Source organism: Chromatiales bacterium, assembly GCA_014762505.1.
Taxonomy (GTDB): Bacteria; Pseudomonadota; Gammaproteobacteria; order SpSt-1174; family SpSt-1174; genus SpSt-1174.
The window spans coordinates 56261-110975 of record JABURS010000035.1 but is presented as its reverse complement, the minus strand read 5'-3'; the positions used below and the strand labels follow the sequence as shown (position 1 = coordinate 110975).

Below are 54715 nucleotides of genomic sequence, written 5' to 3'. Positions count from 1 at the left end.
ATGTGTTCCTTTTCCAGGACGCGCGCGGCCAGCGCCGCGGGGGTGTCGCCGGCCTGCACCGGGATGCGGGCCTGCAGGATCACCGGGCCGCCGTCGAGTTCGCCGGTGACGAAATGCACCGAGGCGCCGTGCTCGCTGACCGCGTCGGCGAGGGCGCGGGCGTGGGTGTTTAGCCCGCGGTAGGCCGGCAGCAGAGAGGGGTGGATGTTGAGCAGCCGTCCGGCGTAGTGCGCGACGAAACCGGGCGTGAGGATGCGCATGAAGCCGGCCAGCACCACCAGGTCGGGGCGGTGGGCGTCGATGGCGGCCATCAGCGCGGCGTCGAAGTGCTCGCGGCTCTCGAAGCGCCCGTGCTCGACCACCTCGGCGGCCGCCCCGTGCCGGCGTGCGCGCTCCAGGCCTCCGGCCTGCGGGCGGTTGCTGATCACGGCGGTGACGCGGCCGTCGATCTCGCCGCGCGCGCAGGCATCGAGGATGGCCTGCAGATTCGAGCCGCCGCCCGAGACCAGGACGACGATGGAGGCGGGTGTTCCCGTCATCCGGGGTATTCGACGCTCGGCTCGTCGGCCGTGCCGCTGCGGATCTCGCCGATCTGCCAGGCGTCGATGCCGTTTTCCGCGAAGTGCTCCAGGGTGGCGGCGGCCTGTTCGGCGCCGATCACCACCACCATGCCGATGCCGCAGTTGAACGTGCGCAGCATCTCGGCGTCCGTCACGTTGCCGGCCTCCTGCAGCCAGTCGAACACGGCCGGGCGGGTCCAGCTCGCGGGGTCGACGGCGGCCAGGCTCCTGGCCGGCAGCACGCGCGGCAGGTTCTCGGTCAGGCCGCCGCCCGTGATGTGGGCCAGGGCCTTCACCGGCAGCTTCTCGATCAGCGCCAGCAGCGGCTTGACGTAGATGCGGGTCGGTTCCAGCAGGCACTCGCCCAGGGTGCGTCCGTCGAAGGCGTCGGCGAGCGACGCGCCGCTGTGGGCGAGGATGCGGCGTACCAGCGAGTAGCCGTTGGAGTGCGGGCCGGAGGAGGCCAGGCCGATGAGCACGTCGCCCGGGGCGACCCGGCTGCCGTCGATGATGCCGTCCTTCTCCACGATGCCCACGCAGAAGCCGGCCAGGTCGTAGTCGCCCGGGGCGTACATGCCGGGCATCTCGGCGGTCTCGCCGCCGGTGAGTGCGGCGCCGGCCTGTTCGCAGCCATCGGCGATGCCCTTGACCACGTCGGCGGCCGCGTCCACGTCCAGCTTGCCGGTGGCGTAGTAGTCGAGGAAGAACAGCGGCTCGGCGCCGGTGACGACGATGTCGTTCACGCACATGGCGACCAGGTCGATGCCGATGGTGTCGTGCTTGCCCATGTCCATGGCGAGCTTGAGCTTGGTGCCGACGCCGTCGGTGCCGGAGACCAGCACCGGCTGGCGGTAGCGGTCCAGCGGCAGTTCGAACAGGGCGCCGAAGCCGCCGAGGCCCGCCAGCACGCCCGGGCGCTGGGTGCGTTTGGCGTGGGGCTTGATGCGTTCGACCAGCGCGGCGCCGGCGTCGATGTCGACACCGGCGTCGCGGTAGCTCAGGGAGGGCTTGTCGTTGGCTTCGGACATGGCGATCTGGGCTCGCGAAAAAGCGGTTGATGGTAGCCGCCGGCCGCCGGGGTGTAAACCGGGGCAGGCTGGTCTGCGGCCCGTTATTGTATGTTATCGTACGCCTCGATTGTTAACGGCGGAGAACCGGAATCCCATGCCCATGCATCAGCGTTCCAGGATCGGGTACAGGCTGAGCCTCGCCTGGCTGTTGCTACTGCTCGCCATCCCGGCCGGGGTCGGCGCGGTACCCGTGGAGAACCTCTACACCGTGGAGCTGCCCGTGCCCACGCGCGACCGGCCCGAGCGCCAGGAGGCCTTCAAGGCCGGTCTGTCACAGGTGCTGGTGCGGGTGATCGGCGCGCGCAGCCTGGAGCCCTATGCCGGGCTGGACTCCCTGCTGGAGACCGCATCGCGCTACGTGCAGCGCTTCGAGTACATGGAGAACCGGCGCGCCGACGGCCGTGCCGACGAGGAGAATCCCTATCGCCTGCGCGTGACCTACGATGGTCCGGCGCTGGAGCGCGCGGTGGCGGAACGCAGCCTGCCGGTGTGGGGGCGCGACCGCCCCGGCGTGCTGGTGTGGCTGGCCGTCACCGAGCGCGGCAACCGGTATCTGGTGGGGGGCGACAGCCTGTCGCCGGCCCGGCGCGCGCTGGACGGCGTGGCCCGCGAACGCGGCCTGGCCCTGCTGTATCCCCTGCTGGACATCGAGGACCAGTCGCGGGTGACCTTTGCCGACATCACCGGCGGTTTTCACGAGGCCGTGCACGAGGCCTCGCGCCGCTACCGTCCCGAGGCCACCCTCATCGCCCAGGTCGCGCCCCTGTCGGGCGGCTGGGAGGCCCGCTGGACCCTCTCGCAGGGTGAGCAGCCCCTGACCTGGACGAGCCGGGGCGCCAACCTGCAGGCGGCACTCGCCGAGGGGCTGCACGAGATGGCCGATACCCTGGCCCGGCGCAACGCCAGCAGCCGCTTCGCGGAGATGACGCAGGGCCTGCTGGTGACGGTGCGCGACGTACGCAGTCACGCCGAGCTCAACCGCATCAGCGACTACCTGGCCAGTCTGGCGCCGGTGGCCTCGGCGCGCCCCTTCGGTCTGCAGGGCGATACGGTGGAGATGCTGGTGCAGATGCGTGGCGAGGCGCGCGACCTGCAACGGCTGGTGATGCTGGGCAACGTGCTGGTGAGCGAGGAACGCCAGGACAGCCCGATGGGGCCTGGCGGACAGGCGGCATCGCCCGCCTTCCGGCTGCTGCGGTGAAGCCGGAGCACATCCCCAATCTCATCACCGTCCTGCGGTTCCTGCTGGTACCGCCGGTGGCCTGGCTCATCATCGAGGGCGAATACGCCTGGGCCCTGCTGCTGTTCCTGCTGGCCGGGCTGTCGGACGGCGTGGACGGCTTCCTCGCGCGCTGGTTCGACTGGCGCACCCGGCTCGGCGCGATCCTCGATCCGCTGGCCGACAAGACGCTCATGATCACCACCTATCTGCTGCTGGGCCTGCAGGGGCAGCTGCCCTGGTGGATCGCGGCCCTGGTGGTGGTGCGCGACGTGGTGATCATCGGCGGGGCGCTTGCCTACCAGCACGTGACGCGACGCCTGGAAATGCACCCCAGCGTGCTCAGCAAGTTCAACACGGTGGTGCAGGTGGCCCTGGTGCTGCTGGTGCTGCTGAACCTTTCCTATTACCCCATCGACGCGAACGTGGTGCTCGGGCTGTCGGCCCTCATGGTGATCACCACCTTCGCCAGCGGGGGGCATTACGTGTGGGTATGGAGCCGACGGGCAACGGAGGTGCGACGTGGTCATGGGTGATTCGAGGGCCTGGTTCTATCTCACGGCGGGACTGATCGCCTGCGGGCTGCTGTACCTGCTCGCACCGATCCTCACACCCTTCGTGGTGGCGGCCCTGCTGGCCTATCTGGGCGATCCGCTGGTGGATCGCCTGGAACGGTGGCGCCTGTCACGCACCCTGGCCGTGACGGTGGTCTTCCTGGTCCTGTTCCTCTCGCTCGCCCTGGTGGTCCTGCTGCTGGTCCCGCTGCTCGAGGGGCAGATCTCCGCCTTTGTCGAGAAACTGCCGAAATACCTCGACTGGGTGAGTACCCGCGTCGTGCCCTGGGTGCAGCACACCTTCGGCGTTGAGGCCGGCACGCTGGACATGGAGATGGCCAAGCAGGCCGTGCTGAATCACTGGAAGGAGGCCGGGGGCGTGGCGGCCTGGGCGATGAAATCGGTGTCCACCTCCGGCATGGCCCTGGCCGGCTGGTTGACGAATCTGCTGCTGATCCCGGTGGTGACCTTCTACCTGCTGCGCGACTGGGATCTCCTGGTGGCGCGCATCCACGATCTGCTGCCGCGGCATATCGAACCCGCGGTCTCGACCCTGGCACGCGAGTCCGACGAGACCCTGGGCGCCTTCCTGCGTGGCCAGCTGTCGGTGATGGTGGCCCTGGGCACGGTGTACTCGGTCGGGCTCTGGCTGATCGGGCTGGAGTTCGCCCTGCTGATCGGCATGCTGGCAGGGGTGGTGAGCTTCGTGCCCTATCTCGGCTTCATCGTCGGCATGCTGGTGGCCGGGGTGGCCATGTATCTGCAGGCCGGCGAGTTGCTGCCGCTGGTGTGGGTGCTGGCGGTGTTCGGCGTGGGACAGCTGCTGGAGAGCGTGGTCTTCACCCCGCTGCTGGTGGGTGATCGCATCGGCCTCCATCCGGTGGCGGTGATCTTTGCCGTGCTGGCCGGTGGACAGCTGTTCGGCTTCTTCGGCGTGCTGCTGGCCCTGCCGGTGGCGGCGGTGCTGGTGGTGGTCATGCGCCATGCGGATACCGGCTACCGCGCCAGCCGTTTCTATCGCGACCCGGAGGCGCCTGGCGGATGAGCGCGCCGGCCGTCGCCCGCCAGCTGGTGCTGGACGTGGGGCTGCGCGACGGGGCCGTGTTCGATGGCTTCGTCGCCGGCGACAACGCCGCCCTGGTCCAGCTGCTCAAGGCCCAGGCCGCCGGGGAGGGCGAGGCCCAGGTTTTCGTGCACGGCACCGGCGGCTCCGGCAAGAGCCACCTGCTGCAGGCCGCCTGTCAGGCGGCCAACCAGGCCGGCCTGACAGCGAGCTACCTGCCGCTGGCAGACATGCCGGGCATGGGCGCCGGGGTGCTGGAGGGGCTGGAACAGGTCGCCCTGGTCTGTCTCGACGACCTGCAGGTGGTGGCCGGCGACGCGGATTGGGAGCGCGGGCTGTTCAATCTCGTCAACGCCAGCCGCGCAGCCGGCAACAGCCTGGTGTTCGCGGCGACGGAGCGTCCGGCGGGGCTGGCGATGCAGTTGCCGGACCTGGTCTCGCGCCTGTCCTGGGGGGCGGTATTCCGCCTGCAGCCGCTATCGGACGCCGATCGCCTGGCGGTCCTGCAACGGCGTGCCGAACGACGCGGTTTCGAGCTGCCGGCAGAGGTGGGTCGTTACCTGCTGAACAACTGCCCGCGCGACCTGGGTTCGCTCATCGACCTGCTGGAGCGCATCGATCGCGCGACGCTGGAGGAACAGCGCCGCGTGACCATTCCCTTCATCCGCAAGCTGTTGTCGTCCTAGCCGGTCGTTCTTCGACGCGCGGCTAGGCCTGTTCGCGCTTGCGGCGTTTCGGCGGCGGACCGCCACGCAGGGCGCGGGCCTTGGCACGGGTGAAGAACATCGAGCCCGTGAACCAGACCACGCTGAAGATTCCCACCAGCGTTCCGTACCAGCGGCCGGTCTCGTCGGCCGCCATCCAGATACCCACCACGAAGTAGTAGATGGCGAGAAAGGTCGCCCAGGCATGCGTGTAGGGGCGCCCGCGAACCAGCCCCACGAGCGGGAAGGCCAGCGGAATCAGCAGGAACGGCAGCACGATATGCAGGGCCAGGCCGCCCTCCGGCCGCCAGAGCATGTGCCAGAGCAGGATGGTCAGTACGAGGCCGGTATAGCCGGTCAGGGCCAGTGCGTAGGTGAGTCGTAACGGATTCATGCACGCCCCTTTTCGAGTGCCTTCGCGGTTTGCGCCAGGCGCCGCCCGAGGGCGCGGCACAGTACCTGTTCGTCGTTGGTCAGCGTGCTGTTACCATCGGCGCCGGCGACATGACTGGGACCATAGGGCGTGCCGCCGGAGGTGGTGGAGACCAGCTCCGGCTGTGTGTAGGGCACGCCCACCAGCAGCATGCCGTGGTGCAGCAGTGGCAGCATCATGGAGACGAGCGTGGTCTCCTGGCCGCCGTGCAGGGTGCCGGTGGAGGTGAACACGCCGGCCGGCCGGCCGGCCAGTCCGCCCGACATCCACAGTGCGCTGGTCTGGTCCAGGAAGTACTTGAGCGGGGCGGCCATGTTGCCAAAGCGCGTCGGACTCCCCAGTGCCAGACCGGCGCATGCCTTCAGGTCGTCGATGCTCGCATAGGGTGGACCCTCGGCGGGGATATCGTCGTCCACGGCCTCGCAGGTGGCGGAGACGGACGGCACGGTGCGCAGCCGCGCCTGCATGCCCTCGACCTCCTCCACGCCGCGCGCGATCTGCCGCGCCATGTTCGCGGTCGAGCCGCTGCGGCTGTAATAAAGTACCAGGATCTCGCTCATGGTCAGAGGATCTCCAGGACCTGTTCGGGGGGGCGGCCGATGGCGGCCTTGCCATGTGCGAGCACGATGGGGCGCTGGATCAGCTTCGGGCGCTGGATCATCGCCAGGATGAGCGTCTCGCGGGTCAGGCCCGGATCGTCGAGATCGGCATTCCTGTATTCCTCCTCGTTCTGGCGCATGAGGTCACGCGGCTCCAGGCCGAGCAGGTCGAGGATACGCTCCAGCTCCTCGCGGCTCGGCGGCGTCTTGAGGTACTCGATGACGACGGGCTCGATCCCGCGTTCGCGCAGGAGTTCGAGCGTGGCCCGTGACTTCGAGCAGCGCGGATTGTGGTAAATGCGTACCTTGTCTTCAGAACTCGTCATCAATTCATCCTCTAGGCGCTTCATATTGCTGGGGTTTTGCTGCTTGACGCCCCCCGGGCCCGGTGTTACGTTGAGTTGATCAGATCAGCGCGGTCACACCATAACAATTACCTGATCGGTGCCGGCAGCAAAAACATCATGCATCTTACCAAGATCATCAGGCCTTATCTCGTCGTCAGTCTCCTGCTGGCCGCCTTCGCGGCCGGTTGCGTGAGTGCGCCGGTGCAGGAGATGAGCGATGCGCGTCAGGCGCTGCAGGCTGCGGCGGATGTCGGTGCACAGCGTGATGCCAGGGACAGCTATACTTATGCACTGGAACTGATGCGTGAAGCGGAAGAGGCGCTGAATCGGGGTGAATATACGTTGGCGCGCGAGCGTGCACTGGCCGCCAAGGCAGCAGCGCTGGCGGCGCGTAGCGAGGCTGTGAACCAGACCTCAAACCCCTGACCCCTTTCTTGACACTATTCTTTTCAGGGTGTTAGCTTTTTCACAGGCTGTATCCAGGAACTTCGGAAAACAACAAACCCTTGGGAGTCCTTACCATGAAAATGAATTTCCTCCGGCTGATCGCCATCGGGCTTCTGTCGCTCGTACTGGCCGCTGGCTGTGCCACCACCGGCGATACCGATACCAGCGCCAAGGCCGAAGCCGAGCAGGCGATCGCTGATGCCAAGGCTGCCCAGAAGCGTGCAGCGGAAGTCGGTTACGAATGGCGCGATATGGCCAAGATGATCGACGAGGCCCAGGCCGCCTATGATGCCGGCGACTACGCCAAGGCCACCGAGCTGGCCCGCAAGGCCCAGGAACAGGGTGCCATCGCCGAAGACCAGTACTACCTCCAGCAGGCCAAGTTCAAGCTGGACGCGCTGAACAAGATGAGCGGCCTGACCGCCGACCAGCGCGACCTGCTGGCCCAGGCCAACGCCGCCTACGCCGCCCAGCAGGGTCGCGAGGCCTACGATCTGGCCAGCCGTCTCGAGGCTGCCCTGGCCGCCAGCAGCATCAGCTACACCGTGGCCCGTGGCGACAACCTCTGGAACATCGCCGGCAAGAGCAGCGTCTACGGCAACCCGTACCAGTGGCCGCTGATCTACAAGGCCAACTCGGACAAGATCCAGGATGCCGACCTGATCTACCCGGGTCAGACCTTCAGCATCGATCGCAACCCGAGCGCCGCTGCCGTTGACGCCGCCGTCAACCATGCCAAGACCCGCGGTGCCTGGAGCGTCGGCGCGGTCGAGGAAAGCGACAAGGCCTACCTGGCGCGCTAAGTGCGGGTAATGCCTGACTGACGAATACGTCGGTTGATGAGGGGCCCTCCATTGTGAGGGCCCCTTTTTGTTTGTATGTTGGATGCCGGTTCAATGCAGTAGAGGAGCACGCCATGGGCACGAGAGACTGCAGGTGTTTTCTGGTGAGCGGGCGCGTGCAGGGGGTGTTCTTCCGCGCCTCCACCCGCGAGCAGGCCCTGGCACTCGGGCTCGATGGATACGCGCGCAACCTGCCGGATGGCCGCGTGGAAGTCATCGCCTGTGGTACGGCGGCGGCGCTGGCTTCATTGCGGGACTGGTTGCATCAGGGGCCACGCTTGGCCGAAGTCACCGCGGTGGAGGAATCTGCGGCCGAGCCACCGGGTATTGCCGGATTCGAGACGCGTTAGATGCGCAGGAGTAGCCGATGCTGAATCCCGGGGAACGTCACCTGCCAGGCCAGCGCCTGGAATTGACCGCCTTGCTCGACGAGCTGGTTGCCGAGGGCGTACTGGATGCCGAGCGTGCGCGTACGCTCAAGGCCGTGGTGCTGCCGAAGGACCGCAAGGAAAAGCATCCCTTCGTGATCGTTGCCGAGCGCAACTGGGGGTTCGCCGATGATCCCTCGCGTGTCATCACGCTCGATTTTCTTACCCGCCGTCTGGCCGAGCGTGCGGGCCTGCCGTATTACCGCATCGATCCGCTCAAGATCGATGTGCCCGCCGTCACGGCCGTGATGTCCTATGCCTATGCCGCGCGCTTCCAGGTGCTGACAGTGGAGGTGCGTGCGAACGAAGTGGTGGTTGCCACGGCAGACCCCTTCGTCACCGAATGGCAGGACGAGCTGCGCGAGATCCTGCACAAGGAGATCCGCTGCGTGGTGGCGAATCCCGACGATATCCGCCGCTATCTGCTCGAGTTCTATTCCCTGTCGCGTTCGGTAAAGGGGGCAAGCCGGGAGGAGGGGGCACCGGCGGTGAATGCCATCCAGAACCTCGAGCAGATGATGGAGCTGGGGCGGCGCGGGCAGCTGGATGCCAACGACCAGCACATCGTCAGCATCGTCGACTGGCTGTTGCAGTACGCCTTCGACCAGCGCGCCAGTGACATCCACCTCGAGCCGCGTCGCAATCAGGGGAACGTCCGCTTTCGTATCGACGGCGTGATGCATCTGGTCTACCAGGTGCCGCCGGAGGTCATGACGGCGGTGACCAGTCGTATCAAGATCCTCGGTCGCATGGACGTGGCGGAGAAGCGCAAGCCACAGGATGGACGTATCAAGACGCTGACGCCCGAGGGCAAGGAGGTGGAGTTGCGCCTGTCCACCATGCCCACCGCCTTCGGCGAGAAACTGGTGATGCGTATCTTCGATCCCGATGTGCTGGTGAAGGACTACCAGGCCCTGGGATTCTCCGTCGCCGAGGAAGAGCAGTGGCGCGAACTGATCCACCAGCCCTCGGGCATCATCCTCGTCACCGGCCCGACCGGTTCGGGCAAGACCACCACGCTTTATTCCACGCTCAAGGCCCTGGCGCAGCCCGAGGTGAACGTGTGCACGGTGGAGGACCCCATCGAACTGGTGGAGCCGAGCTTCAACCAGATGCAGGTGCATCACGCCATCGGCCTGGACTTCGCCAGCGGCGTGCGCACGCTGCTGCGCCAGGACCCCGACATCATCATGATTGGCGAGATTCGCGACCTGGAGACCGCGGAGATGGCGATCCAGGCGGCGCTCACCGGCCACCTGGTGTTCTCCACCCTGCACACCAACGACGCCCCGGCGGCCATCACCCGCCTGCTGGACCTCGGCGTGCCGCCCTATCTCATCAGTGCCACCCTGCTCGGTGTCCTCGCCCAGCGGCTGGTGCGCACGCTCTGTCCCCACTGCAAGCAGCCGACGACGGTGGATGCGGCCCTGTGGAAGTCACTGGTGTCGCCCTGGAAGGTGGCGGAGCCGCAGGGCGCCTTCGAGCCAAAGGGCTGCCTGGAGTGCCGGCAGACCGGTTATCTCGGGCGCGTCGGGGTCTACGAGATGATGCCCGTCACCCCGGACCTGAAGCAGCTCGTCACCGCGGCACCGGGCATGGACACGCTGCGCCAGGAGGCCATCCGCTCCGGCATGAGGCCGTTGCGCATCAACGGCGCGAAGAAGGTCGCGGCCGGGATGACCACGGTGGAGGAGATCCTGAAGGTGGCGCCGATCGAGGCGTGAGGGGTGAAAGCCTGAGCGCCACAGAGGAAGTGGCAAGTGGCCACAAGTGTACAGAGACGAACCGGGCTAGGTTTTTCCTCTATGTACTCTGTGCCCTCTGTGGCGCTCAGACTTTCACGTCTGGAGCCTAGCGCTGCCCCAGTTTTTCCCGCAGGAAGGCCTCGATCCCGTCCATCGGTACCTGGCTGGATTCGGCGTCGCGGCGGCCCTTGTATTCGAGTTCGCCGCTGTCCAGGCCGCGTTCGCTGAGGACGATGCGATGCGGGATGCCGACGAGTTCGAGGTCGGCGAACATGACGCCGGGGCGGGCGCCGCGGTCGTCGAACAGGACGTCGAAGCCGGCGTCGAGCAGGCGCTGGTAGAGGGCCTCGGCGGCCTCGGCCAGGCGCTGGGACTTCTGCATGCCGATGGGCGCGAGTGCGACCTGGAAGGGGGCGATGGCCTGGGGCCAGATGATGCCGTTGTCGTCGTGGTTCTGCTCGATGGCGGCGGCCACGACGCGGGAGACGCCGATGCCGTAGCAGCCCATGGTGGGGGTGATGCTGCGTCCACCCTCATCGAGCACGGTCATCTGCAGGGCGGCGCTGTAGTTCTGCCCGAGCTGGAAGATGTGTCCGACCTCGATGCCGCGCACGATGGAGAGCGTGCCCTGGCCATCGGGACTGGCGTCGCCCTCCACAACGTTGCGCAGGTCGGCCGTCTGCGGTTCCGGCAGGTCGCGGCCCCAGTTCACGCCGGTGAGGTGCCGGCCGTCCTCGTTGGCACCGCAGACGAAGTCGGCGAGCTGCGCGGCGGCGTGGTCGACGAAGACCGGCACCTTGAGGCCCACCGGGCCGAGCGAGCCGGGCTTGCAGCCGGCGGCGGCCACGACCTCGGCCTCGCTGGCAAAGGCGAGCGGGCTGGCCACGCCCGGCAGCTTCTCGGCCTTGATCTCGTTGAGCGCGTGATCGCCACGCAGGACCAGGGCCACCACGCCGCCGTCCTCGCCCTCCACCAGCAGGGTCTTCACGCAGCGGCCGGCGTCCACGCCCAGGAACGCGCTCACCTCCTCGATGCTGTGCTGGTCCGGGGTGTCGACGGCCTGCATCGACGCGCCCGGGGCCGGGCGTTCGCCGGCCGGAGCCACGGCCTCGGCGAGCTCGACGTTGGCGGCGTAGCCGCTGGCATCCGAGAAGGCGATGGCGTCCTCGCCGGAGGCCGCGAGCACGTGGAACTCGTGCGAGGACTGGCCGCCGATGGAGCCGGTGTCCGCCTGCACGGGACGGAAGTCCAGGCCGATGCGCTCGAAGATGCGGCAGTAGGTCTCGTACATGGTGTCGTAGGTGGCCTGCAGCGAGTCCTGGTCGAGATGGAAGGAGTAGGCGTCCTTCATCAGGAATTCGCGCGCGCGCATCACGCCGAAGCGCGGGCGGATCTCGTCGCGGAACTTGGTCTGGATCTGGTAGAAGTTGATCGGCAGCTGCTTGTAGCTGCGGATCTCGCGCCGGGCGAGGTCGGTGATGACCTCCTCGTGCGTGGGGCCGAAGCAGAACTCGCGGTCGTGCCGGTCGGTCAGGCGCAGGAGTTCGGGGCCGTATTTCTCCCAGCGGCCCGATTCCTGCCACAGCTCGGCGGGCTGCACTGCCGGCATCAGCACCTCCACCGCCCCGGCGCGGTTCATCTCCTCGCGCACGATGGCCTCCACCTTGCGCAGCACCCGCAGGCCGAAGGGCAGCCAGGTGTAGAGCCCGGAGGCCAGCTTGCGGATCAGGCCGGCGCGCAGCATCAGCTGGTGGCTGATGACCTCGGCGTCGGCGGGGGTTTCCTTGGTGGTGGAGAGCGGGAATCGGGATGCGCGCATGGGGTCGGTTCGTCGTCTGGGGTCAGATACCGCGGGCCGCCGGTGGCGGCCCGCATGGGGATCGCAGGGCGCTAGAACGTGCCGCCGTCGAAGCCCCACAGATGCCGCGGGGCGTTGGCGAACTCGATATAGATCCGGTCGCTCGCGATCGAAAGCGCAGAGCTTACCAGATCGCAGAGCGCCTGTGAGAGGGCCGGTGTGCTGTCCTCGGGCAGGCCGATGCTCTTGAGTTCGAGATAGGCCAGCGGGGCATCGTCACCGGCAAAGCGCATGTGCGGCTGCCGGACGAGCCGGACCATGACGTAGCGCTCGGGCTTGCCGAGCAGTTCGGCCACCCGGGCCGAGGCCCGGGTGGTGAGTTCGTCGGCGGTGGTGTCGTCGAAGCGGGCGTTGGTCTCGATGCTGAGCAGGGGCATGGCGAATCCTATTTGCAGTGTTTCTGGATGATCCTGCGTGCGTCGCGAATGTGCTGCTGGCGCTCCTCTTCGGAGAGGTAGCGGAAGCCGTCGCCATCCGGCACGCGGATACGGGCGGTGGTCTCGTAGCGCTGCAGCACCTCGCGGGCCTCGCGGCAGCGCGCCGCGTTCTCGCGCTCGACACGGCGGCGCTCGGCCTCGCTGGGGCCGCTCCCCTCCGTGGCGCCCGTCTCACCCTCTCCGTCCGCCGTCTCCTCTGCAGTGGTCTCGCGCTGTGGCGGGGCAGGGGGCGCCTTGGGTGCGGCGATGGTCTCCACCGGCCGGTCGGGGGGCGGGGTCTGGGAATAATGCGTATTGCCCTCTTCATCAACCCATTTGTACATCGCGGCTGCTGCCGGTACGGTGAGGAGGCCGAGGATCAGTGCGGCCAGCAGACCTGTCATGCGTGTCATGTCGTTCCCCGGTGGTGGTGGTGTGGGCGCGGGCAGCAGGGTGACCTGGTCACCGAGGCCCTGTTACTGCGTTGATATACTACATAAAAACCATAAGAAATAACGAATGGGTCGCAGCCTGAGGGGGCGGCCCGCCGATGAATCCAGCGTGTGGAGATGTGACATGCCCCGGTCCTCGTATCGATCCTGCCTTCCCCGCCTCTATGGGCTCGGCCTGTTATTGCTGGCATTGCCGGCGGCAGCCGAGCTGCCCTTCGAGACCCTGATGCTGGAGCCCGCCACGGTCACGCAGGAGCAGGTGCTGGACGGGACCGTGGAGGCCGTGCACCAGGCCACCATGACGGCGCAGACCTCCGGGCGCATCGTCGAGATCCTCTATGACGTGGATGACTTCGTGCCCGAGGGCGGGGTCATCATCCGTTTTCGCGATACTGAGCAGCAGGCGGCCTACGCGCAGGCCCAGGCAGCGCTGGAGGAGGCACGGGCCCGCTTCAATCAGGCCAGCAGTGAATACGAACGCATCAAGGACATCTACGAGCGTCAGCTGGTGGCAAAGGCACAGATGGATGCCGCCACGGCGGAGCTGAAGTCGGCACGCGCCCGGCTGGAGTCCGCCCAGGCCGGCCTCAAGAGTGCCGAGGAACAGCTCGAATACACGCGCGTGCGCGCCCCCTACAGTGGCATCGTCACCGAGCGGCACGTGGAGGTGGGCGAGAACGCCGGTGTGGGTCAGCCTCTCATCACCGGGATCTCGCTGGATCGGCTGCGCGTGGTGACGCAGGTTCCGCAGCGCCTGATCAATGCCGTGCGCGAGTCGGGCCAGGCCCGCATCCTGCTCGATGGGGTGGCGCCGGTGACGGCAGGGGAGATGACCTTCTTCCCCTATGCCGACCCGGCCACCAACAGTTTCAAGGTGCGCCTGGAGCTCGAGCAGGGCGTGCAGGGCCTGTTCCCGGGCATGTTCGTGAAGGTGGCCTTTGCGGTCGGCGAGGTGGAGCGTCTGGTGGTGCCGCGCGAGGCGGTGGTGTACCGCAGCGAGGTGACGGGCGTCTACGTGGTCCACAACGATGGACGGGTCGCCCTGAGACACGTGCGCCTGGGGCGGGAGCTGGAGGATGGTCAGCGCGAGGTGCTGGCGGGTCTGTCGGCGGGCGAGCGTGTCGCACTCGACCCGGTGCGGGCGGGCATCTACCTGAAGACCGGCCAGGCGGGGGCGAGCGATGAGTGAGTCGCGCCTTGGAATCTCGGGCCGCGTCGCCCGCAAGTTCCTGCTCTCCGAGATCACGCCGCTACTGGCCCTGGTAGGCTTCCTGCTGGGGGTCTTCGCCGTGGGGGTGACCCCACGCGAGGAAGAGCCACAGATCGACGTGACCTTCGCCAATGTCTTCATCCCCTACCCGGGCGCCAGTGCGATGGAGGTGGAAAATCTCGTCAGCACCCCGGCCGAGCAGGTGCTCTCCGAGATCGAGGGTATCGAACACGTCTACTCGCTGTCACAGCCGGGGATGGCGGTGCTCACCGTGCAGTACGAGGTGGGGGAGAAGCGCACCGAGGCCATCGTGCGCCTGTACAACAAGGTCTTCTCCAACGAGGACTGGCTGCCGCCCAATCTGGGCGTGCTGCAGCCCATCATCAAGCCCAAGGGTATCGACGACGTCCCCATCGTGGCCATCACGCTCTGGTCCGATGACGCGAGGGGTGGCTCGGCCGAGCTCCTGCAGGTGGCGCACGCGGTGGAGGCCGAGCTCAAGCGCGTGAAGGGGACGCGCGATATCTACACCATCGGCGGCCCCGAGCGCGTGGTGCACGTCAGGCTGGATGCGCAGAAGCTCGCCGGCTACGGTGTGGCGCTGGACGACCTGCGCATGGCGCTGTCCGCCGGCAACGAGGCCCGCGATGCGGTCTCCCTGGTGCGTGACAACCAGGACGTGCAGGTGCGGGCGGGCAGCTTCCTCACCTCGGCGGAGGCCATCGGCGATCTGGTCATCGCCGTGCATGACGGCCGCCCCGTCTATCTGCGCGACGTGGCCGAGGTCAGCCACGGTGCCGATCAGCCTGAGTCCTATGTCTGGCTGGGTACCGGCCCGGCGGCGGAAACCAAGGGCATCGAGGTCAGCGGGCAGTTCCCGGCGGTGACCCTGGCCGTGGCCAAGAAGCCCGGCACCAATGCCGTACAGATCGCCAACCGCGTCATCGAGCGCTTTCATCAGCTCGAAGGCATCTACGTGCCCGAGTCGGTGCAGGCCACCATCACGCGCAACTACGGCGAGACGGCCGACGCCAAGGCCAAGAAACTCATCCAGAAACTGTTCTTCGCCACCTTGTCCGTGGTGGTGCTGGTGTGGATCGCACTCGGTCGGCGCGAGGCCTTCATCGTCGGTGTGGCCGTGGTCATCACGCTGGCCATCACCCTGTTCGCCTCCTGGGCCTATGGCTTCACGCTCAACCGCGTGTCGCTGTTCGCGCTCATCTTCTCCATCGGCATCCTGGTGGACGATGCCATCGTGGTGGTGGAGAACATCCACCGGCACATGCAGATGGGGGGCAAGACCCTGCGCGAGGCCATCCCCGTGGCGGTGGACGAGGTGGGTGGGCCTACCATACTCGCCACCTTCACGGTGATCGCGGCCCTGCTGCCAATGGCCTTCGTCACCGGACTGATGGGGCCGTACATGAGCCCGATCCCGATCAATGCCAGCATGGGCATGCTGATCTCGCTGGCGGTGGCCTACGTGGTCACCCCCTGGCTCACCTATCGCGTGTTCAGCAGAGGCGGCATGGCGCATGCGTCGACTTCGGGCGGTTCACATGCCGGTGGTGGAGAGCGGCTGTACGGGTTCTTCCAGCGCCACATCGGTCCCTTCCTCAGTGCCGATGACGCCCGGCGTCGCAGGCGCATCCTCTATGCCGTGGTCGGCGTCCTTATCCTGCTCTCGCTGGCGCTGGTGGGGTTCCGCGTGGTGGTGCTGAAGATGCTGCCCTTCGACAACAAGTCCGAGTTCCAGGTGGTGCTCGACATGCCCGAGGGCACGAGCCTGGAGCAGACCACGCGCGTGCTGGAGGAGATGGGTGCGGTGCTGGCGCAGGTGTCGGAGGTGAGCGATTACCAGGTCTATGCCGGCACGGCCTCGCCGATCAATTTCAACGGCCTGGTGCGCCAGTACTACCTGCGTGAAGGACCGAACGTCGGTGACATCCAGGTCAACCTGGTGGACCAGAAGCATCGCGAGCGCAAGAGCCACGAGATCGCCGCCAGCCTGCGCCCCGAGCTGTTCGCGGTGGCCAGCGGGCACGGCGGTCGCGTGAAGGTGGTGGAGGTGCCGCCCGGTCCGCCGGTGATGTCCCCCGTCGTGGCCGAGATCTATGGCCCGGATTACGAGGGCCAGATCCGCATTGCACGTGCGATACGCGAGGTCTTCGAATCCACCGACGACATCGTCGATGTGGACGACAGCGTCGAGCATGCGGCCCCGCAGCTGGTGGTGCACGTCGACCGCCAGAAGGCGGCCCTGCTCGGTGTCTCCCAGAGCGACATCGTACAGGCCATCGATACCGTGCTGCGCGGCGAGGATGTGGGTTACCTGCACGGAGAGGGCATCAAGTACGCCGTACCGATCCGCCTGGAGTACCCGGTGGCCGAGAAGGCCGATATCGAGGCCGTGCTGGCCCTGCGTCTGCGCAGCCAGACTGGTGCGCTGGTCCCCATGTCGGCGCTCGTGACCGTGGAAGAGACGCAGCGCGAGCACTCGATCATGCACAAGGACCTGCTGCCCGTGGTCATGGTCTCCGGGGACATGACGGGGAACATCGACAGTCCGCTCTACGGCATGTTTGCCATCAAGTCGACGCTGGACGACATGGCGCTCGTCTATGGCGAACCCATCGGCCAGTACTTCATCGCCCAGCCTGAGGATCCCTATCTCTACAGCCTGAAGTGGGACGGCGAGTGGCAGGTGACCTACGAGACCTTCCGTGACATGGGTATCGCCTACGCGGTGGGTATCATCCTCATCTACCTGCTCGTGGTGGCGCAGTTCCGCTCCTACGTGGTACCGCTGGTCATCATGGCGCCGATCCCGCTCACCATCATCGGCGTGATGCCCGGGCACGCGCTGCTCGGTGCGCAGTTCACCGCCACCTCGATGATCGGCATGATCGCGCTGGCCGGCATCATCGTGCGCAACTCCATCCTGCTGGTGGATTTCGTCAACGAGCAGGTGCGCGAAGGCATGGGGCTGGAGGAGGCCGTGATCCGTTCCGGGGCGGTGCGTGCCAAGCCCATCATCCTCACGGGGCTGGCCGCCATGGCCGGCGCCTTCTTCATCCTGGACGATCCGATCTTCAGCGGGCTGGCGATCTCGCTGATCTTCGGTATTCTCGTCTCCACGGTGCTCACGCTGATGCTGATCCCGATGCTGTATTACGTCTACGTGCGTGATCGTTTGCATCTGATCACCGGCGAGCGGGCGTAGTCCAGACCGTCCTCCCGTCGACCGACGGGTGGATGGCTTTTCAGACCAGGGGAGTCGTGCATGAACGACGTCAAGACCGAAGGCCTTTCGTTTCGTCAAAGCGTGAACCACATGGTGGATCGCGCCCTCATGGCGCTGGGCATCGAGCCGGGACTGGCCAGCGCCATCAAGGCCTGCAACTCGGTGCTGCAGGTCTCCTTCCCGGTGCGTATCCGCGGCAAGATCGAGGTCTTCAAGGGCTGGCGTGCCGTGCACAGCATCCACCGGCTGCCGGCCAAGGGTGGCATCCGTTACGACCTCAAGGTCTGCCAGGACGAGGTCGAGGCCCTGGCTGCGCTGATGACCTACAAGTGCGCCATCGTCGACGTGCCCTTCGGCGGCTCCAAGGGCGGCCTGCATATCGACCCGCGGGAGTACGACCGCGATGAACTGGAACTCATCACCCGGCGTTTCGCCCGCGAGCTCGCGCGCCGTGGCTTCCTCAGTCCCGCCACCAACGTGCCGGCGCCGGATGTCGGCACCGGCCAGCGCGAGATGGGCTGGATTCTCGACACCTACAAGACCCTGCATCCCGAGGACATCAACTACGTCGCCTGCGTGACCGGCAAGCCGGTGGCCCAGGGCGGCATCAAGGGCCGCGTCGAGGCCACGGGGCGGGGCGTGCAGCTTGGGCTGCGCGAGTTCTTCCGCCACACCGAGGACGTGAAGGCCGCCGGTCTGGAGGGCGGGCTGGCCGACAAGCGCATCATCGTGCAGGGGCTGGGCAACGTCGGCTACCACGCCGCCAAGTTTCTGCAGGAGCAGGACGGGGCGAAGATCGTCGCCATCATCGAACGCGACGGTGCGCTGGTCGACGACAATGGCCTGGCGGTGGAGCAGGTGCGCCAGTACATGAACGAGACGGGCGGCATCCGGGACTTTCCCGGCGCGACCTACGTCGAGGACGGGGCGGCCGTACTGGAGAAGGAATGCGACATCCTGCTGCCGGCGGCCCTGGAGGGCGTGATCCACACCGGCAATGCCGCGCGCATCCAGGCGAAGCTCGTGGCCGAGGCGGCCAACGGCCCGGTCACCTTCGAGGCGGACGAGATCCTGCGTTCGCGCGGCATCGTCATCCTGCCCGATGCCTATCTCAACGCCGGGGGGGTGGTGGTCTCCTACTTCGAGTGGATACGCAACATCCATCACATGCGTTTCGGCCGCATGGAGCGGCGCTTCGACGAGGTGCGCGGCCAGCACATCGTCTCCGCCCTGGAGATGATGACCGGCGAGAAGGCGCCGGACTGGATGCACACCGAGCTGGTACGCGGCGCCGACGAGAACGACCTGGTGTACTCGGGCCTGGACGACACCATGCGCCTGGCCTTCCAGGATATTCGCGCCGTGCGCGAGATCGCCGGTGGCCGCCATGACTACCGCACCGCGGCCTACATGGTCGCGGTACAGAAGATCGCACGCTCCTACGCGGATCTCGGCGTCTCGGTCTAGAAAACGGCGGGCTGGGCATGGCCCGCCCCGGTGTTTATCGCGGCCCAAAATCAGGTAGAGTATCGCCCCATTGCCACCCGTCTCCCGGAGCCGTCATGCACAAGACCATGGAACGCCTGACCACCGAGCTGATCGATGCCGGCCGCTTTTTCGCGTCCCGTGGCTGGGTGCCCGCGACCTCGGGGAACTTCTCGGCGCGGGTGGACGAAACGCGCATGGCGATCACGGTCTCGGGCCGCCACAAGGGCGAGCTGCGCCCCGAGGACATCATGCTGGCGGACCTGGATGGCAATTCGCTGGAACCGGGCAAGCGCTCCTCGGCCGAGACCGGTCTGCACAGCCAGCTGTACAGGCGCGACCCGGCCGTCGGCGCGGTGCTGCACGTGCACTCGGTGAATGCCACCGTGCTCTCGCGCCTGCATCGCGATCACCTGGAGCTGCGCGACTACGAGGTACTCAAGGCCTTCCCCTCGGTAACCACCCACAGCACCAGCGTGCGGGTGCCCATCTTCGAGAACGACCAGGACATCGCGCGCCTGGCGGCGAAGGTGGAGGCCTACATGCAGGCGAATGAACCCATGCCCGGCTATCTGATCGAAGGCCATGGGTTCTACACCTGGGGCGCCACCCTGACGGACGCGCGCCGGCATGTGGAGGCCTTCGAGTTTTTGTTCGAATGTGAAGTGCTGTCACGGAGACTGGGATTATGAGCGAACTGACGATTTATGCCCGGCCGGATGATCCCGCGCCACAGGTATTCACCGATTTCGAGAGCATTCGCGATCATCTCGACGCCATTGGCGTGGGCTTCGAGCGCTGGGAGGCGAGCAAGCCGCTGGCGGCGGATGCCGGCCAGGAAGAGGTGCTGGAGGCCTACAAGGAGGACGTGGCCCGTCTGACGCAACAGTACGGTTTCCAGTCCGTGGACGTAGTGGCCCTGACGCCCGACAACCCGAAGAAGGGTGAGTTACGCCAGATGTTCCTGTCCGAACACACACATGACGACTTCGAGGTACGCTTCTTCGTCGACGGCAGCGGCATGTTCTACCTGCATCCGGGGGATGCGGTGTACATGATGCGCTGCGACCGGGGTGACCTGATCAGCGTGCCGGCCGGCACGCGCCACTGGTTCGACATGGGGCCGGAGCCGTTCTTCAAGGCGATCCGGCTCTTTACCACCCCCGATGGCTGGCAGGCCAACTTCACCGGGGATGCCATCGCCGACGACTACCCGCGCTTCGGCGAATAGGACGAGGCTTCGATGATCCGCGCCATCCTCACCGACATCGAGGGCACCACCTCCAGCCTGTCCTTCGTCAAGGACGTGCTGTTCCCCTATGCCGCCGAGAACCTGCCGGCCTTCGTGCGTGCCCATGCCGACGAGCCCGCGGTGCGCGAGCAGCTCGATGCCGTGCGGGCGGAGATCGGCGGCGATGCCGACGACGAGGTGGTGATCGGCCGGCTGCTGCGCTGGATCGCCGAGGACCAGAAGATCACGCCGCTCAAGGCCCTGCAGGGGATGATCTGGGAGGCGGGCTACCGGCATGGCGACTTTACCGGGCATGTCTATCCCGATGCGGCAAAGGCCCTGCGTGCCTGGCATGACGAGGGCATCATGCTGTATGTGTATTCATCGGGTTCGGTCGCGGCGCAGAAGCTGCTGTTCGCGCATACGGAATACGGCGACCTCACGCCGTTGTTCTCCGGTTACTACGACACCCGCATCGGTCACAAGCGCGAGGCGGATTCCTATGTCCGGATCCGCGATGAACTCGGCCTGGCCGGCAGTGCCATCCTCTTTCTCTCCGATATTCGCGAGGAACTCGATGCCGCCGCAAAGGCCGGTATGAAGACCGTCTGCCTCGCCCGGGAGGCCTTGCCCGAAGAGGACATCGGACACCCGGTGGTGGGCGACTTCGGCCAGATCGACCTCGAGAGTCTCTAGTTTCCCTGCGGGGGGGTTATTTCCCTTCGTCGTCCCCGCCCGATCCCTTGCGCTGCCTGGCCAGCTCCCGCAGCATGGCCTCCTGCTCGTTGAACGAGGCGATGTACTGCTTCTGGCCGAATTCCGCCAGCGCCTCGAAGTCCACCGGCTGATGGCCGGCGCGTTCGCGTTCCTTCTCCTTCGTGTAGTCCTCGAGGTCCGTCTCGTCAGTGTAGCGGCCGCGGAAGTGCTTCGGCGGTTTCGTGCCCGGTTGCATGAACTGCGCCATGCGCAGCTGCTTGTTGAAGCGCAGGATGTAGCGGTCCATCCAGAACAGGTCGAAGACCAGGAAGGCCAGCATGAGCGCGGCCGGGATCAGGGCCGTCCAGGCCGGTGCCAGCAGGACCAGGAGGAGTGTTGCCGCGCCCAGAGCCAGGTAGGCGAGACCGCCCAGCGGCGTGCCCAGGTAGAAGCGGTGCGCCCCCAGCGGGAACAGGAGCAGGGCCAGCGGATAGGCCACGCGATGGCGGCGCATCTGGCTGGTGATGCGGGCGTTGACGGTTTGCAGGCCCGCCCCACCGAGATCGAGTTTTTTCCAGGCCTGGCTCATGCGGTAATCCCCTTCATCAGGATTTTGGTCTATAAAACGGACTTATATTTCAATGCCCGCCCCCTGTGCCAGTAACCCCAGTTGAAATAGGCACTTGAGTGGCGTGGTTTTACACGCCGGGGCAAGCTGCTACCATCGCCGATTAACTCAGCTTATCGAATGGCTGTTACAACAGGGTAGGTGCCCATGGCCGACCGCCGCCTGCAGGTCTTTTACACCGTCGCCCGGCTACTGAGCTTCACCAAGGCTGCAGATGCCTTGCACATGACCCAGCCGGCCGTGACCTTCCAGGTCCGGCAGCTGGAGGATCATTTCAACACCCGGCTCTTCGATCGCACCCACAACCGGGTCTCGCTCACCGAGGCGGGCAAGCGGGTCTTCGGCTATGCCGAGCGCATCTTCGAATTGTACGCGGAAATGGAAAATGCCGTCCGCGAGATGACGGGGGATGTGCGCGGCGCCCTGACCATGGGGGCCAGCACCACCATCGCCGAGTACATGCTGCCGTCGCTGCTCGGCGATTTCAAATCGAAGTACCCGGATGTGAACATCCGGCTCAAGGTCTCCAACACCGAGGGCATCGTCTCCATGGTGGAGAACAATGTCATCGACCTCGGCGTGGTCGAGGCCCCGGTCACGAACAAGAACCTGCTGGTGGAGGTCTGCCGCGTCGACCAGCTGGTGGTGATCGTGCCGACCGGACACGAGCTGACCGAGCGGCCGACCGTGAGCATGGCGGAACTCGCACGCTACCCCTTCATCTGTCGCGAAGAGGGGTCTGGCACGCGCGAGGTGATCATGGAATACATGGCCGCACAGGGGCTGGACAAGAACGACCTCAGCGTCTGCCTGGAACTCGGCAGCTCGGAGGCCATCAAGGGGGCCGTGGAGGCGGGCATGGGTGTGTCCATACTCTCCAGCGCCACCATCGAAAAGGAGCTGCAGCTCGGTACGCTGCGGGCGGTGCCGCTGGACCCGCCGCTGGAGCGGCCCTTTTCCTTCGTGCGCCAGCGGCAGAAATTCCGCCTGCGGGCGATGGAGGAGCTGCTCGATTTCGCACGCTCCTACTGCGACATACAACGTCAGGAAACCGGCGCCCCGGCAACAGCCGGTGCGCAGGCCACGCATTCGTGAGACCAGGGTGATACATGAAAAACTATCTCGTCATTCAGCACACCTATTCGGAATTTCTCGGCCTGATCGAGAGCCAGCTGGAAAAGCGCGACATCGGCTTCAGCTATTTTCGCCCCTTTACCGGGCAGGACCTGCCGGGCAATGTCGGCCAGTTCGACGGCGTGTTCTTTCTGGCCGGTGCCTGGCCGACCACCGATGAGGAACACAATCCGGCGGTGGAGGGCGAACTCAACCTGATCCAGATCTTCCAGAAGGCCCGGCGCCCGGTGATCGGTATCGGCATGGGCGGCCTGCTGGTGGCCCAGGCGGCCGGCGGCACGCCGAGGGCCGAGCCCGCGCATGTGGCGAAGTTCGTCACCGCACGCAAGACCGCGGCCGGTGAGGGTGACGAGCTGGCCGAGGCCATGGCCGGGCGCCGGGTGCTGGTGATGTACAACGGCTCGGTCGTGCTGCCCGAAGGCCTGGAACCCATCCTGGTGGACGAGGACGGCAACTGGCTGGCCATCCACCCCGAGCCGCATACCTATGGTCTGCTGTTCCGTCCGGAAATGAAGCCCGGTATGCTGGAGGACATCATCATGGAAGACGGCCACAATCCGCCGGATCACATCGGCGAACTCCTGGGCGAGGCCCGCATGGAGTGGGGCAATATGCAGGAGACCACCGACCAGGTGGTCGTGGCCCTGGTCAAGGAATGCGACCTGATGCAGGAGCGGCACAAGATGCCGGTATTCAGCCTCAAGGTGGAATGATGATCCCGATGCCCGGCACCGCGGGTGCGGACAAGAAGCCCGAGAAGCGACTGGTCAGGCTGTTCAAGGCCCTGCCCGAGGGCGAGCGCCAGACCCTGCTCGCCTTCGCCGAATTCCTGGTCGAACGCAGCGAAGGGGCCAGTCTCGAGCTGCCCGAGCCCAAACCGATTCCGCGCCCCGAGAACGAGAGCGTGATCAAGGCCATGCGTCGCCTGTCGGCCACCTATCACATGCTCGACAAGAGCAAGATGCTCAACGAGACCTCCTCGCTGATGGCCGAGCACGTGATGCAGGGCCGGCCGGCCATCGAGGTGATCGACGAGCTGGAGATCCTGTTCGAGCGCCACTACCGTCGCATCGTCGACGACCAGTCCGGTGAATAACCTCTTTAGCGAAGCACAGCCCATGCTTGATGTCCTGCAGGAATGGTACCGGCGGTTCTTTCCCGAGCCGCAGGTCCTGAGCTTTGCCCTGTTGCTGTTCGCGGGCTTCGCGCTCGTGATCTATTTCGGCCAAGTGCTCGCCCCGCTGCTCGCCGCGCTGGTCATCGCCTATATCCTCGATGGCGCCGTCGCCTGGCTCACAGGGCTGCGCCTGCCGCGGCTGCTGGCCAGTATCCTCGTATTCTGTGTCTGGCTGGCGATGATGCTGCTGGCCCTGTTCTCGCTGGGGCCCTTGCTCTCCCAGCAGGTCACGCAGTTCTTCGGCGAGCTGCCGCGGATGCTGGCGCAGGGGCAGGCTGCGCTCCTGCATCTGCCCGAACAGTATCCCAACCTGATCTCGGCACAGCAGGTCAACAACATCCTGGCCGCGATCCAGGCCGAGCTCACCGCCTTCGGCCAGCAGGTGCTGCGCTTCTCGCTGGCCTCGGTCACCGGGCTGATCACGCTCATGGTGTATTTCGTGCTGGTGCCGCTGATGGTGTTCTTCTTCCTCAAGGACAAGGAAAGCATCATCGCCTGGCTGTCCGGTTTCCTGCCGACCGAACGTCAGCTGGCCAGCGACGTCTGGCGCGAGGTCAACGTCAAGATCGCGAGCTACATCCGCGGCAAGTTCTGGGAGATCCTCATCGTCTGGGTGGTCACCTACGTCACCTTCAAGCTGCTCGGGCTCAACTACGCCATGCTGCTGTCCTTCCTGGTCGGCATCTCCGTCATCGTGCCCTATGTCGGCGCCGCGGTGGTCACCGTGCCGGTGGCCTTCATCGCCTATTTCCAGTGGGGGCTCGGCTCCGAGTTCGTCTATGTGCTGGTGGCCTACGGCATCATCCAGTTCCTCGACGGCAACCTGCTCGTGCCGCTGCTCTTCTCCGAGGTGGTCAATCTGCACCCGGTCGCCATCATCGCGGCCGTGTTGATCTTCGGCGGACTGTGGGGCCTGTGGGGCGTCTTCTTCGCCATCCCGCTGGCGACGCTGGTCAACGCCATCATCAAGTCCTGGCCTACCGCCACCCGCCGCGCCCGCATGGAGGCGGCAGAGCCGAGTCAGGACTGAGTCTGCTATGCGGCGATGATCGCCCGGGGCGTTCTACACGACATGTGCCGCCGGTGCCTTCCGTTCCCGGGGACCGGCCTCTTCCTCTGCGGGTTCCCCGCTGCGGCCATGGTCGAACAGAAAGGCCCGCAGGGTGAGCACCACGGCCAGCAGCAGGGCGATGACGAGCAGGGCCTGTCCCACCTGTTCCTGGTCGGCGACGAGGTAGCGCGTGCATACCCGTACCGGGGCCTCGAGATACAGCCAGCCGAGCACGGCGAGCTTGGCGACGAGTTCGCTCCACACGACGCCGCGCCCGATCATGCCCAGCGGTCGCCAGCTGAGTGCCAGCGGCAGACCGGCGAGCAGCGGCAGCGTGGTGAACTTCAGCAGCTCCGCCCAGCCGGATTCCAGGGCGAGGTCGAGGCTGCGCGGCAGCATCCAGTAGCCCAGTGTGAGCAGCGCCAGCAGCAGGCCGCTGAGGCCGTAGGCATTGCAGTCGGCCAGGCGCGCACGCCAGCGGTCGGGCACGAAACCGGCCAGCAGGATGCCGGCCAGTACCAGCAGCGGGATCTGCAGCAGCATGTGGCCCGCCATGCCCGACTCCAGCAGTGCGCGCATCCACGGCGGGGCGAGGATCACGATCAGCGCAATGCCGGCCAGACCGGACCGCGTTGCGTGTCTCATGAGGCCTCACCCAGCCAGCGGCGTACCCCCTCGACGTCATCGAGATCCCGGATCGCTACCAGCCGTCCCTCGCGGTCGACCAGGTGCAGTGCGGCGTTGTGCTCGAAACCGCCGCGCCCGTCCGGGATCACCACCACGCCGAACCGCTCGAGCAGGAGTTCCAGGTCCGCCTCGTTCAGGGGGCGCGTCACCCGCCAGCCCTCACCGGCACGAAACCACTCGGCATAGGCCGCCAGACGCGCCGGCGTATCGTTGGCCGGGTCGAAGCTGATGCTCAGCAGCAGCACGTCCCCGCCCGGACCTCCGGCCGGCAGGGCGCGCTGCAATTGCTGCAGGGCATCGCCCAGGGCCAGGCACACCGTGGGGCAGCGCGTGTAGATGAAGTTGATCACCAGGGCCTGCCCCTGGAGTTCGGCCAGGGAGAAACGGTCGCCGTGCTGGTCCTGCAGGATGACATCCGGCACCGGTCGAGCCGCGTCGGTGACGGCCACCCGCCGGGCGCCTTCGCTAGTCAGTGCCCGCAGGCCGTCCGTGGCCTGGTAGAGCACGGTGCTACCCAGGCTGGCGATCAGCAGCAGGGACAGCAGGGTGCGCATCAGCGGGCGGCGCGGGGCCGCAGGCCGGTGAGGAAGCGCAGCAGGAACACGGCCATGGCCGCGACCACCAGGATGGCAAAGGCCGAGGCGATCTGGTCATAGGCCACCCATTGCGGGGCGTGGTCGGCGTAGCGGCGCGGCACGCTCTGGTTGCCGCTGTAGAGAAAGCTCATGACAAAGCCCAGGGCACCGATCATGTAGGCCCAGAAGGCGGCGCGGTCCAGCACGCCATCATGATGATTGGCTGCGCGCAGGTGATACATGAAACCGAGGACCATCGCGGCCACGCCCAGCAGCAGGTAGAAGTGGAAGTGACCGGGCACCCACAGGGTGTTGTGCATCACGGTGTTCACCGGGATGACGGCGTCGATGATGGCGGGGATGACGCCGGCCGCCCAGCCGAACACGGACAGGAACAGCAGGCTGGCGGCGGTGTTCCACTGGATGCCGGAACGGTGCACCAGCAGCAGGGCGCCATAGGCGGTGACGACCAGCACCGGCAGGCCGCTGGTGTAGGAGATGATCTGACCCATGGCCAGCATCCAGGTCGGCATGGCGAAGTCCATCAGCAGATGATGCGGATAGACGATGATGACCATGATGGTGGAGGCGGTCCAGGCGGCGAGGAACACGCGATTCACCTTCCACGGCCGTTTGGTGTACACGGGAAGTATCTCGTAGACGCCGATCACCGCCATGTAGATGGTGGCGTTGATGAAGACGTGGCCGAAGAAATAGATCAGGTTCTTCGCCAGCAGGGGGTCGATGTCGAAGGCCGGCACATAGAGATTCACGAGCGTCATCACCAGGATGGCGGCACCGGCGGTAATGCCCAGGATGTTGACGATGAGGACCATGGTGCTGGCCACCACCGCGGCCGGCGGCGGTTCGCTGCTGTCGCCACCAAAGAGCTGCGGCCAGCCCAGCGCGCGCGGGAGGCTGCCGTAGCGCTGGATGATGGCGCGGGCCGTATCCAGGTGCAGCAGCAGGAAACCGGTGCCGATGGCGAGCAGGCCACCGGTGAACACGGCGGCGGCGTGTGGCGACCAGGCCCCTGCGGCCTGCGCCGGCAGCGGGTAGAGGAAGGTCCAGGCGCCGGCATAGCCGCCGATGAACACGCTACCCAGCACCATCACTGCGCCCACCAGGAACAGCAGCAGGTTGATGTAGAGGATGGCGCCCGACAGCTGCACGTGGCGCGAGAGGAAGTGCCACATCACGGCGGCGCCGCCCAGGGCCATGATGCCGACCATGCCGGCGCCATGGGCGGTCATCACCCGGTAGAAGCCGGCCAGGCCGAGATCCAGGGCGGTGGCCTGGTCCAGGCGCATCAGCAGGCCGAGCAGCATCATCAGCAGGATGACGACGCCGGCTACCACGAGATAGGCCAGCACGCCGGTGTGCGGTCGTGTCTGGGTCATCGTCGAATCAGTCATTGTTCTTCTCCCTTTATTCCGGTCGGAGCGCTCAGCGCGCTTCGGTGATCTCGAAGCGGGCTTCCATCACGTGATGGGCCATGCCGCAGTATTCGAGGCAGAGGATGCGATAGCTGCCGGGTTTCTCGAAGACGTGGACCAGGCGGTTGCTGTAACCGGGCATGGCCTGCGTCTGTGCCACCAGGCGCATGTCGGCGTCGTAGATGCCGAAGCCATGGTTCACGTCGGCACTGGTCACGTTGAAGACCACGGTCTGTCCGGCGCGGGCGCCGGTCTCGCTCAGGGTCCAGGCGAACTGCTGGCCCTGCACGTCGACGTGCAGCGCGTCATCCGGCAGGCCCTGTGCGCTCTCGTAGGGGGTCATCATGAGCGTCACCACCATGACCGGGATGCCGACCACGACCAGCGCCCAGAACAGGTGCGGACGCAGGCGATAGGCCCGATCGCGGATGGGCGCGAACTCGGCCGCTTCGCGCGAATGGAGGCGCACCCAGAGGAAGACTGCCGCCACCAGGCCGATGAACAGCAGGGACAGATACCAGGCCAGCGTTTGTTCCATGAATCAGCTCCTTCGCCATAACATGTATGTGTTGCGCATCTTTATGGCCGCGCGAACAAATGTCAAGCGCGGGGCGAGTAGGGGAATGTCAAATGGGTCGCGGTGCCATTGTCCCGCGGCGGCAGCCCGGCAGGCAGAGGGCGGGGCAGAAGGCGTGTAGTGCCGTTTTGCACTACACGCCTTCTGTGGGCTGCGGGTATCCCGTTACAAAACGCTCGAGGCGTAGTCGGCCAGGCGCGAGCGCTCACCGCGGCGCAGCGTGACATGACCGCTGTGGGGCCATTGCTTGAAGCGGTCGACCACGAAGGTGAGTCCCGAGGTGGTTTCCGTCAGGTAGGGCGTGTCGATCTGGGCGATGTTGCCGAGACAGATCATCTTGGTGCCGGGACCGGCACGGGTGATGAGCGTCTTCATCTGTTTGGCGGTCAGGTTCTGGGCCTCGTCCAGGATGACGAAGCGGTTGAGGAAGGTGCGCCCGCGCATGAAGTTGAGCGAGCGGATCTTGATGCGGTTCTTGAGGATGTCGGCGGTGGCCGCCCGTCCCCATTCACCGCCCTCCTCGGAGTGGGTAAGCACCTCGAGGTTGTCCATCAGGGCGCCCATCCAGGGCGTCATCTTCTCTTCCTCGGTACCCGGCAGGAAGCCGATGTCCTCGCCCACGGGTACCGTGACGCGGGTCATGATGATTTCCTTGTAGATGTTCTGCTCCAGTGTCTGCGCCAGCGCCGCGGCGAGGGTGAGCAGGGTCTTGCCGGTGCCGGCGGCACCCACCAGGCTGATGAAGTCGATCTCCGGGTCCATCAGCAGGTTGAGGGCGAAGTTCTGTTCGGCGTTGCGTGCATTGATGCCCCAGACCGTGTGACGCGGATTGCTGTAGTCGGTGATGGTCTCGATGATGGCGGAGTCCTTTTCGACCCGGCGCACGATGGCGCGAAACGGCTGCTCGCCCTCCAGCGAGAGAAACTGGTTGGGATGCCAGTCACCGGTCATCGGTCCCTGCAGGCGATAGAAGGTGCGTCCCTGTTCCTGCCAGGATTCCATGTCCTTGCTGTGATGCTCCCAGAAGTCGGCTGGCAGGTCGCTGATGCCGAGGTAGAGCAGGTTGACGTCGTCCAGTACCTGATCGTTGTAGTAGTCCTCGGCGCGGATGCCGACCACCGCGGCCTTGATGCGCAGGTTGATGTCCTTGGACACCAGGGTGACGTCGATGTCCGGATGCGCCTTCTGCAGCGCAAGCGCGGTGCCGAGTATGGTGTTGTCGGCGGTATGTCCCGGCAGGGTCTCGGGCAGCTCGGTGGCCAGCGCCTCGGTCTGGAACAGCAGGCGTCCGCTGGGGGCGAAGTCGGAGTCCGGCAGCGACAGGGTGCTGCCCAGCTCGATGCCCTTGGCGATCTCGCTGTGGTCGAGCCGGAGCATCAGGTCGTCGATGAAGCGGCTGACCTGGCGGACGTTGCGTGCGACTTCGGACATGCCCTTCTTGCCGCGGTCGAGTTCCTCGAGCACGACCATGGGCAGATAGATGTCGTGTTCCTGAAAGCGGAAGAGTGCGGTCGGGTCGTGCATCAGCACGTTGGTGTCGAGGACGAAGAGGCGTTTACCGACGGGCTCTTTTCTTACCATGCGGGTTTCCTCGATGTGTCGTGACGGAGCGGAAAGGACGGTGGGGCGTTGCGGGACCGCGAGGGACGCGGGGTCGGGCGACAACAGGCGCTGTCGCGTGGTCGGTATCCGGGCAGGCGGCTGGCAGGTGCCTGCCATCCGCCTGCCGGCGGCTCACAGTTCCTTGACGGCATTCAGTACGTCTTCGACGTGACCCTTGACCTTGACCTTGCGCCATTCGGCGCGCAGCACGCCTTGCTTGTCGATGAGAAAGGTGCTGCGTTCGATGCCGCGAACCTGTTTGCCGTACATGTTCTTCATCTTGATGACGTCGAACAGCTTGCACACGGTCTCGTCGCTATCGGAGAGCAGGTCGAAGGGAAAGTCCTGCTTGGCCTTGAAGTTCTCGTGTGACTTCAGGCCGTCGCGCGAGACACCGAGGATGACGGTCTTGCGGCTGGTGAACTTGCGATGGTTGTCGCGAAAATCCTGGCCCTCTGTGGTACAGCCAGGCGTGCTGTCCTTGGGGTAGAAATAGATCACAACGTTCTTTTCGCCGCGGTAGTCGGACAGCCTGATGTGCTTGTCGCCGGTGGCCGGCAGTTCGAAGTCGGGGACGGTCTTGCCGATCTCGACACTCATGTGGGCTCCTTTACGTGTTGCGGGTTCATTCCCTGGCGGCCCTTTATCCCTTCAGCGGTTCTATGACACCGTCGAGGTTGAGACGGTCACACAGATCCAGGAACTCGTCGCGCAGGGCGGCGATGTGCAGGTTGGAGGGGATCTCGACCGTCATGCGCACGGCGAACATGGGCGTGGCAGTGTGTGCCGCGCTGTAGCTGCTCGTGGCCATGTCCTGGATGTTGATGCCGCGCTGCGAGAAGAAGGTGGCCAGCTCGTTGACGATGCCCGGATGATCCAGCGAGATCACGTCGACGCTGTAGGAGAGCATGTGGCCGGCGAGCTTGCGTGGCTCAGTACGCCGGGTGGTGACGGACAACCCCAGCTTCTCGCCCAGTGCCGGCAGGCTGCCTTCCAGCTTGGCCAGGGTGTTCCACTGGCCGGAAACCAGGATGATGACGGCGAAGCTGCCGCCCAGCACCGACATGCGGCTGTCTTCGATGTTGCAGCCATTTTCCAGGATGGCCCTGGAGAGGGACTGTACGATGCCGGGACGATCGTCGCCCAGGGCCGAGATGACCAGCAGGCTGCTCATGGGGTCAGGGTTCGCAGGGGTGACAGGGGTACATGGGGCCAGAATATCAGGGATGCTCGGAAAAATGCCATCCCGGCATGACGGCCGCGCGCCGGTCATTGGGGCTGGCGTCACGATGAGGCTGTTTTTTCAATGGGTTATGGCCGCAGGCGATACGGGCGCAGGCGCCCTGGCATGCGGTGCTCAGCTTGTCTTGCCAGGGCCGCATCAGTACCATGGCGGTTTCGCGTTTTTGACGGAGATTTCCATGTTCCACGGCAGTATGGTGGCCCTTGTCACGCCGATGACGCCGGATGGCGCGATCGACGAGGAGGCGCTCCGCAGGCTGGTCGAGTTTCATGTCGAGAACGGCACGGATGCGATCGTCTCCGTGGGCACCACGGGCGAGGCTTCCACGCTGGATTTCGAGGAGCACTGCCGGGTCATACGCCTGACCGTGGAGATGGCCGCCAACCGCATCCCCGTGATCGCGGGCACCGGCTCCAATGCGACCCAGGAGGCGATCGAGCTCACGCGCTGTGCCATGGAGGCGGGCGCCGATGCCGCCCTGCTGGTCTGCCCCTACTACGTCAAGCCGACCCAGGAAGGGCTGTACCAGCACTTCCGGGCCGTGGCCGAGGCCGTGGCCATCCCGCAGATCCTCTACAACGTGCCGGGGCGCACTGCCGTGGACATGCTGCCGGATACCGTGGTGCGCCTGGCCGCCATCTCCAACATCGTCGGGATCAAGGAAGCCACCGGCAACCTCGAGCGCGCGCGCGAACTTCTCGAGCGCTGCGGAGACAAAATCGATCTGTATACCGGTGATGATGCCACCGCCATGGAGTTCATCCTGCTGGGCGGCAAGGGCGACATCTCGGTGACCGCCAACGTCGCGCCGAAGGCCATGCACGAGATGTGCGAGGCCGCACGGCGTGGCGACCGGGCGACGGCCGAGGCAATCAACGCCCGGCTGGAGCCGCTGCACAAGGCACTGTTTCTGGAGGCGAATCCGATCCCGGTGAAATGGGCCCTGCACGAGATGGGTCTGATCTCTCCCGGCATCCGCCTGCCGATGACACCGCTTTCCGAACCATACCGTGAGCCGCTGCGCGACGCCCTGCGCGCCGGCGGCATCGCGCTCTGACGGGTTACATGATGATGCGATTCACCACCGCCGGCCGCCTGGCGCCGGCCCTCCTGTCCTCGGTCCTGCTGCTGGCTGCGCTGCAGCTCTCCGGCTGTTCCAGCACGGGCGATGCCCGCACGCTCGATTACGAGACCAGCACCACGCTGCCGCCGCTGGAAGTGCCTCCGGACCTCTCCGCCCTGGACGTTGACGACAGCTATGCCATGCCCGCTGGCGGCGGCCGCGTGAGCGCGGCACGCGTCGATCAGGGGGGCGGCCAGGTCGAATCCCGCTCCGGTGTGCTGCCGCGCTACGACGACATCGTGGTGAAGCGTGCCGGCCAGCTGCGCTGGCTGGAGGCGAAGGCCGGTCCCGAGCAGCTCTGGCCGAAGCTGCGGGACTTCCTCGGCCAGCAGGGCCTGGAGATCGAGCAGGAGCAGCCCCGCCTGGGTATCATCGAGACGGCCTGGGCAGAGAACCGCGCGGGCCTCACCCGCAGCGGCCTGCGCAAGTATCTCGGCAAGCTCTACGATGCCGGCCTGCGCGATCGGTACCGGCTGCGTCTGGAACGCGAGGAAGGGGGCGTGACCGCCGTCTATCTCACGCATCGCGGCGCACGCGAGGTGGTGGCGGACGAGGACATCATCAAGTGGGAACTGCGGCCGAGCGACCCCGAGCTCGAGGCCGAGATGTTGCGGCGTCTGATGGTCTTCCTCGGCATGGAAGAAGAGGCGGCGGAGAAGGCGCTGGAGAGCCCGCGCGACCAGACCATCACCATGCGCCTGGCCGAACGCGACGGCCGGCCGACGCTGACCGTCGAGGACAGTTTCGTGCGCAGCTGGCGTCGCATCGGCATCGCCCTGGATCGCATCGCCCTCCTGGTGCAGGACCAGAACCGTGCGGGTGGCACCTATTACGTCGTCTACAAGGGCGATGAGCGTTATGAGCGCGGCTTCCTCAAGGGGCTGTTCGGCGATGGCGAGAAGGACCTGCTCAGCGTGAACACGGTCTATCAGCTGCAGGTGCTCGATCAGGGCTCCTATGTCGAGGTGACGGCCTACGACGAGGAAGGTGCGGCGCTGTCCGACGAGATTGGCGGCGAGATCCTCTCCCGCCTGCAGGAAGCGCTGAAGTAAGGCGAGGTCGATGCTGCGTTTCGCCTCGCTGGGAAGCGGCAGCAAGGGCAACGCCACGCTGATCGAGGCCGACGGTACCCGGCTGCTGCTCGACTGTGGCTTCTCCGTCAGCGAGCTGGAGCGTCGCCTCGCCCGGCTGGATCTCGATCCCGCGGCGCTGAGTGCCGTCGTCGTGACCCACGAGCACGCCGACCACATCGGCGGCGTGGCCCGCCTCTCGCGCAAGTACCGTCTGCCGGTATGGCTCACGGTCGGCACCCTCAATGCCGCCCGCGATCGTGACTTCCACGACGTCGAATGCTTCCACGCCCACGACGTCTTCGCCATCGACGGCATCGAACTGCATCCCTTCCCCGTGCCCCACGATGCCCGCGAGCCCTGCCAGTTCGTCTTCAGCGACGGGCAGTGGCGGCTGGGCGTGCTCACCGACACCGGCCACATCACGCCACACATCCAGCGCTCACTGGATGGCTGCGATGCCCTGCTGCTGGAATGCAACTACGACCCCGCCATGCTGGCCGCCGGACCCTATCCGCCCGCGCTCAAGCAGCGTGTCGGCGGCGGTCTCGGGCACCTGGCCAACACCCAGGCCGGCGAACTGCTCGGACGCATCGACATGACCCGCCTGCGTCATCTCATCGGCATGCATGTCTCGGAGAACAACAACACCGTGGAACTGGCGCATCGCACGCTGTGCGATTCCGTCGGCTGCGAGGAGGGGTGGATCGAGGTGGCCTGCCAGGTGAACGGCTTCGGCTGGCGTGAGTTGAGGTGAGGGCGCTCCGTCGCGCGCTGATCCCGCGACGGAGCGGCCGGGTCGGTCGCGACTAGTACCACATGGGGATGTTGTTGCCGCCGGTACCGGTGTCGTTGCTCTCCGCGAGACGTTCGGAATAGGCATTGCCCATGCGTCTCAGCAGGTTCTCATCGAGCGCGCCGATGAGATGAAACAGGCTGCCGAATGCGGCCAGGTTGAGCGTGTGCCCCGCCTCGTGTTCCTTGTGCCAGTCCCCGGAAAGATAATCGACGAACGAGAAGTTGCCCATATTGAAGGCCGTGTCCAGGGGGTTGAGATTGCTGATGAGGCCGCCCTTGATGAAGAAGGTCCCGGTCTTCCAGTCCGCTGACAAGGCCTGCACCTTGAGATATTCCACCTTGCCGCCGGTGACGGCATGTCCAAGAAAGCAGATGAGGTAGAACAGCAGCCCGATCCCGATGACGAGCCAGCTCATGGGCATGAGCCAGGTCAGCCAGCCGAGTATGCCCTGGAAGACCTCGCTCTGTGAGACCGGGCCGATGACGGTGAGCAGATTCAGCAGGCCGAGCATGGCCCCGACGATGATGGCGGCGGTGGTGCCCGCCAGCAGGTTGACGATGACAAAGCCGAGAAAGCCATTGAGCCCGGTATTTATCCCGATTTGCCAGCCCCGCATGAACTCCGCAAAACCGGACGCCGCATTCGCCGTGGCGGCAATGGCTGCCAGCAGGTAGCCGAGCAGGGATACGCAGACGATGATTGCCAGTGAGATCCAGCTGATCCCGATCCCGAAGTAGAGTCCCGCCACGCCGCCTGCCGCGACGATGGCACCGATGAGTGCCAGCCCCGTTTTGAGTTGCATCCGTTTACTCCTCCGTCCGTGAATGATCGGGTGTGCGGGGAGAGTGTAGCAGCTGCGTGAAGGGACGGTATTCGCCTTGCCGGGATCGGCAGGGCGAACAGGGAAGGGAGGGGGGTAACGCCCGTTACCCGGGAGGCCGCTTAAGCGGCCTCCTTGTCCTTTTCGATCAGGGCGTAGGCCGAGTGGTTGTGGATGGACTCGAAGTTCTCGGACTCCACCACGTAGGCGCTGATACGCGGGTCGTTGTTCAGGCGCACGGCGACGTCGCGCACCATGTCTTCGACGAACTTGGGGTTGTCGTAGGCGCGTTCGGTGACGTGCTTCTCGTCCGGGCGCTTGAGCAGCCCGTAGAGCTCGCAGGAGGCCTCGTCCTCGACCAGGTCGATGAGCTCCTCGATCCAGACGAACTCCTTCAGCCGCGCATTCACGGTGACGTGCGAGCGCTGGTTGTGCGCACCGTAGTCGGAGATCTTCTTCGAGCAGGGGCAGAGGCTGGTCACCGGGATGAGCACCTTCACCCAGGTGACGGGCTGCCCGTCGTGGATCTCGCCGATGAAGGTCACGTCGTAGTCCATCGGGCTCTGCACGCCGGAGATGGGGGCCGCCTTGTTGACGAAATAGGGGAAGGCCATCTCGATGTGGCCGGATTCGGCCTCGAGGCGTTCCACCATCTCGTGCAGCATGTCCTTGAAGGACTTCACCGTGATCTCGCGCTCGTGCTGGTTGAGGATCTCGACGAAGCGCGACATGTGCGTGCCCTTGAAGTTGTGCGGCAGGTTCACGTACATGTTGAAGCTGGCGATGGTGTGCTGCTCGCCGCCCGTGCGGTCGGCCACGCGCACCGGATGCCGGATGGACTTGATGCCGACCTTGTTGATCGGGATCTGCCGCGTGTCGGCGCTGCTCTGGACGTCGGGGATCGACTGGCCCTTGGGGGCGGTGCTGCTCATGGGTCGTGTCCTCTTCTACTCTTCGGTATAGCGCACGCAGGCGCGATCGGTTTCCCACAGGGTGATCGCGCTTACCCGCAGTGTCGGGCCGTTCAGCCGCGCGCCCAGTTCCCGGTAGAGATAGGCGGCGATGTTCTCGGCCGTGGGGTTCACCTTGTCGAACGGTTCGAGGTCGTTCATGTAGGTGTGGTCGAGGCGGTCGCAGACCTCGTTGGTCAGCTTCTTCATCTGCTTGAAGTCGATGGCCATGCCGACGTCATCCAGGGCGGTGGCCTCCACCTCCGCCTCCACCTTCCAGTTGTGACCGTGCATGCGCGCACAGTTCCCCGGGTAGTCCCGCAGGGTATGGGCGGCGGCAAAATCCGTGAGGATCTTGAGGGTGTACTTCGCGGTCATGGCTAATCCTGACTAAAACGCTAAGATATTAACCGTTTGCGGGGCGCCGGGCAATCCCCGGGGCGTCCGCGCCGGCGGCGGCGGGGTGGGCGGTGATGGCGCGGCAGAGCCCGGCGGCGTCGAGCCCGGCCTCCGCCAGCAGCTCGTCGCGGCTGCCGTGGTCGAGGAAGCGGTCGGGCAGGCCCAGGTTCAGCACCGGGGTGGTCAGGCCCAGGGCCGCGAGGGTCTCGTTGACGGCCGAGCCGGCCCCGCCCATGACGGCATTGTCCTCCAGCGTCACCAGCAGGTCGTGTGTCTGCGCGAGCTCCTGCACCAGCGCCACGTCCAGCGGCTTGACGAAGCGCATGTTGGCCACGGTGGCGTCCAGCGTCTCGCCGGCGGCCAGGGCCTGGTCGAGCAGGGCGCCGAAGGCGAGGATGGCGATGCCGCGTCCTGTGCGGCGACGCTCACCGCGGCCGACGGGCAGGGCGGTCATCGTCGGTTCGACGGCCACACCCGGGCCGCGCCCGCGCGGGTAGCGCACGGCGGCGGGGCCGTCGTGGACGAAGCCCGTGTAGAGCATCTGGCGGCACTCGTTCTCGTCGGCCGGGGTCATGATGACGATGTTGGGGATGCAGCGCAGGTAGGAGAGGTCGAAGCTGCCGGCATGGGTCGGCCCGTCCGGTCCCACCAGGCCGGCGCGGTCGATGGCGAACAGCACCGGCAGGTTCTGCAGGGCGATGTCGTGGATGTACTGGTCGTAGGCACGCTGCAGGAAGGTGGAATAGATCGCCACCACGGGCTTCACGCCCTCGCAGGCCATGCCGGCGGCCAGCGTCAGGGCATGCTGCTCGGCGATGCCGACGTCGTGATAGCGCTCGGGGTATTCCTCGGAGAAACGCACCAGGCCGGAGCCCTCGCGCATGGCGGGGGTGATGGCGGCCAGGCGCGGGTCCCGGGCGGCCATGTCGCAGAGCCAGTCGCCGAACACCCGGGTGTAGGTGGGCGCGCCACCGGTGGAGGCGGGGATGCCCGCCTCGGGATCGAACTTCGCCACGCCGTGATAGGTGCAGGGGTCGCTCTCGGCCGGGGCATAGCCCTTGCCCTTGCGCGTGACCACGTGCAGCAGGCGCGGGCCCTTGAGGGCCTTGAGGTTTTTGAGCATCTGCACCATGGCCGGCAGGTCGTGACCGTCGATGGGGCCGAAGTAATTGAAGCCCAGCTCCTCGAACAGGGTGCCCGGCACGATCATGCCCTTGACGTGTTCCTCGGCCCGGCGCGCCAGCTCCCACATGGGCGGCACCCCCTTGAGGAAGCGCTTGCTGCCCTCGCGCATGGTCGAATAGATCTTGCCCGAGAGCACCCGTGCCAGATACTTGTTCATGGCCCCGACATTGGGCGAGATGGACATCTCGTTGTCGTTGAGCACCACCAGCAGGTTGGCGTCCTGGTCGCCGGCGTGGTTCAGCGCCTCGAAGGCCATGCCGGCGGTCATCGCCCCGTCGCCGATCACGGCGATGCAGTCGCGCTTCTCGCCCTGTTGGCGTGCGGCCAGTGCCATGCCCAGGGCCGCGCTGATCGAGGTGCTGGAGTGGCCCACGCCAAAGCTGTCGTACTCGCTCTCCTCGCGCTTGGGGAAGCCCGCCGGGCCGTGTTTCTGGCGGATGCCGGCCATGGCCTCGCGGCGGCCGGTGAGGATCTTGTGCGGATAGCTCTGGTGGCCGACGTCCCAGACGATGCGGTCGTCCGGGGTGTTGAAGACGTAGTGCAGCGCGATGGTGAGTTCCACCGTGCCCAGGTTGGAGGACAGGTGTCCGCCGGTGCGCGATACCGACTCGAGCAGGAACGCACGCAGCTCGGCCGCGACCTGGCGCAGGTCGCGGGGGCTGAGGGCGCGCAGGTCAGCCGGGCGGCTGATGGTCTCGAGCAGGGGGTAGTCTGGGCCGGTCATGCGATTCGCGAAGTTTAGCAAACGCTAATTATAGGTCCTCCGGGGCGTCGCTGGCCATGCCGGCGGCCCCGGGATGGCTGTGCTCAGTGCAGACGGTTGACGATGAAGTCGGCCACCCAGCGCAGCATGTCGGCGCCGGCATCGAAGTCCGACAGGCTGTCCAGGGCCTCGGCGTGCAGGCTGCGGGCCTGGGCCTTGGAGGCCTCGAGCCCCAGGATCGAGGGATAGGTCGGCTTGTTCAGCGCGATGTCGGCCCCCTGGGCCTTGCCCAGGGTCGCGGTGTCGCCCTCCACGTCGAGGATGTCGTCGCGGATCTGGAAGGCCAGGCCCACGCACTTGGCATAGTGGTCGAGTCGTTCCAGCTGCACGGGCTCGGCCTGCGGCGCGCTCAGCGCCCCGAGCATCACGCTGGCGCGGATCAGGGCCCCGGTCTTGTGGATGTGCATGTCCTCGAGCTGGGCGATGTCCAGCTGCTGACCCACGGAGCCCAGGTCGATGGCCTGCCCGCCTGCCATGCCGCGCGAGCCGGCGGCCATGGCCAGGCTGTCGATCATTTCCAGGCGTCGCCCGGCGTCGTCGACCAGGTCCGGGTCATGGGCGAGGATGTGGAAGGCCAGGGCCTGGATGGCGTCGCCGGCAAGAATCGCCATGGCCTCGTCGAAGGCCTTGTGGCAGGTGGGCTTGCCCCGGCGCAGGTCGTCGTCGTCCATGGCCGGCAGGTCGTCGTGGATCAGCGAATAGACGTGGATCAGCTCCAGCGCGGCGGCGGCCCCGTCGATGCGCTCCGCCGGTACGCCCAGGGCGCGGCCGGCGGCGTAGGCCAGGACCGGGCGGATACGCTTGCCCCCGCCCAGCACCGAGTAGCGCATGGCCTCGTGCAGACGGGCCGGATGCACCTCGGCCCCCGGCAACCAGCGCTCCAGTACGCCCTCGATGCGGTCCTGCAGTGCCTTCACCTCTGCGCCGATGTCAGTCATCGTCAGACTCCCCGGCGGCGAACGGGATCTCCTCGTCCTCGGCGGTGAGCAGGCGTACCTTCTGCTCGGCATCGCGCAGGGCGTGCTGGCACTGGCGGGTGAGGGTGATGCCGCGCTCGAACTCGGCCAGCGAGGCCTCCAGCGGCAACTCGCCGGCCTCCAGGCGTTCCACGAGCTGCTCGAGCTCCTCGAGCGCCTTCTCGAAATCCAGCGGGGTGTCGGTCTTCTTGCGGGGCACGGCTTTACTCCGGAAAAGCGGCTAAAGTAATGGCAAGGCCCGGCGGGGTCAAACGTCGCAGGCCTGTCCCAGGTCATGGAAACCCACCCCGGCGGTTGACATTATTTCAGGCATGCTCTACTTTTAACGCACGTTTTAGAATCATTCTAAATCGTCGATTTAGCGTTTCATCCACAATAAAACCGTACGGAGGAAACATCCATGTCTCTGAAAGGCAGCAAGACCGAAAACAACCTGAAGGAAGCCTTTGCCGGCGAATCCCAGGCCAACCGCCGCTACCTGTACTTCGCAAGCAAGGCCGACGTTGAAGGCTACAACGACGTCGCGGCCGTGTTCCGTTCCACCGCCGAAGGCGAAACCGGCCACGCCCACGGCCACCTGGAATACCTGGAAGACTGCGGCGACCCGGCCACCGGCATGCCATTCGGTGACACCGCGTCCAACCTGAAGACCGCGATCGCCGGCGAGACCCACGAGTACACCGACATGTACCCGGGTATGGCCAAGACCGCGCGTGACGAAGGTTTCGACGAGATCGCCGACTGGTTCGAAACCCTGGCCAAGGCGGAGCGTTCCCACGCCAACCGCTTCCAGAAGGCCCTGGACGACATGGCCTGATCCAGGTCGTTTCATACGCCTGAAAGACAGGGCCGGTCTCTTGCCGGCCCTGTTCTCTAGAAAAATTCAAAGAGTCAAGGAGCAGGTACATGTCCGCACCCACCGAAGGCAAGCGCGAAGGCAGTCTCGAGGCGCCGACCCGGCACGCCCTCAACTGGCAGGATCCCGAGTTCTACAACGAAGAGTCGCTCTTCAAGGAACTGGAGCGCGTCTACGACATCTGCCATGGCTGCCGTCGTTGCATCAGCCTGTGCCATTCCTTCCCGACGCTGTTCGATCTGGTCGACGAATCGCCGACCTTCGAAGTCGATGGGGTGAAGAAAGAGGACTACTGGAAGGTGGTCGACCAGTGCTACCTCTGCGACATGTGCTACATGAGCAAGTGCCCGTACGTTCCCCCGCACGAGTGGAACGTGGACTTCCCCCACCTGATGCTGCGCGCCAAGGCGGTGAAGTTCAAAAAGGGCGAGACGAAGACGCGCGACAAGATTCTCTCCGCCACCGATACCGTCGGCAGCCTGGCCGGTATCCCGGTGGTGGCCGGCATCGTGAATGCCGCCAACCAGGCCAAGCCCGCCCGCAAGGTGCTGGAGAAGGTGCTGGGCGTGCATCCGGATGCCATCCTGCCGAAGTACCACAGCAAGACCGGTCGCAAGCGCGTGTCCGGCCACCAGGCCGATGCCGCCAGCGCCGAGCCTGTCGGTCGCACCACCGGCAAGGTGGCCGTGTTCGCCACCTGCTACGGCAACCGTAACGAGCCGCATATCGTCGAGGACCTGTTCAAGGTCTTCGAGCATAACGGTATCCCCGTCACGCTGGCCGAGAAGGAGCAGTGCTGCGGCATGCCCAAGCTCGAGCTTGGCGACCTGGAGGCCGTGGCCCGGGCCAAGGAGGCCAATATCCCGGTGCTGGCGAAGATGATCGACGAGGGCTGGGACATCGTCGGCCCGGTGCCTTCCTGCGTGCTGATGTTCAAGCAGGAGCTGCCGCTGATGTTCCCGGACGACCCCGAAGTGGAAAAGGTGCGCCAGCATATCTTCGATCCCTTCGAGTACCTGATGCTGCGCGAGAAGGAAGGCAAGCTGAAGACCGATTTCAAGAACTCGCTGGGCAAGATCGCCTACCACGCCGCCTGTCACCTGCGCGTGCAGAACATCGGCCTGAAGACCCGCGAGCTGCTGGAAAAGGTGCCGGACACCAGGATCGAGGCCATCGAGCGCTGCTCCGGCCACGACGGCACCTACGCGGTGAAGAGCGAGTTCCACGAGATCTCGATGAAGATCTGCCGTCCGGTGGTCACCCGTGTGCAGAAGGCCGAGGCCGACCACTATTCCAGCGACTGCCCGATGGCGGGGCACCAGATCGAAAATGGCCTGAAGGACGAGCGTGAGCCCGAGCACCCGCTCACCCTGCTGCGCATCGCCTACGGCCTTGAATAAAAACGGAGAACATGACGATGTCGAATGAGGGTTATCACGAGCCTTACGAGGAACTGTCGGACGAGACGCGCGACATGCATCGCGCCATCATCTCGCTGATGGAAGAGCTGGAGGCGGTGGACTGGTACCAGCAGCGTGTCGATGCCTGCAAGGACGAGGAGCTCAAGGCCATTCTTGCGCACAACCGTGACGAGGAGAAGGAACACGCTGCCATGGTGCTGGAGTGGATCCGTCGCAAGGACAAGACCTTCGACAAGGAGCTGCGCGATTACCTGTTTACCGACAAGCCGATCGCTTCCCTCGAACACGAACACAAGGGTTAACCGGAGGTAGTTATGGGTGGCGCCAATGCCAAGCTGAAACGCGACGACCTGTACTCGCTGGAAAAGTATGCCGAGATCCGCCCGGAATTCCGTGCCCAGGTGATGGCGCACAAGCGTGATCGTCGCCTGCCGATCGGGCCGCACGTCACGCTGCATTTCGAGGATCGCATGATCATGCAGTACCAGATCCAGGAGATGCTGCGTGCCGAGCGGATCTACGAGGCCGAAGGCATCCAGGAGGAACTGGATACCTACAACCCGCTGATTCCGGATGGGCGCAACTGGAAGGCGACCATGATGGTCGAGTTCGACGACCCGGCCGAACGCAAGGTGCAGCTGTCGAAACTCATCGGCATCGAGCGCAAGACCTACGTCAAGATTGGCGATCACGAACGGGTCTATCCCATCGCCAACGAGGACCTCGAGCGAGAAACCGAGGAGAAGACCTCTTCGGTGCACTTCCTGCGCTTCGAGCTCAGCGATGCAATGGCCGCGGATCTGAAGAACGGCGCCAAGCTGGTGGCCGGGGTCGATCACGACAATTACCGGCACGAAGTCGATCCGGTGCCGGACAACGTTCGCCAGTCACTGATCGGCGATCTGGACTAGCGCTATACTCGAACGGGCCTGCGGGCCCGTTTTTGATTTTTTGGCCCGAAATTCCCCCAAGCAACAAGAAGGAGAAGCCAGATGGTACGCATCAAGATGCTGGGCCTGCTGATCGTAGGCCTGCTGCTCAGTGGCTGCGCCACCGCCACCAAGGAGACGCGGAGTCAGGAGGTGAGCTACGAGTCCAATGGACAAACCCTCAAGGGTTATCTCGCCCTGCCGGCTACCGAGGAAAAGCGCCCGGCGGTGCTGGTGGTGCACGAGTGGTGGGGGCATAACGACTATGCCCGGCGCCGTGCCGACATGCTGGCCGATATGGGTTACGTGGCACTGGCGGTAGATATGTACGGCGACGGCAAGACCGCCGATCATCCCAAGCAGGCCGGCGAGTTTGCGGGCCAGGTCGCGAAGAACATCGACGTGGGTGAGGCACGCTTCAACGCGGCCATGGATTACGTGCGCCAGCATCCCGCCGTGGATGCCGAGCGTGTGGCGGCCATTGGCTACTGCTTCGGCGGCGGTATCGTGCTGCACATGGCGCGGGTCGGCACCGATCTCGATGGCGTGGTGAGTTTCCATGGCTCGCTCAAACCCATCAAGCCGGCAGCCCCGGGTGGAGTAGTGGCGGATATCCTGGTCTACAACGGTGCTGCCGATCCGATGGTCAAGCCCGAAGACGTCACCAATTTCGAGGCGGAGATGAAGGCGGCCGGTGCCGACTTCGAGGTGGTGAACTTCCCTGGCGTGAAGCACAGCTTCACCAACCCGGCGGCGACGGAAAATGGTGAGAAGTTCGGTTTGCCGCTGGCCTACGATGCCGAGGCCGATGCCACGTCCTGGGCGGGGATGAAGCGTTTTCTCGCAGACGTTTTCAGCAAGTAGCACTGATCGGGTCTATCCCGCAAAAAAGCCCCGGCTACGCCCGGGGCTTTTTTTGTGGGCAGGGTGCCAGTGTCAGGAAAGAAACCGGGCCTCGATCTGTTGCAGGGCCTGCAGCGTCTCCGGTGTATGGTCACCGTGGAAATGGATGCCCATGCGGTAATGCGAGGCATCGACAGGATTGGTGAAGCGCACGACACCTCGTACATTCAGGTGCAGGCCGTCCTCGGTCTCCAGGGCCAGCTGGATCTCCGTGCTGGGTTCCAGTCCCTGGGTCGAGAGTATGCCGGCACCGGCGCGGGACAGGTCGAGCAGCATGCAGTCCTGGGGTTTTTTCAGGCGCGTGAGCAGCCCGCCGTTCACGGGGCGCAGACTGGCCTTTATGCTGCCTGCCGCATGGCGTTCGTGCTGACGTCGATTCGCGTCGGACATGGGGTCTCCCGGTGGTATTGGTTGCCGGGCCTCGTGGGCCGGCATGTTCTTGTACGGGACATTCTGCCTGTCGGTGGCGCGGCTGCAAAGCGCCAGCACCCGCCGGGATACGGGATGGCCGGGCTAGATGCGCTCGATGACCTCGTCCAGCCGGTTGGCGACGATCACTTCCATGTCCGGCAGCGGCTTTTTCGGGGCATTGGCCCGGGGCACGATGGCGCGCTTGAAGCCGTGTTTGGCGGCCTCCTTCAGACGTTCCTGCCCGTTCGGTACGGGGCGGATCTCGCCGGCCAGGCCCACCTCGCCGAAGGTGACGAGGTCGTGTGGCAGGGGGCGGTTGCGAAAGCTCGACAGGGCGGCCAGCAGCACCGGCAGGTCAGCGGCCGTCTCGCTTACGCGCACGCCGCCGACCACGTTGACGAAGACGTCCTGGTCATACATGGCGATACCGCCATGCCGGTGCAGCACGGCCAGCAGCATGGCCAGGCGGTTCTGTTCCAGGCCCACCGCCACACGGCGCGGATTGCTGGTGTGGCTCTCGTCGACCAGGGCCTGTACCTCCACCATCAACGGTCGCGTGCCTTCGCGTGTGACCATGATGACGCTGCCGGACACCGGCTCTTCGTGGCGCGAGAGAAAGATGGCCGAGGGGTTGCTCACGGGCTTGAGCCCCTTCTCGGTCATGGCGAACACGCCGAGCTCGTTGACGGCGCCGAAGCGGTTCTTCACCGCACGCAGCACGCGGTAGCGTCCGCCCGGGTCACCCTCGAAGTAGAGCACGGTGTCGACCATGTGCTCGAGCACCCGTGGGCCGGCCAGCGTGCCCTCCTTGGTGACATGGCCGACGATGAACAGTGCCGTGTTCGTCTGCTTGGCGTAGCGCACGAGCTGGGCGGCGGCCTCACGTACCTGGGCCACCGATCCCGGTGCCGACTGCAGCAGCTCGGTGTAGATGGTCTGGATCGAGTCCACCACCATCATCTGCGGCTGCTCCTGACTGGCAGCGGCGAGGATGCGTTCGACACAGGTCTCGGTGAACAGCCGCAGGCCCTCGGTCGGCAGGCCGAGGCGGCGCGCACGCAGGGTGACCTGCTGCAGCGATTCCTCGCCGGTGACGTAGAGGCTCCGCAGGTCGGTGACGCTGGCCAGTGTCTGCAGCAGCAGGGTGGACTTGCCGATACCCGGGTCGCCACCGATCAGCACCACCGAGCCGTGCACCAGGCCTCCGCCCAGCACGCGATCCAGTTCGTCCATGCCGGTGGGGCTGCGAGGATCGGCCTCCAGGGCCACCTCGTCCACCGAGCGGATGCGACTCTCGCCGGCATAGCCGGCAAAGCGCGCGCCTTTCGCCGCGGCGGGTGCGGTGGCGGCCACCGTCACCTCTTCCATGGTGTTCCACTCGCCGCACTCGGCGCACTGGCCGGCCCACTTGCTGGCCACGGCGCCACAGGCGGTGCAATGGTATTGCTGTTTCGCCTTCGCCATGTTCAGTCGTCATCCTTGTCGGCACGGTGCTGCGGCAGGCGGTTACGCAGGCGTAGTGTCTTGATGGCGTTGTTCTTCACCTGCACGACCTCGATGGGATAGCCCGCGATGAGGAAGGAGGTGCCGGGCTCGGGTATGGACTCCATGTGCTCCAGCACCAGGCCGTTGAGGGTGCGGGGGCCGTCGGTCGGCAGTTCCCAGCCCAGGGCCCGGTTGATGGCGCGGATGTGCGTGCCACCGTCGGCCAGATAGCTGCCGTCTTCCTGCTCGTGTACGTCCTTGCCGTAGTCGCCGGGCGTGGTGGTGAATTCGCCGACGATCTCCTCCAGCAGGTCCTCGAGCGTCACCAGGCCCTGGATGTCGCCGTATTCGTCGACCACCAGGCCGATGCGGCGGCGCTTTTTCTGGAAGTTCAGCAGCTGCTGGTTGAGCGGGGTGCTCTCGGGAATGAAGTAGGGTTCGCGCAGGTTGGCCTCGAGATGCTCGCGGGTGAGTTCGTCGTTGAGGATCAGATCCATCACCTTGCGCAGGTGCAGAAAGCCCAGCACGTGATCGATGCTGCCGCGGTATACCGGCAGACGCGTGTAGTTGCTCTGCTGGATCTGGTCCACCACCTTGTCCCAGTCCTCGTCCAGATCCAGGCCGACGATGTCCTTGCGCGGGATCATGATGTCCTCGACCGTGATCTTTTCCAGATCGAGGATACCGAGCAGCATCTTGCGATGTCGTCGCGGGATCAGGCTGCCGGCCTCGGCGACCACGGTGCGGAGTTCTTCACGACTCAGTGCCTGTCCGCCGGCGCCCGCGTCGTGCAGGCCGAGCAGGCGCAGGATGGAGTTGGCGAACAGGTTCACCAGCCACACCAGGGGGTAGGCGACTACCAGCAGGGGCACGTAGACGAAGGCGGCCGGGAAGGCGATCTTTTCCGAGTGCAGGGCGCCGACCGTCTTGGGTGCCACTTCGGCGAAGATCAGCAGGGCGAGCGTCAGTACGCCGGTGGCAATGGCGATGCCGGCATCGCCATAGAGGCGCAGCCCGATGAAGGTGGCCAGCTGGGTGATGAGGATGTTGACGAGGTTGTTGCCCAGCAGGATCAGGCCGATCAGCCGGTCGGGCTGATTCAGCAGGCGCTGGGCGCGTATCGCGCCCGGATGGCCCTGGTCGGCTAGGTGCCGCAGGCGATAGCGGTTCAGCGACATCAATGCCGTCTCCGAACCCGAGAAGAATCCCGACATCAGGAACAGGACGAAGAGTCCGCCGAACAGGAAGCCTAGAGGGATTTGATCCAAAACGATTTGAAACCGTGTGTGGGTGATTCGAAATTAGACGAGGCCGGTGCCGGGGCTGTCAAGGCGCGGGCTCACGGGTGGCGCTCAGCGCAGGATGAGTTCGATCACCAGCTTGCTGCCGAAGTAGGCCAGCATGAGGAAGGCGAAGCCGCCCAGGGTCCAGCGTATGGCCTTGCGGCCGCGCCAGCCGAAGCGCCAGCGACCGAACAGCAGGGTGGCGAACAGGCCCCAGGCCACGATCGACAGCACGGTCTTGTGGACCTGGTGCTGGGCGAAGATGTCTTCGAGATAGACGAAGCCCGTGATCAGGCCGGCGCTGAGCAGCACGAAGCCGACGCCGAGCAGCTGGAACAGCAGGCTCTCCATGTGCTGCAGGGGGGGCAGGGCGCGCAGCAGGCCGCCCGGGCGGTGCGTGTGCAGGTGGCGGTCCTGGAACCAGAGCACCATCGCCTGCAGCGCGGCCAGGCCGAGCATGCTGTAGGCCAGCAGCGAGAGGAAGATGTGGATGTCGAGGCCGGGGCGTGTGGAGGCCGGAATGAAGCGCACGTCGGGTAACAGCATCTCCAGCAGCAGCGCGACCACCGCCAGCGGCAGCAGCAGCAGGCCGATGTTTTCCACCGGGCGTTTCAGGCTGGCCAGCAGCAGCAGCGCAACCATCAGCCAGCTGACGGAGGACAGGGCGTGATAAAAGCCCAGGTCGAGTCCGGCGGGGGTGAGCACCTCGCGATAGGCGACGATGGCATGCAGCAACACGGCGCCCCCCCAGGCCAGCAGCACGAGTTCGCGCGGGATGGCCCCGTGACCGGTGGCCAATGCCCGCACGCGTAGTCCGATGGCCCCGGTGGCGGCCAGATAGAGGGCAATGGCAAGCAGGCTGAGAGCGATGATCATCGGGTACGTCGTGTGGTTATCCCTGGCAAGTACGCGATGATTGCATATTAGGCCCGTGGCGTGAACCTCGTGGCATTCCGGCTGCCGAGTTTGTGACGCCTTTGTATAGTCACCCTCCATGACATCGTGTAGCATTTGCCTCATTCAGAGGATTCCTTAATGAATACAGCATCATGCGGCTGACGGTACTGGGCTGCAGCGGCGGAATCGGGGATGGGTCGGGAACGACCTCGCTGCTGATCGACGACGATATCCTCATCGATTGTGGAACCGGGGTGGGGCGGCTCAGCCTGGAGGCCATGGCGCGCCTGCGTCACGTCTTCATCACGCATACCCATCTCGATCACATCGCGACCCTGCCCCTGCTCATCGATACCCTGTTCGGCCAGCTGCAGGGGCGGCCGTTGACCGTGCACGCCCAGCCCGAGAGCATCGAGGTGCTGCGCGCGCACATCTTCAACTGGAAGATCTGGCCGGACTTCTTCGAGTTGCCGGATCGCGAGCACCCGGTGGTGCGCTTTGCCCCCATGTCGCCGGGGGAGCCGGTGGTGATCGACGGCCGGACCCTGGAGATGATCCCGGTGAATCACGCCGTCCCGGCCGTGGGCTATTGCGTGAAGGGCGGCGACTCGGTGTTGGCCTTCAGCGGGGATACCACCACCAACGACAGCCTCTGGGACGCGCTGAACCGCAAATCCCAGCTGGACATGCTCATCGTCGAATGCGCCTTCGCCAACGAGGAACGCGCACTCAGCGACATCGCCGGCCACTATTGCCCCGAGACCCTGGCCGCGGACCTCGCCAAGCTGCGGCACCATCCGCAGACCTGTATCACCCATCTCAAGTCCGGTGACGAGGACCGCATCATGACCCAGGTTACGTCCGCCGTTCCCGACCGGGAGCTGCACCGCCTGCGCAGCGGCGACGTTTTCCAGTTATAATGCCCGCCCCGATTTCCCGATGGCCGGCCGCGTGGCGGCGGGCCGTCGTCGCCATTGTGGAACAGCATGTTTGAGAATCTCACAGATCGCCTGGCCGGAACCGTCAAGCGCCTGCGCGGGCAGGCCCGGCTCACCGAGGACAACATCAAGGAGACCCTGCGCGAGGTGCGCATGGCCCTGCTCGAGGCCGATGTCGCCCTGCCGGTGGTCAAGGCCATCATCGAGCAGGTGCGCGAGCGCGCCGTAGGCCAGGAGGTCCTCAAGAGCCTTTCGCCGGGCCAGGCCTTCGTCAAGATCGTCAACGACGAACTGGTCCACGTCATGGGCGATGCCAACGAGTCGCTGGACCTCTCCGCCCAGCCGCCGGCCGTGGTGCTGATGGCGGGTCTGCAGGGCGCGGGCAAGACCACCACCGTCGGCAAGCTGGCGCGTTTTCTCAAGGAGCGGGAGAACAAATCGGTGATGGTGGTCTCGGCCGACGTCTACCGCCCGGCCGCCATCAAGCAGCTGGAGACCCTGGCCGGCGAGGTGGGGGTGGATTTCTTCCCCAGCGCCGCCGACCAGGACCCGCTCGCCATCGTCAGCGGCGCCATCGACGCGGCGCGCAGGCAGTTCAAGGACGTGCTCATCGTCGACACCGCCGGTCGCCTGCACATCGACGAAGAGATGATGGGCGAGATCCAGCGCATCCACGCCGCCATCAAGCCGGTGGAGACCCTGTTCGTGGTCGACGCCATGACCGGCCAGGACGCCGCCAACACCGCCCAGGCCTTCAACGATGCCCTGCCGCTCACCGGCGTGGTGCTCACCAAGGCGGACGGCGATGCCCGTGGTGGCGCGGCACTGTCGGTGCGCCACATCACCGGCAAGCCGATCAAGTTCATCGGCATGGGTGAGCGCTCCACCGCGCTCGAGCCCTTCCACCCGGACCGTATCGCCTCGCGCATCCTCGGCATGGGCGACGTGCTCAGCCTGGTGGAGGAGGCGCATCGCAAGGTCGACAAGGACAAGGCCGAGAAGCTCGCGAAGAAGATCCAGAAGGGCAAGGGCTTCGATCTGGAGGACCTGCGCGACCAGCTGCAGCAGATGCTCTCCATGGGGGGCATCGGCTCGCTGCTCGACAAGCTGCCGGGGGCCGGCAACGTGCCCGAGGCGGTGAAGAAGCAGGCCAACGACGGCGAGATCCGGCGCATGATCGCCATCATCAATTCCATGACCCGGCAGGAGCGCCGCTTCCCCGATATCATCAAGGGCTCGCGCAAACGCCGCATCGCCGGCGGCTCCGGCACCCAGGTGCAGGACGTCAACCGCCTGCTCAAGCAGTACACCCAGATGAGCAAGGCGATGAAAAAGTTCTCCAAGGGGGGCATGGGCAAGATGATGCGCATGATGAAGGGCAAGATGCCCCCGGGCATGCCCTTCTGAGGCGTGGGAAGGGGTGACGGCGCCTGTTGCCTGATTCCCCTTCACTTTTTTGCAAAAAGCTGTACAATTCGCCGTCTATTTTCGCCGTGTTGTCGGTAGCGACCCGGCGGGTATGCGGATTTTCCGAAAAATTGCTGTACTGACAAGGTCTTAGCTAAATGATCAGCATTCGACTCTCTCGTGGCGGTGCCAAGAAGCGCCCCTTCTACCACATCGTGGTGACCGATTCCCGCAAGCGTCGGGACAGCGGCTCCATCGAGACCCTGGGTTACTACAACCCGGTGGCCCGCGGTCAGGAGGTGCGCCTGCACGTCGAAGACGATCGCATCAACTACTGGCTCGGCCAGGGTGCCCAGCCCAGCGATCGCGTGGCGGCACTGATCAAGCAGGCGAAGAAGGCCGCTGCGAACTAAGCGACCGCCCGCATGACGATGGGTGGCGCTGACTCGCGGAAGCTGCTCGTCGGGCGCATCTCGGGCGTCTTCGGCGTCCAGGGGTGGGTGAAGGTCTATTCCGACACCGATCCGCGAGACAATATCGTCCACTACCCGCGCTGGTATCTGCAGCTGAATGGGCAGTGGCAGGCGGTCGAGGTGGAAGACGGGCGCCTGCAGGGCCAGCTGGTGGTCGCCAAGCTGCGCGGCGTGAACGACCGGGATGCGGCGCTGGCGCTGCGCGACGTGCCGATTGCCATCGACCGCGACGAACTCGAGACGCTCGAGGACGGCGAGTACTACTGGGCCGATCTGATCGGCCTGAGGGTGACCACCCTCGACGGGGTGGAGTTAGGCCGGGTCGAGCGACTGATCGAGACCGGAGCCAACGATGTGCTGGTCGTGACCGGGGAGAGGGAACGCCTCATCCCCTACATCCGCGAGCAGGTGATCGACGCGATCGATCTGGAAGCCGGCGAGATCCGCGTCGACTGGGACCCGGAGTTCTAGCCATGCGCATCGACGTGGTGACGATCTTCCCGGAACTGGTCGAGGTCGTCGGCCAGGTGGGCGTGACCGGACGCGCCGTGGAGCGCGGCCTGCTGGAACTGGCCACCTGGGACCCGCGTGAATACACGCAGGATCGCCACCGCACCGTGGATGACCGCCCCTACGGCGGTGGCCCCGGGATGGTGATGAAGGTGGAGCCGCTACGCGCTGCGATACGCGATGCACGGGCGGCGACGGAAGGCCCCGTCCGGGTGATCTACCTGAGCCCGCAGGGCCGGCGCCTGGACCAGGACGCGGTGCGTGCGATGGCCGGGGCCGGACACCTGGTGCTGATCGCCGGGCGGTACGAGGGCATCGACGAGCGTCTGGTCGAGGCCGAAATCGACGAGGAATGGTCGATCGGCGACTATGTGCTGAGCGGCGGTGAGCTGCCGGCGATGGTACTGATCGATGCCGTGGCGCGGTTGCTGCCCGGCGCGCTGGGCGACGAGGAGTCGGCCCAGCAGGATTCATTCATGGCGGGTCTGCTCGATCACCCGCACTACACGCGCCCCGAAGCTATCGACGGGCGACGGGTACCGGCAGTACTGCTGGGTGGCAATCATGCCGAAATCGAGCGCTGGCGGCGCAAGCAGGCGCTGGGTCGTACCTGGCTGCGTCGTCCCGAGTTGCTGGAGTCGATGGAACTCGGTGACGCGGATCGGCGACTGCTGGACGAGTACATACACGAACACGCTGACAGTTCAGAGTGACAGAATCAGGAATCTTTAGGGGTTGGTGCCATGAGCAACATCATCGAGCAGCTTGAGCAGGAACAGATGACCCGGGAAATCCCGGCCTTCGGCCCGGGTGACACCGTGGTCGTGCAGGTGAAGGTGAAGGAAGGCGATCGCGAGCGCATGCAGGCCTTCGAGGGCGTCGTGATTGCCAAGCGCAACCGCGGCCTGAACTCCGCGTTCACCGTGCGCAAGATCTCCAACGGCGAGGGCGTGGAGCGCGTGTTCCAGACCGACAGCCCGGTGGTCGGTGACATCACCGTCAAGCGCCGCGGTGCCGTGCGTCGCGCCAAGCTCTACTACCTGCGCGAGCGCAGCGGCAAGTCCGCCCGCATCAAGGAAAAGATCTAGGCCGGACTCTCCGGGGACCTGTCCCCGGGGTGGTCCTGTACCGCGGGCGCGCCGGGAGACCGGCGCGCCCGCGGTCGTTTGGGACGGCCGTCAAGCTCCCCCCGTACCCTGCTGGTCTTGCCGCTTCCTGCCCGGCTACAATGCCGCCATGATCTCTCCCGCCCGTTTACACGCCGTCCGCCTCGCCATCGCAGCCTTGCTGCTCTGTCTCGCCCTCACTGCCCATGCGCAGCGCGCGCCCCAGGAGATGCTGGACCTGGCACGGGCCGGGGCCCCGGGGCTGGCCCTGTCGATGATCGATCGCCTGCAGCCCGACCGTCTGCGCCAGCAGGCCGCCTGGCTGTCCTGGGAGCGCACCCGGCTGGATCTGCTCGAGGCCAGCGAGCGCTGGGCCGAGGTGGTGGAGCGGGTGACGGACTATCCGGCCGACCTGCCGCCGGACTTCCTCGCCTGGGCCCGCACCCGGCAGGCAGTGGCCGGGCTCCGCCTGCAGCAGGGAGCGGCGGCAAGGGCCGTGCTGCGCGACCTGCTCTGGCAGATCGCGCCCCGCCCGGAGTCTGCGGCGATCCGCTACTGGCGCCGGCTCGTCATCGAGTCCTATGTGGTCGAGGGGCGGCTGCGCGACGCCCATGTCGCCCTACGGCGCTATGCCCAGGACTACGGCGAGCCGAACGAGGAGGAGCGCATCCTCTGGGCCAGGGTGCTGCTGCGTGCCGGCGAGCCGCTCCAGGCGCAGCAGGTGCTTGCGGACGACGAGCGCCCGGAGGCCCTGGCGCTGGCACTGCTGGCAAGGCTTGGCGACAGCGGGGCGGACGTCGACGCCCTGCGCCGCCAGGCACAGGCGGCGGCCGGTGGACAGGCGTTGCAACCCGCCGATCGGGCGCGCTACTGGCAGGTGGCGGCCCGCGCGGCGGAGCGCCAGCAGGACGAACTCCGGCGCGTCTGGTACCTGGAGCGCGCCCTGGCGCATGATCGTCAGCTGGGCGAGCGCGATGCGGTCTTCGCCTACGACGGGGATGCCCTCTGGGACGGTTACCTGCGCATCGGCCGCGCACTGGGCAACCAGCGACAGCTGCTGATCGGTGACGACGCGGCCTGGCTCGCCGCGGCCGCCGCGCTGGGTGACAAGGCCGTGCTGGAACGTCGCGCCCTCTTCGCCGTGGTGGTGCAGCAGGGGGCCGCGGAGCGCAGCCGCGATCAGGCCCATGCCGCACTGATCCGCTCCCTGCTGGCCGAGGAGGGCGGGGAGGAGGCGGTGGCGGCCCTCTACCTGCAGTCGGCGCGCTACGATGACCGCCGCCGCTTGCCGGGCGATGCCCGCCAGGTGCTCTCGGACTACGCCCTGGCCCGTGGCGACGTGCGTCTCGCCTCCTCGCTGATGGGCGGTGAGGTACGGGCCCCGGCCGATGCCGATCCTTTCCAGTGGCAGCTGCGCCGGGCGCGCATACACATCCTCGGCGGTCACGAAGAGCAGGGCATCGACGCACTCTTCACGGTGCTGGCGCAGCACGCCAGCCTGGACAAGGATCAGGCGGACCGTTTCATGCAGCTGCTGTTCGACCTGCAGACGGCGCAGCGCCACGAGGCGGCGATCAGCCTGTTCACGGGCCTTGCGCCCCGTATCGACGACCCCCAGCAGCAGCGCGAGGTCCTGTTCTGGCAGGCCGATTCGCACAAGGCCCTGGGGGACTACGAACGGGCTGCCTGGCTGTATCTGCGTTCCGCCGTGCTGCACGACCCGCATGCCTTCGACCCCTGGGCACAGACCAGTCGCTTCTATGCCGCCGAGGCCCTGGCCGAGGCCGGGCATGTCGACGATGCCCGGCGCATCTACCAGCAGTTGCTGCAGGCCACCGGGGAACCGGAGCGCCAGGTGGTGCTGCGCCAGAAACTCCAGGCCCTGCGCCTGAAGGAGTAGCGATCATGGCAGACACCGGCTACCAGGCCGTCATCGACACGCCCATCGGGCGTCTGGGCATACGCCTGCGTGACGAGCAGCTCAGCGACATCGACTGGCTGGATGCCCGCACCCCCTGCCAGGCCCCGACCCACCCCCTGGCGGCCGAGGCGGTGGCCCAGCTTCGGGCCTACTTCACCGACCCGGGCCATCGCTTCGACCTGCCGCTCGCGCCGGCCGCCACGGCCTTCCAGGCCAGGGTGCGCGAGGCCCTGCAGGCCATCCCCCCCGGTGAGGTGCGCAGCTATGGCGAGCTCGCCCGGGTGCTGGGGAGCGCCCCCCGGGCCGTCGGCGGGGCCTGCCGGCGCAACCCCGTGCCGCTGGTCGTGCCCTGCCACCGGGTAGTCGCCGCGCAGGGCCTGGGCGGTTTCAGCGGGCAGACGCGGGGCGAGCGCCTCGCCGTGAAGCAGCGGCTGCTCGATCACGAGCAGGCGCATCGGCGCTGAGCCGGCGTGTTTTGACTTGCCGGGCGGGGGCTTGCAGAATCGCGCCTGCCCGAAGACCCCATTCACCTTTCGCGAATAGCCAAGATGACCGATTTCAATACCGCCCTGGATGCCTGGCTCGCGGGTGAGCGCGAGCGCGCCATTCGCCTCTGGCAGACCCTGGCCGATGCCGGCGATGCCCGCTCGCAGTACAACCTGGGCGTGATCCTCGACACCGGCGACGGCGTGGCCCGCGATCCGGCGCTGGCCCTGCATTACTACCGCCTGGCGGCGGGGCAGGGCTTTCCCGATGCGGCCTTCAACCTGGCCGTGATGCTGGAGGGCGGCGAGGCCGGCGAGGCCGACCCGAACGAGGCCGCACACTGGTTCTGGACGGCGGCCGAGCAGGGCAACCCGCAGGCCGCCTTCAAGCTCGGCCTCATGTACGACACGGGGGAGGGGCTGCCGCAGGACTACGAGCAGGCGGCCCGCTGGTATCATCGCGCCGCCGAGGCCGGACACGCCGAGGCGGCCAACAACCTGGCGCGCTGTTTCGCCCTGGGCAACGGCGTGGAGCGCAGCGACATCGAGGCCTACAAGTGGTACAACATCGCCGCCGAACTGGGGCTGGTGAATGCGGTGCGCTATCGCGAACGGGTGGCGAAGGAGCTGCAGCCCGAGGAGCGGCTGCGTGCCGGGGAGTACTCGCAGGCCTGGCTGAAGGCGTTCCGCTCGCGCCAGTCCTGAGCCGCTTCGGGCAGGATCAGACGACGGCGTCGAGCAGGGGGTCGGGTCTGGCGGCCAGGCTGCTCAGCCCGCCGCCCATCGCACCGATGCGCTGGGCGAGGTCACCACGGGAGGGCAGGTCCCCGGTCCTGTCCCCGTCGGCCCGTTCCTCGGCCTGCTGCCGGGCGATCTCCACCCGGGCCTGGG

62 protein-coding genes (2 of these 62 cut by a window edge) are annotated in these 54715 nt (G+C 66.0%); 35 read left to right on the top strand and 27 right to left on the bottom strand.

The features are described from left to right. Together purN and purM are read right to left on the bottom strand one after the other, a co-directional pair. On the bottom strand, positions 1-539 hold the 5' portion of the coding sequence (gene purN / locus HUJ28_07440; GenBank protein MBD3619288.1) for a phosphoribosylglycinamide formyltransferase. The gene continues 172 nt to the left of window position 1, outside the view; the window shows 539 of its 711 coding nt (coding positions 1-539); its start codon is at positions 537-539; the stop codon falls past the left edge of the window. Further along, a complete protein-coding gene (purM, locus tag HUJ28_07435; GenBank protein ID MBD3619287.1) occupies positions 536-1588 on the bottom strand; it encodes a phosphoribosylformylglycinamidine cyclo-ligase in 1053 nt (350 codons plus the stop codon). Before purM ends, purN begins: the two co-directional genes overlap by 4 nt. Before the next feature lie 142 nt (positions 1589-1730). On the opposite strand from purM, the gene HUJ28_07430 reads away from it, so the two are divergent. The 4 genes from HUJ28_07430 to hda are packed head-to-tail and all read left to right on the top strand — an operon-like array spanning position 1731 to position 5152. After that, positions 1731-2831 (top strand): DUF2066 domain-containing protein, encoded by a 1101-nt coding sequence (locus HUJ28_07430; protein MBD3619286.1) that lies wholly within the window; start codon positions 1731-1733, stop codon positions 2829-2831. After that, positions 2828-3385, top strand: a complete 558-nt coding sequence (locus tag HUJ28_07425; GenBank protein ID MBD3619285.1) for a CDP-alcohol phosphatidyltransferase family protein — start codon at positions 2828-2830, stop codon at positions 3383-3385. Before HUJ28_07430 ends, HUJ28_07425 begins: the two co-directional genes overlap by 4 nt. Beyond that, positions 3372-4448, top strand: coding sequence for an AI-2E family transporter (locus HUJ28_07420; protein ID MBD3619284.1), 1077 nt, complete (start codon positions 3372-3374; stop codon positions 4446-4448). The genes HUJ28_07425 and HUJ28_07420 overlap by 14 nt, the downstream gene beginning before the upstream one ends. Then, positions 4445-5152 carry a DnaA regulatory inactivator Hda gene (hda, locus tag HUJ28_07415; GenBank protein MBD3619283.1) on the top strand — a complete coding sequence of 236 codons (708 nt, stop codon included), beginning with the start codon at positions 4445-4447 and terminating at the stop codon, positions 5150-5152. Before HUJ28_07420 ends, hda begins: the two co-directional genes overlap by 4 nt. Positions 5153-5174: 22 nt before the next feature. On the opposite strand, the gene HUJ28_07410 is transcribed toward hda, so the two are convergent. From HUJ28_07410 to arsC, 3 genes are read right to left on the bottom strand one after another with little or no spacing between them, the layout of a single operon-like run. After that, complete coding sequence (locus tag HUJ28_07410) at positions 5175-5564, bottom strand: DUF2069 domain-containing protein (protein MBD3619282.1); 390 nt, start codon at positions 5562-5564, stop codon at positions 5175-5177. After that, complete coding sequence (gene wrbA / locus HUJ28_07405) at positions 5561-6163, bottom strand: NAD(P)H:quinone oxidoreductase (protein ID MBD3619281.1); 603 nt, start codon at positions 6161-6163, stop codon at positions 5561-5563. The genes HUJ28_07410 and wrbA overlap by 4 nt, the downstream gene beginning before the upstream one ends. A 2-nt stretch (positions 6164-6165) precedes the next feature. Next, complete coding sequence (gene arsC / locus HUJ28_07400) at positions 6166-6528, bottom strand: arsenate reductase (glutaredoxin) (GenBank protein MBD3619280.1); 363 nt, start codon at positions 6526-6528, stop codon at positions 6166-6168. A 138-nt stretch (positions 6529-6666) separates the two neighbouring features. On the opposite strand from arsC, the gene HUJ28_07395 reads away from it, so the two are divergent. The 4 genes from HUJ28_07395 (at position 6667) to HUJ28_07380 (ending at position 9990) form a co-directional block, all read left to right on the top strand. Next, positions 6667-6975, top strand: a complete 309-nt coding sequence (locus tag HUJ28_07395; protein MBD3619279.1) for a DUF4398 domain-containing protein — start codon at positions 6667-6669, stop codon at positions 6973-6975. Between the two features lie 554 nt (positions 6976-7529). After that, entirely contained in the window at positions 7530-7799 is a 270-nt protein-coding gene (locus HUJ28_07390; GenBank protein MBD3619278.1) for a LysM peptidoglycan-binding domain-containing protein, read from the top strand. 113 nt (positions 7800-7912) lie between these two features. Further along, positions 7913-8188 carry an acylphosphatase gene (locus HUJ28_07385; protein ID MBD3619277.1) on the top strand — a complete coding sequence of 92 codons (276 nt, stop codon included), beginning with the start codon at positions 7913-7915 and terminating at the stop codon, positions 8186-8188. A gap of 17 nt (positions 8189-8205) precedes the next feature. Then, on the top strand, positions 8206-9990 hold the full coding sequence (locus tag HUJ28_07380) for a type II/IV secretion system protein (GenBank protein MBD3619276.1): 1785 nt from the start codon (positions 8206-8208) through the stop codon (positions 9988-9990). A 127-nt stretch (positions 9991-10117) separates the two neighbouring features. Here HUJ28_07380 and HUJ28_07375 read toward each other — a convergent pair whose 3' ends face one another. The 3 genes from HUJ28_07375 to HUJ28_07365 all read right to left on the bottom strand — a co-directional run bounded on the left by HUJ28_07375 (position 10118) and on the right by HUJ28_07365 (position 12698). Continuing rightward, entirely contained in the window at positions 10118-11830 is a 1713-nt protein-coding gene (locus HUJ28_07375; GenBank protein ID MBD3619275.1) for a proline--tRNA ligase, read from the bottom strand. Between the two features lie 71 nt (positions 11831-11901). Next, positions 11902-12246 (bottom strand): hypothetical protein, encoded by a 345-nt coding sequence (locus HUJ28_07370; GenBank protein MBD3619274.1) that lies wholly within the window; start codon positions 12244-12246, stop codon positions 11902-11904. Positions 12247-12254: 8 nt separating this feature from the next. Further along, on the bottom strand, positions 12255-12698 hold the full coding sequence (locus HUJ28_07365) for a DUF4124 domain-containing protein (GenBank protein MBD3619273.1): 444 nt from the start codon (positions 12696-12698) through the stop codon (positions 12255-12257). Positions 12699-12861: 163 nt separating this feature from the next. Here HUJ28_07365 and HUJ28_07360 point away from each other — a divergent pair, with 163 nt between their 5' ends. From HUJ28_07360 to mtnC, 6 genes are all read left to right on the top strand, one after another. After that, a complete protein-coding gene (locus HUJ28_07360; protein ID MBD3619272.1) occupies positions 12862-13926 on the top strand; it encodes an efflux RND transporter periplasmic adaptor subunit in 1065 nt (354 codons plus the stop codon). After that, a complete protein-coding gene (locus HUJ28_07355; GenBank protein ID MBD3619271.1) occupies positions 13919-17170 on the top strand; it encodes an efflux RND transporter permease subunit in 3252 nt (1083 codons plus the stop codon). Before HUJ28_07360 ends, HUJ28_07355 begins: the two co-directional genes overlap by 8 nt. A gap of 60 nt (positions 17171-17230) precedes the next feature. Further along, positions 17231-18658: a Glu/Leu/Phe/Val dehydrogenase gene (locus HUJ28_07350; protein MBD3619270.1), complete on the top strand. Its 1428-nt coding sequence runs from the start codon at positions 17231-17233 to the stop codon at positions 18656-18658. 95 nt (positions 18659-18753) lie between these two features. Beyond that, complete coding sequence (locus HUJ28_07345; protein ID MBD3619269.1) at positions 18754-19368, top strand: methylthioribulose 1-phosphate dehydratase; 615 nt, start codon at positions 18754-18756, stop codon at positions 19366-19368. Beyond that, on the top strand, positions 19365-19907 hold the full coding sequence (locus HUJ28_07340) for a cupin (protein ID MBD3619268.1): 543 nt from the start codon (positions 19365-19367) through the stop codon (positions 19905-19907). The genes HUJ28_07345 and HUJ28_07340 overlap by 4 nt, the downstream gene beginning before the upstream one ends. Positions 19908-19919: 12 nt before the next feature. Next, a complete protein-coding gene (gene mtnC, locus HUJ28_07335) occupies positions 19920-20603 on the top strand; it encodes an acireductone synthase (GenBank protein MBD3619267.1) in 684 nt (227 codons plus the stop codon). Positions 20604-20619: 16 nt separating this feature from the next. On the opposite strand, the gene HUJ28_07330 is transcribed toward mtnC, so the two are convergent. After that, the gene (locus HUJ28_07330) at positions 20620-21192 is read right to left on the bottom strand and encodes a TM2 domain-containing protein (GenBank protein MBD3619266.1); all 573 of its coding nucleotides are present in this window, start codon (positions 21190-21192) and stop codon (positions 20620-20622) included. Positions 21193-21378: 186 nt separating this feature from the next. On the opposite strand from HUJ28_07330, the gene HUJ28_07325 reads away from it, so the two are divergent. The 4 genes from HUJ28_07325 to HUJ28_07310 are packed head-to-tail and all read left to right on the top strand — an operon-like array spanning position 21379 to position 24572. Next, positions 21379-22326, top strand: coding sequence for a LysR family transcriptional regulator (locus tag HUJ28_07325; GenBank protein ID MBD3619265.1), 948 nt, complete (start codon positions 21379-21381; stop codon positions 22324-22326). Positions 22327-22340: 14 nt separating this feature from the next. Next, the gene (locus tag HUJ28_07320; GenBank protein ID MBD3619264.1) at positions 22341-23078 is read left to right on the top strand and encodes a GMP synthase; all 738 of its coding nucleotides are present in this window, start codon (positions 22341-22343) and stop codon (positions 23076-23078) included. Positions 23079-23086: 8 nt separating this feature from the next. Further along, positions 23087-23461: a Crp/Fnr family transcriptional regulator gene (locus HUJ28_07315; GenBank protein ID MBD3619263.1), complete on the top strand. Its 375-nt coding sequence runs from the start codon at positions 23087-23089 to the stop codon at positions 23459-23461. A gap of 22 nt (positions 23462-23483) precedes the next feature. Continuing rightward, positions 23484-24572: an AI-2E family transporter gene (locus tag HUJ28_07310; protein ID MBD3619262.1), complete on the top strand. Its 1089-nt coding sequence runs from the start codon at positions 23484-23486 to the stop codon at positions 24570-24572. Between the two features lie 33 nt (positions 24573-24605). On the opposite strand, the gene HUJ28_07305 is transcribed toward HUJ28_07310, so the two are convergent. From HUJ28_07305 to HUJ28_07275, 7 genes are all read right to left on the bottom strand, one after another. Then, positions 24606-25238 (bottom strand): hypothetical protein, encoded by a 633-nt coding sequence (locus HUJ28_07305; protein MBD3619261.1) that lies wholly within the window; start codon positions 25236-25238, stop codon positions 24606-24608. Beyond that, a complete protein-coding gene (locus HUJ28_07300; protein ID MBD3619260.1) occupies positions 25235-25834 on the bottom strand; it encodes an SCO family protein in 600 nt (199 codons plus the stop codon). Before HUJ28_07300 ends, HUJ28_07305 begins: the two co-directional genes overlap by 4 nt. Continuing rightward, positions 25834-27270: a cbb3-type cytochrome c oxidase subunit I gene (locus HUJ28_07295; GenBank protein MBD3619259.1), complete on the bottom strand. Its 1437-nt coding sequence runs from the start codon at positions 27268-27270 to the stop codon at positions 25834-25836. The genes HUJ28_07300 and HUJ28_07295 overlap by 1 nt, the downstream gene beginning before the upstream one ends. Before the next feature lie 31 nt (positions 27271-27301). After that, entirely contained in the window at positions 27302-27829 is a 528-nt protein-coding gene (locus tag HUJ28_07290) for a cytochrome C oxidase subunit II (protein MBD3619258.1), read from the bottom strand. Between the two features lie 204 nt (positions 27830-28033). After that, on the bottom strand, positions 28034-29449 hold the full coding sequence (locus HUJ28_07285; protein MBD3619257.1) for a PhoH family protein: 1416 nt from the start codon (positions 29447-29449) through the stop codon (positions 28034-28036). A gap of 153 nt (positions 29450-29602) precedes the next feature. After that, positions 29603-30070: a peroxiredoxin gene (locus tag HUJ28_07280; GenBank protein ID MBD3619256.1), complete on the bottom strand. Its 468-nt coding sequence runs from the start codon at positions 30068-30070 to the stop codon at positions 29603-29605. 43 nt (positions 30071-30113) lie between these two features. Beyond that, positions 30114-30644 carry a glycine cleavage system protein R gene (locus tag HUJ28_07275; GenBank protein ID MBD3619255.1) on the bottom strand — a complete coding sequence of 177 codons (531 nt, stop codon included), beginning with the start codon at positions 30642-30644 and terminating at the stop codon, positions 30114-30116. 247 nt (positions 30645-30891) lie between these two features. Here HUJ28_07275 and HUJ28_07270 point away from each other — a divergent pair, with 247 nt between their 5' ends. Genes HUJ28_07270 through HUJ28_07260 form a run of 3 tightly spaced genes read left to right on the top strand, consistent with a single transcriptional unit; the run spans position 30892 to position 33663 of the window. Beyond that, on the top strand, positions 30892-31770 hold the full coding sequence (locus HUJ28_07270; protein ID MBD3619254.1) for a 4-hydroxy-tetrahydrodipicolinate synthase: 879 nt from the start codon (positions 30892-30894) through the stop codon (positions 31768-31770). 8 nt (positions 31771-31778) lie between these two features. Then, complete coding sequence (bamC, locus tag HUJ28_07265; GenBank protein MBD3619253.1) at positions 31779-32888, top strand: outer membrane protein assembly factor BamC; 1110 nt, start codon at positions 31779-31781, stop codon at positions 32886-32888. 10 nt (positions 32889-32898) lie between these two features. Further along, positions 32899-33663, top strand: coding sequence for an MBL fold metallo-hydrolase (locus HUJ28_07260; protein ID MBD3619252.1), 765 nt, complete (start codon positions 32899-32901; stop codon positions 33661-33663). Positions 33664-33715: 52 nt separating this feature from the next. Here HUJ28_07260 and HUJ28_07255 read toward each other — a convergent pair whose 3' ends face one another. From HUJ28_07255 to HUJ28_07230, 6 genes are all read right to left on the bottom strand, one after another. After that, positions 33716-34507 (bottom strand): hypothetical protein, encoded by a 792-nt coding sequence (locus HUJ28_07255; protein MBD3619251.1) that lies wholly within the window; start codon positions 34505-34507, stop codon positions 33716-33718. 140 nt (positions 34508-34647) lie between these two features. Next, positions 34648-35457, bottom strand: a complete 810-nt coding sequence (locus HUJ28_07250; protein ID MBD3619250.1) for a GTP cyclohydrolase I FolE2 — start codon at positions 35455-35457, stop codon at positions 34648-34650. Positions 35458-35472: 15 nt separating this feature from the next. Further along, on the bottom strand, positions 35473-35853 hold the full coding sequence (gene queD, locus HUJ28_07245) for a 6-carboxytetrahydropterin synthase QueD (protein ID MBD3619249.1): 381 nt from the start codon (positions 35851-35853) through the stop codon (positions 35473-35475). A 28-nt stretch (positions 35854-35881) separates the two neighbouring features. After that, positions 35882-37783: a 1-deoxy-D-xylulose-5-phosphate synthase gene (dxs, locus tag HUJ28_07240; GenBank protein MBD3619248.1), complete on the bottom strand. Its 1902-nt coding sequence runs from the start codon at positions 37781-37783 to the stop codon at positions 35882-35884. Positions 37784-37866: 83 nt separating this feature from the next. Then, a complete protein-coding gene (ispA, locus tag HUJ28_07235) occupies positions 37867-38760 on the bottom strand; it encodes a (2E,6E)-farnesyl diphosphate synthase (GenBank protein MBD3619247.1) in 894 nt (297 codons plus the stop codon). After that, on the bottom strand, positions 38753-38998 hold the full coding sequence (locus HUJ28_07230) for an exodeoxyribonuclease VII small subunit (GenBank protein MBD3619246.1): 246 nt from the start codon (positions 38996-38998) through the stop codon (positions 38753-38755). Before HUJ28_07230 ends, ispA begins: the two co-directional genes overlap by 8 nt. Positions 38999-39199: 201 nt before the next feature. On the opposite strand from HUJ28_07230, the gene HUJ28_07225 reads away from it, so the two are divergent. From HUJ28_07225 to HUJ28_07205, 5 genes are all read left to right on the top strand, one after another. Further along, positions 39200-39616, top strand: coding sequence for a rubrerythrin (locus HUJ28_07225; protein MBD3619245.1), 417 nt, complete (start codon positions 39200-39202; stop codon positions 39614-39616). 89 nt (positions 39617-39705) lie between these two features. After that, the gene (locus HUJ28_07220) at positions 39706-41055 is read left to right on the top strand and encodes a Fe-S oxidoreductase (GenBank protein MBD3619244.1); all 1350 of its coding nucleotides are present in this window, start codon (positions 39706-39708) and stop codon (positions 41053-41055) included. A 17-nt stretch (positions 41056-41072) separates the two neighbouring features. After that, positions 41073-41378 carry a ferritin gene (locus tag HUJ28_07215; protein ID MBD3619243.1) on the top strand — a complete coding sequence of 102 codons (306 nt, stop codon included), beginning with the start codon at positions 41073-41075 and terminating at the stop codon, positions 41376-41378. A gap of 12 nt (positions 41379-41390) precedes the next feature. Further along, on the top strand, positions 41391-41987 hold the full coding sequence (locus tag HUJ28_07210; GenBank protein MBD3619242.1) for a DUF3501 family protein: 597 nt from the start codon (positions 41391-41393) through the stop codon (positions 41985-41987). An 81-nt stretch (positions 41988-42068) separates the two neighbouring features. Continuing rightward, positions 42069-42869: a dienelactone hydrolase family protein gene (locus tag HUJ28_07205; protein MBD3619241.1), complete on the top strand. Its 801-nt coding sequence runs from the start codon at positions 42069-42071 to the stop codon at positions 42867-42869. 72 nt (positions 42870-42941) lie between these two features. On the opposite strand, the gene HUJ28_07200 is transcribed toward HUJ28_07205, so the two are convergent. The 4 genes from HUJ28_07200 to ccsA all read right to left on the bottom strand — a co-directional run bounded on the left by HUJ28_07200 (position 42942) and on the right by ccsA (position 46963). Then, positions 42942-43298 carry a PilZ domain-containing protein gene (locus tag HUJ28_07200; protein MBD3619240.1) on the bottom strand — a complete coding sequence of 119 codons (357 nt, stop codon included), beginning with the start codon at positions 43296-43298 and terminating at the stop codon, positions 42942-42944. A gap of 123 nt (positions 43299-43421) precedes the next feature. Further along, on the bottom strand, positions 43422-44783 hold the full coding sequence (radA, locus tag HUJ28_07195) for a DNA repair protein RadA (GenBank protein MBD3619239.1): 1362 nt from the start codon (positions 44781-44783) through the stop codon (positions 43422-43424). A gap of 2 nt (positions 44784-44785) precedes the next feature. Beyond that, entirely contained in the window at positions 44786-46072 is a 1287-nt protein-coding gene (locus HUJ28_07190) for an HlyC/CorC family transporter (GenBank protein MBD3619238.1), read from the bottom strand. A gap of 84 nt (positions 46073-46156) precedes the next feature. Continuing rightward, a complete protein-coding gene (gene ccsA / locus HUJ28_07185) occupies positions 46157-46963 on the bottom strand; it encodes a cytochrome c biogenesis protein CcsA (GenBank protein ID MBD3619237.1) in 807 nt (268 codons plus the stop codon). Positions 46964-47136: 173 nt separating this feature from the next. Between ccsA and HUJ28_07180 the strand changes: the two genes are divergently transcribed. The 9 genes from HUJ28_07180 to HUJ28_07140 all read left to right on the top strand — a co-directional run bounded on the left by HUJ28_07180 (position 47137) and on the right by HUJ28_07140 (position 54529). Further along, entirely contained in the window at positions 47137-47904 is a 768-nt protein-coding gene (locus HUJ28_07180) for a 3',5'-cyclic-nucleotide phosphodiesterase (GenBank protein ID MBD3619236.1), read from the top strand. A 66-nt stretch (positions 47905-47970) separates the two neighbouring features. Then, positions 47971-49329 (top strand): signal recognition particle protein, encoded by a 1359-nt coding sequence (gene ffh, locus HUJ28_07175; GenBank protein ID MBD3619235.1) that lies wholly within the window; start codon positions 47971-47973, stop codon positions 49327-49329. A 158-nt stretch (positions 49330-49487) separates the two neighbouring features. Further along, positions 49488-49742, top strand: a complete 255-nt coding sequence (gene rpsP / locus HUJ28_07170; protein ID MBD3619234.1) for a 30S ribosomal protein S16 — start codon at positions 49488-49490, stop codon at positions 49740-49742. Between the two features lie 12 nt (positions 49743-49754). Next, positions 49755-50273: a ribosome maturation factor RimM gene (rimM, locus tag HUJ28_07165; GenBank protein ID MBD3619233.1), complete on the top strand. Its 519-nt coding sequence runs from the start codon at positions 49755-49757 to the stop codon at positions 50271-50273. A 2-nt stretch (positions 50274-50275) separates the two neighbouring features. Continuing rightward, positions 50276-51025, top strand: coding sequence for a tRNA (guanosine(37)-N1)-methyltransferase TrmD (gene trmD, locus HUJ28_07160; protein ID MBD3619232.1), 750 nt, complete (start codon positions 50276-50278; stop codon positions 51023-51025). Between the two features lie 30 nt (positions 51026-51055). After that, positions 51056-51400 carry a 50S ribosomal protein L19 gene (gene rplS, locus HUJ28_07155; protein MBD3619231.1) on the top strand — a complete coding sequence of 115 codons (345 nt, stop codon included), beginning with the start codon at positions 51056-51058 and terminating at the stop codon, positions 51398-51400. A gap of 148 nt (positions 51401-51548) precedes the next feature. After that, on the top strand, positions 51549-53318 hold the full coding sequence (locus HUJ28_07150; GenBank protein MBD3619230.1) for a hypothetical protein: 1770 nt from the start codon (positions 51549-51551) through the stop codon (positions 53316-53318). A 5-nt stretch (positions 53319-53323) separates the two neighbouring features. Beyond that, positions 53324-53803, top strand: coding sequence for a methylated-DNA--[protein]-cysteine S-methyltransferase (locus HUJ28_07145; GenBank protein ID MBD3619229.1), 480 nt, complete (start codon positions 53324-53326; stop codon positions 53801-53803). Between the two features lie 84 nt (positions 53804-53887). After that, positions 53888-54529 carry a sel1 repeat family protein gene (locus tag HUJ28_07140; protein MBD3619228.1) on the top strand — a complete coding sequence of 214 codons (642 nt, stop codon included), beginning with the start codon at positions 53888-53890 and terminating at the stop codon, positions 54527-54529. Positions 54530-54545: 16 nt separating this feature from the next. Here the strand turns inward: HUJ28_07140 and HUJ28_07135 are convergent, their stop codons facing one another. Beyond that, positions 54546-54715, bottom strand: the 3' end of a protein-coding gene (locus HUJ28_07135; GenBank protein ID MBD3619227.1) for a hypothetical protein. 472 nt of this gene lie beyond the right edge of the window; 170 of the gene's 642 nt are visible here — the last part of the coding sequence; its start codon lies beyond the right edge, outside the window; it ends in the stop codon at positions 54546-54548.

Coding starts and splice junctions, on each gene's coding strand:
- HUJ28_07430 (MBD3619286.1), top strand. CDS start 1,731: ATGCATCAGCGTTCCAGGATCGGGTACAGGCTGAGCCTCGCCTGGCTG.
- HUJ28_07220 (MBD3619244.1), top strand. CDS start 39,706: ATGTCCGCACCCACCGAAGGCAAGCGCGAAGGCAGTCTCGAGGCGCCG.
- trmD (MBD3619232.1), top strand. CDS start 50,276: ATGCGCATCGACGTGGTGACGATCTTCCCGGAACTGGTCGAGGTCGTC.
- HUJ28_07370 (MBD3619274.1), bottom strand. CDS start 12,246: ATGCCCCTGCTCAGCATCGAGACCAACGCCCGCTTCGACGACACCACC.
- HUJ28_07225 (MBD3619245.1), top strand. CDS start 39,200: ATGTCTCTGAAAGGCAGCAAGACCGAAAACAACCTGAAGGAAGCCTTT.
- HUJ28_07295 (MBD3619259.1), bottom strand. CDS start 27,270: ATGACTGATTCGACGATGACCCAGACACGACCGCACACCGGCGTGCTG.
- HUJ28_07285 (MBD3619257.1), bottom strand. CDS start 29,449: ATGGTAAGAAAAGAGCCCGTCGGTAAACGCCTCTTCGTCCTCGACACC.
- purM (MBD3619287.1), bottom strand. CDS start 1,588: ATGTCCGAAGCCAACGACAAGCCCTCCCTGAGCTACCGCGACGCCGGT.
- HUJ28_07365 (MBD3619273.1), bottom strand. CDS start 12,698: ATGACACGCATGACAGGTCTGCTGGCCGCACTGATCCTCGGCCTCCTC.
- HUJ28_07215 (MBD3619243.1), top strand. CDS start 41,073: ATGTCGAATGAGGGTTATCACGAGCCTTACGAGGAACTGTCGGACGAG.
- HUJ28_07250 (MBD3619250.1), bottom strand. CDS start 35,457: ATGAGCAGCACCGCCCCCAAGGGCCAGTCGATCCCCGACGTCCAGAGC.
- HUJ28_07145 (MBD3619229.1), top strand. CDS start 53,324: ATGGCAGACACCGGCTACCAGGCCGTCATCGACACGCCCATCGGGCGT.
- HUJ28_07305 (MBD3619261.1), bottom strand. CDS start 25,238: ATGAGACACGCAACGCGGTCCGGTCTGGCCGGCATTGCGCTGATCGTG.
- HUJ28_07270 (MBD3619254.1), top strand. CDS start 30,892: ATGTTCCACGGCAGTATGGTGGCCCTTGTCACGCCGATGACGCCGGAT.
- HUJ28_07310 (MBD3619262.1), top strand. CDS start 23,484: ATGCTTGATGTCCTGCAGGAATGGTACCGGCGGTTCTTTCCCGAGCCG.
- HUJ28_07360 (MBD3619272.1), top strand. CDS start 12,862: ATGCCCCGGTCCTCGTATCGATCCTGCCTTCCCCGCCTCTATGGGCTC.
- dxs (MBD3619248.1), bottom strand. CDS start 37,783: ATGACCGGCCCAGACTACCCCCTGCTCGAGACCATCAGCCGCCCGGCT.
- HUJ28_07260 (MBD3619252.1), top strand. CDS start 32,899: ATGCTGCGTTTCGCCTCGCTGGGAAGCGGCAGCAAGGGCAACGCCACG.
- HUJ28_07345 (MBD3619269.1), top strand. CDS start 18,754: ATGCACAAGACCATGGAACGCCTGACCACCGAGCTGATCGATGCCGGC.
- HUJ28_07180 (MBD3619236.1), top strand. CDS start 47,137: ATGCGGCTGACGGTACTGGGCTGCAGCGGCGGAATCGGGGATGGGTCG.
- HUJ28_07140 (MBD3619228.1), top strand. CDS start 53,888: ATGACCGATTTCAATACCGCCCTGGATGCCTGGCTCGCGGGTGAGCGC.
- HUJ28_07380 (MBD3619276.1), top strand. CDS start 8,206: ATGCTGAATCCCGGGGAACGTCACCTGCCAGGCCAGCGCCTGGAATTG.
- hda (MBD3619283.1), top strand. CDS start 4,445: ATGAGCGCGCCGGCCGTCGCCCGCCAGCTGGTGCTGGACGTGGGGCTG.
- HUJ28_07320 (MBD3619264.1), top strand. CDS start 22,341: ATGAAAAACTATCTCGTCATTCAGCACACCTATTCGGAATTTCTCGGC.
- HUJ28_07290 (MBD3619258.1), bottom strand. CDS start 27,829: ATGGAACAAACGCTGGCCTGGTATCTGTCCCTGCTGTTCATCGGCCTG.
- wrbA (MBD3619281.1), bottom strand. CDS start 6,163: ATGAGCGAGATCCTGGTACTTTATTACAGCCGCAGCGGCTCGACCGCG.
- HUJ28_07325 (MBD3619265.1), top strand. CDS start 21,379: ATGGCCGACCGCCGCCTGCAGGTCTTTTACACCGTCGCCCGGCTACTG.
- rplS (MBD3619231.1), top strand. CDS start 51,056: ATGAGCAACATCATCGAGCAGCTTGAGCAGGAACAGATGACCCGGGAA.
- HUJ28_07205 (MBD3619241.1), top strand. CDS start 42,069: ATGGTACGCATCAAGATGCTGGGCCTGCTGATCGTAGGCCTGCTGCTC.
- HUJ28_07330 (MBD3619266.1), bottom strand. CDS start 21,192: ATGAGCCAGGCCTGGAAAAAACTCGATCTCGGTGGGGCGGGCCTGCAA.
- HUJ28_07200 (MBD3619240.1), bottom strand. CDS start 43,298: ATGTCCGACGCGAATCGACGTCAGCACGAACGCCATGCGGCAGGCAGC.
- ccsA (MBD3619237.1), bottom strand. CDS start 46,963: ATGATCATCGCTCTCAGCCTGCTTGCCATTGCCCTCTATCTGGCCGCC.
- HUJ28_07150 (MBD3619230.1), top strand. CDS start 51,549: ATGATCTCTCCCGCCCGTTTACACGCCGTCCGCCTCGCCATCGCAGCC.
- HUJ28_07280 (MBD3619256.1), bottom strand. CDS start 30,070: ATGAGTGTCGAGATCGGCAAGACCGTCCCCGACTTCGAACTGCCGGCC.
- HUJ28_07210 (MBD3619242.1), top strand. CDS start 41,391: ATGGGTGGCGCCAATGCCAAGCTGAAACGCGACGACCTGTACTCGCTG.
- mtnC (MBD3619267.1), top strand. CDS start 19,920: ATGATCCGCGCCATCCTCACCGACATCGAGGGCACCACCTCCAGCCTG.
- HUJ28_07275 (MBD3619255.1), bottom strand. CDS start 30,644: ATGAGCAGCCTGCTGGTCATCTCGGCCCTGGGCGACGATCGTCCCGGC.
- HUJ28_07410 (MBD3619282.1), bottom strand. CDS start 5,564: ATGAATCCGTTACGACTCACCTACGCACTGGCCCTGACCGGCTATACC.
- arsC (MBD3619280.1), bottom strand. CDS start 6,528: ATGACGAGTTCTGAAGACAAGGTACGCATTTACCACAATCCGCGCTGC.
- HUJ28_07385 (MBD3619277.1), top strand. CDS start 7,913: ATGGGCACGAGAGACTGCAGGTGTTTTCTGGTGAGCGGGCGCGTGCAG.
- rpsP (MBD3619234.1), top strand. CDS start 49,488: ATGATCAGCATTCGACTCTCTCGTGGCGGTGCCAAGAAGCGCCCCTTC.
- HUJ28_07350 (MBD3619270.1), top strand. CDS start 17,231: ATGAACGACGTCAAGACCGAAGGCCTTTCGTTTCGTCAAAGCGTGAAC.
- HUJ28_07255 (MBD3619251.1), bottom strand. CDS start 34,507: ATGCAACTCAAAACGGGGCTGGCACTCATCGGTGCCATCGTCGCGGCA.
- bamC (MBD3619253.1), top strand. CDS start 31,779: ATGATGATGCGATTCACCACCGCCGGCCGCCTGGCGCCGGCCCTCCTG.
- HUJ28_07355 (MBD3619271.1), top strand. CDS start 13,919: ATGAGTGAGTCGCGCCTTGGAATCTCGGGCCGCGTCGCCCGCAAGTTC.
- rimM (MBD3619233.1), top strand. CDS start 49,755: ATGACGATGGGTGGCGCTGACTCGCGGAAGCTGCTCGTCGGGCGCATC.
- HUJ28_07300 (MBD3619260.1), bottom strand. CDS start 25,834: ATGCGCACCCTGCTGTCCCTGCTGCTGATCGCCAGCCTGGGTAGCACC.
- ispA (MBD3619247.1), bottom strand. CDS start 38,760: ATGACTGACATCGGCGCAGAGGTGAAGGCACTGCAGGACCGCATCGAG.
- queD (MBD3619249.1), bottom strand. CDS start 35,853: ATGACCGCGAAGTACACCCTCAAGATCCTCACGGATTTTGCCGCCGCC.
- radA (MBD3619239.1), bottom strand. CDS start 44,783: ATGGCGAAGGCGAAACAGCAATACCATTGCACCGCCTGTGGCGCCGTG.
- HUJ28_07315 (MBD3619263.1), top strand. CDS start 23,087: ATGCCCGGCACCGCGGGTGCGGACAAGAAGCCCGAGAAGCGACTGGTC.
- HUJ28_07340 (MBD3619268.1), top strand. CDS start 19,365: ATGAGCGAACTGACGATTTATGCCCGGCCGGATGATCCCGCGCCACAG.
- ffh (MBD3619235.1), top strand. CDS start 47,971: ATGTTTGAGAATCTCACAGATCGCCTGGCCGGAACCGTCAAGCGCCTG.
- HUJ28_07375 (MBD3619275.1), bottom strand. CDS start 11,830: ATGCGCGCATCCCGATTCCCGCTCTCCACCACCAAGGAAACCCCCGCC.
- HUJ28_07395 (MBD3619279.1), top strand. CDS start 6,667: ATGCATCTTACCAAGATCATCAGGCCTTATCTCGTCGTCAGTCTCCTG.